The organism is Pseudomonas sp. GW821-FHT02B10, assembly GCF_059421865.1.
The window spans coordinates 170,071-226,824 of record NZ_JBWKVU010000006.1 but is presented as its reverse complement, the minus strand read 5'-3'; the positions used below and the strand labels follow the sequence as shown (position 1 = coordinate 226,824).

At 62.8% G+C, this 56,754-nt stretch carries 51 protein-coding genes (1 of these 51 only partly in view); 27 read left to right on the top strand and 24 right to left on the bottom strand.

The window, feature by feature from the left end; genetic code table 11:
• Positions 1-140, top strand: the 3' end of a protein-coding gene (locus AC07VU_RS16000) for a DEAD/DEAH box helicase (RefSeq protein WP_457275979.1). Its footprint begins 2,554 nt before the window's first position; the window shows 140 of its 2,694 coding nt (coding positions 2,555-2,694); its start codon lies off the left edge, out of view; it ends in the stop codon at positions 138-140.
• A 105-nt stretch (positions 141-245) separates the two neighbouring features.
• Here the strand turns inward: AC07VU_RS16000 and AC07VU_RS15995 are convergent, their stop codons facing one another.
• The 3 genes from AC07VU_RS15995 to AC07VU_RS15985 all read right to left on the bottom strand — a co-directional run bounded on the left by AC07VU_RS15995 (position 246) and on the right by AC07VU_RS15985 (position 2,911).
• Entirely contained in the window at positions 246-989 is a 744-nt protein-coding gene (locus AC07VU_RS15995) for an S-methyl-5'-thioinosine phosphorylase (protein ID WP_274306079.1), read from the bottom strand.
• Positions 990-1,000: 11 nt separating this feature from the next.
• Entirely contained in the window at positions 1,001-1,999 is a 999-nt protein-coding gene (gene nagZ, locus AC07VU_RS15990; RefSeq protein WP_175534822.1) for a beta-N-acetylhexosaminidase, read from the bottom strand.
• Positions 2,000-2,203: 204 nt separating this feature from the next.
• Positions 2,204-2,911 (bottom strand): TetR/AcrR family transcriptional regulator, encoded by a 708-nt coding sequence (locus AC07VU_RS15985; RefSeq protein ID WP_495030130.1) that lies wholly within the window; start codon positions 2,909-2,911, stop codon positions 2,204-2,206.
• A gap of 252 nt (positions 2,912-3,163) precedes the next feature.
• On the opposite strand from AC07VU_RS15985, the gene lexA reads away from it, so the two are divergent.
• Entirely contained in the window at positions 3,164-3,772 is a 609-nt protein-coding gene (gene lexA / locus AC07VU_RS15980) for a transcriptional repressor LexA (RefSeq protein WP_007921301.1), read from the top strand.
• Between the two features lie 10 nt (positions 3,773-3,782).
• Positions 3,783-4,256 (top strand): SOS-induced cell division inhibitor SulA, encoded by a 474-nt coding sequence (sulA, locus tag AC07VU_RS15975; protein WP_274306078.1) that lies wholly within the window; start codon positions 3,783-3,785, stop codon positions 4,254-4,256.
• Between the two features lie 104 nt (positions 4,257-4,360).
• Here the strand turns inward: sulA and AC07VU_RS15970 are convergent, their stop codons facing one another.
• The 9 genes from AC07VU_RS15970 to AC07VU_RS15930 all read right to left on the bottom strand — a co-directional run bounded on the left by AC07VU_RS15970 (position 4,361) and on the right by AC07VU_RS15930 (position 14,422).
• A complete protein-coding gene (locus AC07VU_RS15970) occupies positions 4,361-4,594 on the bottom strand; it encodes a hypothetical protein (RefSeq protein ID WP_009042980.1) in 234 nt (77 codons plus the stop codon).
• Between the two features lie 110 nt (positions 4,595-4,704).
• Positions 4,705-5,259, bottom strand: a complete 555-nt coding sequence (locus AC07VU_RS15965) for a LemA family protein (protein WP_062823098.1) — start codon at positions 5,257-5,259, stop codon at positions 4,705-4,707.
• Positions 5,260-6,294, bottom strand: coding sequence for a hypothetical protein (locus AC07VU_RS15960; protein ID WP_274306077.1), 1,035 nt, complete (start codon positions 6,292-6,294; stop codon positions 5,260-5,262).
• Between the two features lie 51 nt (positions 6,295-6,345).
• Complete coding sequence (locus AC07VU_RS15955) at positions 6,346-6,870, bottom strand: DUF6586 family protein (protein WP_007921306.1); 525 nt, start codon at positions 6,868-6,870, stop codon at positions 6,346-6,348.
• Between the two features lie 142 nt (positions 6,871-7,012).
• Positions 7,013-9,625 carry a type I DNA topoisomerase gene (gene topA, locus AC07VU_RS15950; RefSeq protein ID WP_007921310.1) on the bottom strand — a complete coding sequence of 871 codons (2,613 nt, stop codon included), beginning with the start codon at positions 9,623-9,625 and terminating at the stop codon, positions 7,013-7,015.
• Positions 9,626-9,739: 114 nt separating this feature from the next.
• A complete protein-coding gene (locus tag AC07VU_RS15945) occupies positions 9,740-9,976 on the bottom strand; it encodes a DUF1653 domain-containing protein (RefSeq protein WP_007921312.1) in 237 nt (78 codons plus the stop codon).
• Positions 9,977-10,065: 89 nt separating this feature from the next.
• A complete protein-coding gene (gene fadA / locus AC07VU_RS15940) occupies positions 10,066-11,241 on the bottom strand; it encodes an acetyl-CoA C-acyltransferase FadA (protein ID WP_053260302.1) in 1,176 nt (391 codons plus the stop codon).
• Positions 11,242-11,270: 29 nt separating this feature from the next.
• Positions 11,271-13,418, bottom strand: a complete 2,148-nt coding sequence (gene fadB, locus AC07VU_RS15935) for a fatty acid oxidation complex subunit alpha FadB (RefSeq protein WP_274306075.1) — start codon at positions 13,416-13,418, stop codon at positions 11,271-11,273.
• 566 nt (positions 13,419-13,984) lie between these two features.
• Positions 13,985-14,422, bottom strand: coding sequence for a hypothetical protein (locus AC07VU_RS15930; RefSeq protein ID WP_274306074.1), 438 nt, complete (start codon positions 14,420-14,422; stop codon positions 13,985-13,987).
• Positions 14,423-14,526: 104 nt separating this feature from the next.
• Between AC07VU_RS15930 and AC07VU_RS15925 the strand changes: the two genes are divergently transcribed.
• On the top strand, positions 14,527-14,964 hold the full coding sequence (locus tag AC07VU_RS15925; RefSeq protein ID WP_007921319.1) for a universal stress protein: 438 nt from the start codon (positions 14,527-14,529) through the stop codon (positions 14,962-14,964).
• Between the two features lie 84 nt (positions 14,965-15,048).
• On the opposite strand, the gene AC07VU_RS15920 is transcribed toward AC07VU_RS15925, so the two are convergent.
• A complete protein-coding gene (locus AC07VU_RS15920; RefSeq protein ID WP_007921321.1) occupies positions 15,049-16,968 on the bottom strand; it encodes an ATP-binding cassette domain-containing protein in 1,920 nt (639 codons plus the stop codon).
• 213 nt (positions 16,969-17,181) lie between these two features.
• Between AC07VU_RS15920 and AC07VU_RS15915 the strand changes: the two genes are divergently transcribed.
• Positions 17,182-19,110 carry a transglycosylase SLT domain-containing protein gene (locus tag AC07VU_RS15915; RefSeq protein WP_495030129.1) on the top strand — a complete coding sequence of 643 codons (1,929 nt, stop codon included), beginning with the start codon at positions 17,182-17,184 and terminating at the stop codon, positions 19,108-19,110.
• 60 nt (positions 19,111-19,170) lie between these two features.
• Here the strand turns inward: AC07VU_RS15915 and AC07VU_RS15910 are convergent, their stop codons facing one another.
• Positions 19,171-20,946, bottom strand: a complete 1,776-nt coding sequence (locus tag AC07VU_RS15910; protein ID WP_495030128.1) for an ABC transporter transmembrane domain-containing protein — start codon at positions 20,944-20,946, stop codon at positions 19,171-19,173.
• A 346-nt stretch (positions 20,947-21,292) separates the two neighbouring features.
• On the opposite strand from AC07VU_RS15910, the gene AC07VU_RS15905 reads away from it, so the two are divergent.
• Positions 21,293-21,472 (top strand): PA1571 family protein, encoded by a 180-nt coding sequence (locus AC07VU_RS15905; RefSeq protein WP_007921326.1) that lies wholly within the window; start codon positions 21,293-21,295, stop codon positions 21,470-21,472.
• Positions 21,473-21,570: 98 nt separating this feature from the next.
• Here AC07VU_RS15905 and pdxB read toward each other — a convergent pair whose 3' ends face one another.
• Positions 21,571-22,716 carry a 4-phosphoerythronate dehydrogenase PdxB gene (gene pdxB, locus AC07VU_RS15900; protein WP_495030127.1) on the bottom strand — a complete coding sequence of 382 codons (1,146 nt, stop codon included), beginning with the start codon at positions 22,714-22,716 and terminating at the stop codon, positions 21,571-21,573.
• A 179-nt stretch (positions 22,717-22,895) separates the two neighbouring features.
• Here pdxB and AC07VU_RS15895 point away from each other — a divergent pair, with 179 nt between their 5' ends.
• Complete coding sequence (locus AC07VU_RS15895) at positions 22,896-24,302, top strand: MATE family efflux transporter (RefSeq protein ID WP_277588234.1); 1,407 nt, start codon at positions 22,896-22,898, stop codon at positions 24,300-24,302.
• Here the strand turns inward: AC07VU_RS15895 and tusA are convergent.
• Positions 24,299-24,550 (bottom strand): sulfurtransferase TusA, encoded by a 252-nt coding sequence (gene tusA / locus AC07VU_RS15890; protein WP_007921329.1) that lies wholly within the window; start codon positions 24,548-24,550, stop codon positions 24,299-24,301. The two genes, AC07VU_RS15895 and tusA, sit on opposite strands and share 4 nt — an antisense overlap.
• Positions 24,551-24,629: 79 nt before the next feature.
• Positions 24,630-25,703 carry a 23S rRNA (cytidine(2498)-2'-O)-methyltransferase RlmM gene (gene rlmM / locus AC07VU_RS15885; protein ID WP_025804232.1) on the bottom strand — a complete coding sequence of 358 codons (1,074 nt, stop codon included), beginning with the start codon at positions 25,701-25,703 and terminating at the stop codon, positions 24,630-24,632.
• 214 nt (positions 25,704-25,917) lie between these two features.
• On the opposite strand from rlmM, the gene acnA reads away from it, so the two are divergent.
• The 3 genes from acnA (at position 25,918) to AC07VU_RS15870 (ending at position 31,349) form a co-directional block, all read left to right on the top strand.
• On the top strand, positions 25,918-28,659 hold the full coding sequence (gene acnA, locus AC07VU_RS15880; protein WP_495030126.1) for an aconitate hydratase AcnA: 2,742 nt from the start codon (positions 25,918-25,920) through the stop codon (positions 28,657-28,659).
• A 161-nt stretch (positions 28,660-28,820) separates the two neighbouring features.
• Positions 28,821-29,612: a CPBP family intramembrane glutamic endopeptidase gene (locus AC07VU_RS15875; protein WP_053260294.1), complete on the top strand. Its 792-nt coding sequence runs from the start codon at positions 28,821-28,823 to the stop codon at positions 29,610-29,612.
• Between the two features lie 171 nt (positions 29,613-29,783).
• Positions 29,784-31,349 (top strand): methyl-accepting chemotaxis protein, encoded by a 1,566-nt coding sequence (locus AC07VU_RS15870; RefSeq protein ID WP_007921342.1) that lies wholly within the window; start codon positions 29,784-29,786, stop codon positions 31,347-31,349.
• Positions 31,350-31,536: 187 nt separating this feature from the next.
• On the opposite strand, the gene AC07VU_RS15865 is transcribed toward AC07VU_RS15870, so the two are convergent.
• Positions 31,537-32,235: an alpha/beta family hydrolase gene (locus AC07VU_RS15865; RefSeq protein WP_495030125.1), complete on the bottom strand. Its 699-nt coding sequence runs from the start codon at positions 32,233-32,235 to the stop codon at positions 31,537-31,539.
• A 99-nt stretch (positions 32,236-32,334) separates the two neighbouring features.
• Between AC07VU_RS15865 and ccoN (AC07VU_RS15860) the strand changes: the two genes are divergently transcribed.
• The 16 genes from ccoN (AC07VU_RS15860) (at position 32,335) to AC07VU_RS15785 (ending at position 48,193) form a co-directional block, all read left to right on the top strand.
• Entirely contained in the window at positions 32,335-33,759 is a 1,425-nt protein-coding gene (ccoN, locus tag AC07VU_RS15860; protein WP_495030124.1) for a cytochrome-c oxidase, cbb3-type subunit I, read from the top strand.
• Between the two features lie 10 nt (positions 33,760-33,769).
• Entirely contained in the window at positions 33,770-34,378 is a 609-nt protein-coding gene (gene ccoO / locus AC07VU_RS15855; RefSeq protein ID WP_007921349.1) for a cytochrome-c oxidase, cbb3-type subunit II, read from the top strand.
• A gap of 3 nt (positions 34,379-34,381) precedes the next feature.
• Positions 34,382-34,606 (top strand): cbb3-type cytochrome oxidase subunit 3, encoded by a 225-nt coding sequence (locus tag AC07VU_RS15850; protein WP_007921351.1) that lies wholly within the window; start codon positions 34,382-34,384, stop codon positions 34,604-34,606.
• Positions 34,603-35,556 carry a cytochrome-c oxidase, cbb3-type subunit III gene (gene ccoP / locus AC07VU_RS15845; protein ID WP_277588232.1) on the top strand — a complete coding sequence of 318 codons (954 nt, stop codon included), beginning with the start codon at positions 34,603-34,605 and terminating at the stop codon, positions 35,554-35,556. Before AC07VU_RS15850 ends, ccoP (AC07VU_RS15845) begins: the two co-directional genes overlap by 4 nt.
• 478 nt (positions 35,557-36,034) lie before the next feature.
• Complete coding sequence (ccoN, locus tag AC07VU_RS15840; protein ID WP_495030123.1) at positions 36,035-37,477, top strand: cytochrome-c oxidase, cbb3-type subunit I; 1,443 nt, start codon at positions 36,035-36,037, stop codon at positions 37,475-37,477.
• Entirely contained in the window at positions 37,477-38,085 is a 609-nt protein-coding gene (gene ccoO, locus AC07VU_RS15835; RefSeq protein WP_009042961.1) for a cytochrome-c oxidase, cbb3-type subunit II, read from the top strand. Before ccoN (AC07VU_RS15840) ends, ccoO (AC07VU_RS15835) begins: the two co-directional genes overlap by 1 nt.
• Before the next feature lie 5 nt (positions 38,086-38,090).
• Positions 38,091-38,276, top strand: a complete 186-nt coding sequence (locus AC07VU_RS15830) for a CcoQ/FixQ family Cbb3-type cytochrome c oxidase assembly chaperone (protein ID WP_003175465.1) — start codon at positions 38,091-38,093, stop codon at positions 38,274-38,276.
• Positions 38,273-39,250 (top strand): cytochrome-c oxidase, cbb3-type subunit III, encoded by a 978-nt coding sequence (ccoP, locus tag AC07VU_RS15825; protein ID WP_007922407.1) that lies wholly within the window; start codon positions 38,273-38,275, stop codon positions 39,248-39,250. The genes AC07VU_RS15830 and ccoP (AC07VU_RS15825) overlap by 4 nt, the downstream gene beginning before the upstream one ends.
• 297 nt (positions 39,251-39,547) lie before the next feature.
• Positions 39,548-40,963, top strand: coding sequence for a cytochrome c oxidase accessory protein CcoG (ccoG, locus tag AC07VU_RS15820; protein WP_053260290.1), 1,416 nt, complete (start codon positions 39,548-39,550; stop codon positions 40,961-40,963).
• A gap of 11 nt (positions 40,964-40,974) precedes the next feature.
• Complete coding sequence (locus AC07VU_RS15815; protein WP_007922399.1) at positions 40,975-41,514, top strand: FixH family protein; 540 nt, start codon at positions 40,975-40,977, stop codon at positions 41,512-41,514.
• Positions 41,515-41,601: 87 nt separating this feature from the next.
• On the top strand, positions 41,602-44,052 hold the full coding sequence (locus tag AC07VU_RS15810) for a heavy metal translocating P-type ATPase (protein ID WP_495030122.1): 2,451 nt from the start codon (positions 41,602-41,604) through the stop codon (positions 44,050-44,052).
• Between the two features lie 24 nt (positions 44,053-44,076).
• Positions 44,077-44,307, top strand: a complete 231-nt coding sequence (gene ccoS / locus AC07VU_RS15805) for a cbb3-type cytochrome oxidase assembly protein CcoS (protein WP_495030121.1) — start codon at positions 44,077-44,079, stop codon at positions 44,305-44,307.
• Entirely contained in the window at positions 44,300-44,983 is a 684-nt protein-coding gene (locus tag AC07VU_RS15800; RefSeq protein ID WP_495030120.1) for a sulfite exporter TauE/SafE family protein, read from the top strand. The genes ccoS and AC07VU_RS15800 overlap by 8 nt, the downstream gene beginning before the upstream one ends.
• Positions 44,984-45,135: 152 nt before the next feature.
• A complete protein-coding gene (hemN, locus tag AC07VU_RS15795) occupies positions 45,136-46,518 on the top strand; it encodes an oxygen-independent coproporphyrinogen III oxidase (RefSeq protein WP_495030119.1) in 1,383 nt (460 codons plus the stop codon).
• Positions 46,519-46,825: 307 nt separating this feature from the next.
• Positions 46,826-47,560: a fumarate/nitrate reduction transcriptional regulator Fnr gene (gene fnr / locus AC07VU_RS15790; RefSeq protein WP_009042954.1), complete on the top strand. Its 735-nt coding sequence runs from the start codon at positions 46,826-46,828 to the stop codon at positions 47,558-47,560.
• A gap of 84 nt (positions 47,561-47,644) precedes the next feature.
• A complete protein-coding gene (locus AC07VU_RS15785; RefSeq protein ID WP_007922389.1) occupies positions 47,645-48,193 on the top strand; it encodes an adenine phosphoribosyltransferase in 549 nt (182 codons plus the stop codon).
• A 107-nt stretch (positions 48,194-48,300) separates the two neighbouring features.
• Here AC07VU_RS15785 and AC07VU_RS15780 read toward each other — a convergent pair whose 3' ends face one another.
• The 5 genes from AC07VU_RS15780 to dnaX form a co-directional block, all read right to left on the bottom strand.
• On the bottom strand, positions 48,301-49,449 hold the full coding sequence (locus AC07VU_RS15780; RefSeq protein WP_274306061.1) for an acyl-CoA dehydrogenase family protein: 1,149 nt from the start codon (positions 49,447-49,449) through the stop codon (positions 48,301-48,303).
• Positions 49,450-49,632: 183 nt separating this feature from the next.
• Entirely contained in the window at positions 49,633-50,235 is a 603-nt protein-coding gene (recR, locus tag AC07VU_RS15775; RefSeq protein ID WP_007922386.1) for a recombination mediator RecR, read from the bottom strand.
• Positions 50,236-50,300: 65 nt separating this feature from the next.
• On the bottom strand, positions 50,301-51,335 hold the full coding sequence (gene curA / locus AC07VU_RS15770) for an NADPH-dependent curcumin/dihydrocurcumin reductase (protein ID WP_495030118.1): 1,035 nt from the start codon (positions 51,333-51,335) through the stop codon (positions 50,301-50,303).
• A gap of 255 nt (positions 51,336-51,590) precedes the next feature.
• Positions 51,591-51,929, bottom strand: coding sequence for a YbaB/EbfC family nucleoid-associated protein (locus AC07VU_RS15765; protein WP_007922383.1), 339 nt, complete (start codon positions 51,927-51,929; stop codon positions 51,591-51,593).
• Between the two features lie 66 nt (positions 51,930-51,995).
• Entirely contained in the window at positions 51,996-54,116 is a 2,121-nt protein-coding gene (dnaX, locus tag AC07VU_RS15760) for a DNA polymerase III subunit gamma/tau (protein WP_495030117.1), read from the bottom strand.
• 139 nt (positions 54,117-54,255) lie between these two features.
• On the opposite strand from dnaX, the gene AC07VU_RS15755 reads away from it, so the two are divergent.
• A complete protein-coding gene (locus tag AC07VU_RS15755) occupies positions 54,256-55,029 on the top strand; it encodes a substrate-binding periplasmic protein (protein ID WP_495030116.1) in 774 nt (257 codons plus the stop codon).
• 3 nt (positions 55,030-55,032) lie between these two features.
• Here AC07VU_RS15755 and AC07VU_RS15750 read toward each other — a convergent pair whose 3' ends face one another.
• Positions 55,033-56,733 (bottom strand): putative bifunctional diguanylate cyclase/phosphodiesterase, encoded by a 1,701-nt coding sequence (locus AC07VU_RS15750; RefSeq protein WP_092418175.1) that lies wholly within the window; start codon positions 56,731-56,733, stop codon positions 55,033-55,035.
• Between the last annotated feature and the right edge of the window lie 21 nt (positions 56,734-56,754).

Sequence of the window (56,754 nt, the reverse complement as noted above, 5' to 3'; positions counted from 1 at the left end):
AAATCCAGCACCTGCAGCAGGAGAAATCCGACCTGGCCGCGGGGGTGCTAGATGGGCGCAAGGCCGGGGACTGGAAGCTGCAGAGCGAAGACATCGAAGCCCTCTTCGCCCCGCTGCCCGACAAGAAAGGCGGACGCTGATCTGGAGCCGCTGGTGCAGCCTGCGATCGGCTGTGCAGCAGACGTAAATACCGTGGATTCAGGTTTTGCGAGCGCTACGCACTCGGTCGCAGCCTTCGGCAGCGGCTACAGGTTTGCCGCGAGGACCCGCGCCAGCGTCGCCTGCACCTTGCCCATGCCGTCCTGCAACGCCTGCTCGATCTCGGCCATGGTAATCACCGTCGCGGACTTGCCTGCCGCCGGGTTCACCACCAGCGCCAGGCAGGCGTAATCCAACTCCAACTCCCGGGCCAGCGCCGCTTCCGGCATGCCGGTCATGCCGACGATGTCGCAGCCGTCACGCTCCAGGCGGGCGATCTCCGCCACGGTTTCCAGGCGCGGGCCCTGGGTGCAGGCGTACACACCCTGGCTGCTGAATTCGCAGCCTTCGGCGGCCAGCGCGGCAATCAATTGCTGGCGCAGCGACTCGCTGTAGGGATAGCTGAAGTCGATGTGGGTGACCTGCTCCAGGTCGTCGGCAAAATAGGTGTGCTCACGACCGCTGGTGTAGTCGATCAGCTGATGCGGCACGCAGAAATGCCCGGAGCCCATCGCCGGATGAATGCCACCCACCGCGTTGACCGCCAGAATCGCCTCGGCGCCAGCCTGCTTCAGCGCCCAGAGATTGGCCCGATAGTTCACCTGATGCGGCGGGAAGCGATGGGGATGACCGTGACGCGCCAGAAACAGCACCTCGCGCCCGGCGTATTCACCCTTCTGGATATCCGCCGACGGAGCGCCATAGGGCGTATCCAGGGGCAAGGATTGGTGAATGCTCAAGCCTTCGAGCCGGGTCAGGCCGGTACCGCCGATAATCGCGTAAACCGTCATCGCAAAAGCCCTTAATCGATCAGTTGGGCATCTTTGAGGGCGCCGAGCGCCGTCAGCCAACGCGGATCCTGGCGGTAGTCGGTGCAAGCGAACGCCTGGCCACGCATCCGCGCAATACGCGCCGATGGCGTCACTTTCAGACGCTGGGCCGCGCTCAGGGCCAGCTCGGCCGCCGCCCGGTCGTTGCACACCAGGCCCATGTCGCAACCGGCCGACAGCGCCGCTTCGATCCGGCTCGCGGCATCGCCCACCACATGAGCACCGGCCATCGACAGGTCGTCACTGAAGATGACACCGTCGAACTGCAATTCACCACGCAGGATCTCCTGCAACCAACGGCGGGAGAACCCGGCTGGCTGGGCATCGACCTGAGGGTAGATGACGTGGGCCGGCATCACCGCCGCCAGCTGCTTGCTCAGGCGCGCGAAAGGCACCAGGTCCTTGGCGCGAATCTCGTCAAGGCTGCGCTCGTCATTGGGGATCGCCACATGGGAGTCCGCCTCGGCCCAGCCGTGCCCGGGAAAATGCTTGCCCGTGGCCGCCATGCCGGCGCTGTTCATGCCACGGATAAAGGCGCCTGCCAGCAAGGCGGCGCGCTCGGGGTCGCCCTCGAAGGAACGGGTGCCCACCACGGCGCTGCGCTGATGATCGAGGTCCAGCACCGGCGCGAAGCTCAGGTCCAGGCCGACGGCCAGCACTTCGGTGGCCATGATCCAGCCGCACTGCTCGGCCAGGTACTCGGCATTCGGATTGTCGGCGATGGCGCGCATGGCCGGCAGCCGCACGAAGCCCTGGCGCAGGCGTTGCACGCGACCGCCTTCCTGGTCCACCGCCAGCAGCAGGTCCGGTCGAATCGCCCGGATGGACGCGCTCAGCTCACGCACCTGCCGCGGATGCTCGATATTGCGGGCAAAGATGATCAGCCCACCCACTTCGGGCTGGCGCAGGAGTTGGCGATCTTCAGCCGTCAGCCAGGTACCGGCGACATCCACCATCAAGGAGCCTTGCAGGCCTGTGGTCATAGCAATTCCTTAGTAACGAAGTGCGCGCACGGCATCGCAGAAAGTGCTGGCGTGGCGCGGACGCACGAGTCCATTGCCGGCGGCAAGGCCCGGCAAGCGACGATCGGCGAAAGGTGTGAAGAGAGGTAGGAAACGAGAGTCGACATGGGCGGCTAGCTTAGCGGATGTAAGCTGCCGCGCCCACCCGGACGGTCAGGCCTTGGCGACCGCCGGAGTCGATTTGCTGCGCGGCTTGAGCTGCGCCGTGGCCATGGCATCGTCGGTGACGCCGGTTTCGGCGCGCATGCCGGCCGCGAGGAACGGCACCATCAGACGCATTACCTGCTCGATCGAGGTATTGACCCCGAAGTCGGTCTCGGCAATCGCACGCAAGGCCTTGATCCCCGACATGCTGAAAGCCGCCGCTCCCAGCATGAAGTGCACACGCCAGAACAGTTCGATCGGCGGGATGCGCGGCGCGGCTTCGTTGACCAGCAGCATGTAGCGGCGGAATACCTTGCCGTACATGTCTTCCAGGTAACGCCGCAGGTGCCCCTGGCTCTGGCTGAAGGCCAGGCCCAGAAGGCGCATGAAAATGGACAGGTCGTTGCCGCTGCGAGGCTGGACCACCAGGGCCTGCTCGACGAGGATTTCCAGCAGCTCTTCGAGGTTTGGCTTGCTGTCCGGCTTGGCCGAACGCCGCTCCAGCTCACGGTCGAGGCTGACGCAGAACGGCCCGAGGAAGCGCGAGAACACCGCCTGGATCAGGGCCTTCTTGGAACCGAAATGATAATTCACCGCCGCCAGGTTGACCCCGGCCTTGCTGGTGATCAGCCGCAATGAGGTTTCGGCAAAACCTTTTTCCGCGAACAACTGCTCGGCAGCATCGAGAATGCGTTCAACGGTTTCCGACTGGGCCATGGCTACTCCGCCTGACAAACACTTGTTTGAAACATACGTTTCAGCCCCAGCCTTGTCAAGCCTGCCTGTCCGTTTTGCGGCCGGTCAGTCAGCTATTTAATCATACCTGCCGCTTCCTGTAGCCAGCCACGCGACACCAGGCATGCGCAGTGGCGACCCGACCGTCCAGCGGCGATTGGAAAAAGGAGGATTGCCAAGCGGCATTCACTGTATATAATTCCAGTCACTGTATAAAAAGACAGAGCGATCGACATGCTAAAACTGACGCCACGCCAAGCTGAGATTCTGGCTTTTATCAAACGCTGCCTCGAAGACAACGGCTACCCACCGACCCGCGCGGAAATCGCCCAGGAACTGGGTTTCAAGTCGCCCAACGCCGCTGAAGAACACCTCAAGGCGCTGGCCCGCAAGGGCGCGATCGAAATGACTCCAGGCGCCTCCCGCGGCATTCGCATCCCGGGGTTCGAAGCCAAGCCCGACGACTCCAGCCTGCCCATCATCGGCCGGGTTGCCGCCGGTGCTCCAATTCTCGCCGAACAGCACATCGAAGAGTCCTGCAACATCAATCCGGCCTTCTTCCATCCACGTGCCGACTACCTGCTGCGGGTTCACGGCATGAGCATGAAGGACATCGGCATCTTCGATGGCGACCTGCTGGCCGTGCATACCACTCGCGAGGCCCGCAACGGCCAGGTCGTCGTCGCCCGCATTGGCGACGAAGTCACCGTGAAACGCTTCAAGCGCGAAGGCAGCAAAGTCTGGCTGATTGCTGAAAACCCTGAGTTCGCCCCTATCGAAGTCAACCTGAAAGATCAGGACCTGGTGATCGAAGGCTTGAGTGTCGGCGTCATTCGCCGCTAAAGGAGGCTGTATGCAGTTCCCTCACACACCACAGCATGCACAACTGCCACTGTTCGAAGCGTTCATGGCCCAACCCCTGGCGCCTATCCTCAAAGAGGTCGTCGAATCGCCCTGGAGCAACGAACCGGAAGCCTTCAGTGAACTGTCGTTACGCGGTGCCGCCGGGAACTGCCTGAGCCTGCTGGCGTCCATCCTCAGGGAACTGAGCCAGGACCAGGATGCGCGCTGGCTGACATTGATTGCTCCACCGGCCAGCCTGACCCAGGCCTGGTTGCGGGATGCCGGCCTGAACCGCGAACGGATTCTGCTGCTGCACCCGCGCGGCGCCCAAAGCGCGCAACAACTGGCTTGCGAGGCGCTGCGCCTGGGACGCAGCCACACCGTTGTCAGCTGGCTCAACCCGTTGAACAGCAGCGCCCGTCAGCAACTTATCAGCGCAGCCCGCACGGGCGACGCACAAAGCCTGAATATTCGTCTGGGCTGACCGCTAGAAGCGTCGATGGACACGCTTGAATGACACAAGGCTTCTCCAGGATTGAGAAGCCGAAAGGAGGCGACGAACGACAGCAAAAAAACCGACAAACGGACTCAGTGAAGAATCCGTGGCCCCTCTTCTTTCTCCAATTCGCCTTCAACCAGGCGACCCGCCATCTGCACACCCACGCTCAACATGGCCTTGGCCACCTCGACATGCTGGCCTTGCAAGAAGGCTTTGGCATCCTCTGAAAAGTCCAGAGTGACCAGAGAACCCTCGTCCTCGGCCCTGCGCAGCTCGATACGACCGTCTGGCAATTCGACAATTTCTAGAAAGGACGTTGGCATAAAGGTCTGTTCTCCACGAAAGGCCGGGATTATATCAGTCATCACCCCGACCTCGCGCGGGCCCAAACGGTTTTCTTTATTGGCCTGACGTTACAAACAGGCATTTGCCATCAGAAATTCGGCTTGTAATCAAAACTCGCGGCGGCTTCCTTATCGGAAAACGGCGTAATAGCCTGCTTCTTGTTGATGACCGTGTTGACCATCGAACTGGGGAACATCTGGATGCAGTTATTGAACTCCTCTACGGTCCGGTTGAAGACCGTAACGGCGGCTGCAATGTTCGCCTGCTGTTCGACGATTTCCTTCATCAACCCACTGACGATTCCCGCCGCCTTGAGTTCCGGATAGGCCTCAAAGGCCATGTTCAGACCACCCACCAGCTCCCTAGTGGCCATCTGCGTCGACTTCAGCGCCTCGCCACTGGCCGCCTCAGGCAACCTTCCGAGGGCCGAACGCAGGCCCACCACTTTTTCCAGCACGTTGCTTTCATAGATCTTGAAGCTGGAAGCCTGCTCCTCCAGGGCATCCAGCACCTTGATCTTCTGCCGCTCATACACGAGCACATCGGCCCATGCGCGCTGAGCACGGTTCCCTGCGCCGACAATCTTGTTGTAGTAGTACCAGAGGAGCCAGGCCACCAGTATCGCTGTAAGAAGGATGATCATTTACTGCTCCATATCCTGCGTTCTTTTCTTCGGTAGATTGAAATTGTCGTCATGCAACTCGGCAAACTGGTGCAACAGCTCCAGCACCGGCCTCAGGCGCGGCATCGTCGCCCCCTGCATCAAGCCGGCATGAAAGGCGACCGGCTCCGCAAGACTTACCGCCGAGGTAGCGATGCCGACCACATCATCATTGTTGAAGCTCACGCATAGGCGGCTCTGGGAGGAAAACTCGAAACTGACGTCTTTCAGCTCCTTGGCGATCTGCAGCAACTTGAGCACGGTGACCGGCGTGGCGAAAGTCGCGCAGGCCATCTCCGTCGCGCCAGTCAGGGTGAAGGCAGAGTTGAATTCCCGGGTCGTGGTCTTGTAGAGATGCTCGCGATCCATGGCTCGATGCTTGTCACCACGAACGGCAACCTCGGCCGTCCAGGGAAAATCGAACACCAGGCTATAGCGGTCATACCCAACATAGCGGGTTCTGGTTTCCCTTCGAGAACCGCCCTTGCCATCGGAAACCGATACTTCGTAGGTTTCCGTATCGACGTAATGCAGATGGTGGAAAGCGTAAGGCAGATCGTGCACCGCACCGTTATAAACGCCCAGCAGCGTGTTCTTGAGCTCACGGGAATAGTTACCCCGACGATAGTGCGCAAACTCATTCATCATCACGGGCAGGGTGAAAATCCCCGAAGCCGACGCATCACCTACACCAGCGCTGAGCAGAGCCGCTTTACGAATGATCTTCTGCGATAGCGCCTTCACCACATCCGGATGAATGAAGTGGTTGGCGCCACGCCGGCGCATCAGATAGATCCCGGGAATCAGCAACGGCCAGACCAGTATTCCGACAATGCACAGGCACCAGGCCAGTTTTTTTGAATTGGGATCTGAACGACTAAGGACAATAGGTTCGGGAAAATCGCGAATCTGCTCCACCGCCTTGAGCAAATCCCGGGACGAAGCAGCCGCGTCCGCCAGACGATCGACACGATCGAACAGCGCAGGCAGCGCATTCGTCTCTGTAGCTGAAGCCATTACTCATCCTTGAATGATTGGTCGTACTCGAAGATATCCGCTAGCGGCGGCTCAACACTCATTCAGGCCGTCACGGAAGCGAATCGCCAAAGCCTTGAGGTTCTGACGCCATTGCTCCAGCTCTTCCCGGCTCAGCTGCGGTGCCTGCTCTTCTTCATCGAGGTTCACTGCGACAATCAACGGCTGGGTGACATCGCCCTTGGGTTTATGCGGCACCCGCGGTGGCTGGAACATCGCCGAATGGGCGGCCAGCAGCTTCGCCAGCCAGGTCTCCGGGTTATGGGCCAGTTCCACCAGCTCGGCCAGCTCGGGGATGGCGATGCTTTCCAGCACCTCACGGGTCAGCAGCAGCTCCGCGCGGGGCGCATTGGCCTGTGGGAGGCGATAGAAGCCGGCGATTTCATGGCACAAGCCAAGCAGCGCACCGTACAGGTGAAACAACACTGACTCTCGTCCCGCCTGCACCAGCGCCTGAGCATTCATTGCCCCGCCCGCTTCGGCTCGCGCCAAGGCTTCCAGCGACAGGCCGGCGAAATAAATTTTCTGGTTGGTACGGGTATAGAGTTCGTGGGCCATGACGGCAATCTCCACAACGAATAGATACAGCAGGCTGGCCTTACAGTGTCATGGAACACTCCAGCCCACCGCAAGCCCAAAAGAAAGGCCGCGTACCCTTGAGAGGTTTACGCGGCCTTTTCAGAAGCGCCCGATGCAGACCTTAACGCTTGTCTTCGACCTTCCAGCTACCGCCGTCGTAGAACGCGCGCCAACCAGTCGGCTTGCCGTCGACTTCGGTCTGCACGTACTGCTCCTTGGTCTTGCGGCTATAGCGGATCACCGCCGGGCGACCGTCCGGGTCCTTCTTCGGTGCTTCGCAGAGGAAGTGATACTTCGGATCGATCTCGTCCTTGTGCGGAATCAGCTCAAGCACCAGCGGTGCGCGGGTTTCACGGTTTTTCGGGAACTGGCTGGCCGCCAGGAACAGACCCGATGCCCCGTCACGCAGGATGTAGGTGTCGTTGACCTTCTCGCATTTCAGCTCGGGCATCTTCACCGGATCCATCTTCGGTGGCGCCGCGTCACCGCTCTTGAGCAGCTTGCGGGTGTTCTTGCAGGTCGGGTTGGTGCACCCGAAGAACTTGCCGAAACGGCCGGTCTTGAGCTGCATCTCGCTGCCGCACTTGTCGCATTCCAGGCTTGGACCTTCGTAGCCCTTGATGCGGTAGCTGCCCTCTTCGATCTCATAGCCCGCGCAATCCGGGTTGTTACCGCAGATGTGCAGCTTGCGTTTCTCGTCCAGCAGATAGGCGTCCATCGCCGTGCTGCAGATCGGGCAACGGTGCTTGCCGCGCAGTACCAGCGACTCGGATTCACCCTCGTCGTCCGCGGCGATCTCATCGCCCGGCACCAGGTTGACGGTAGCCTTGCAGCGTTCTTTCGGCGGCAGGCTATAACCCGAACAACCGAGGAATACACCAGTGGACGCGGTGCGAATCTGCATCGGACGACCACAGGTGAGGCACGGGATATCGGTCATCACCGGCTGGTTGGCGCGCATGCCGCTGTCGCTGCCTTCGGCCACTTCGAGCTTCTTCTTGAAGTCACCGTAGAACTCGTCGAGGACGTTTTTCCAGTCGCGCTCGCCCTGGGCCACGTCATCGAGGTGCTCTTCCATACCGGCGGTGAAGCCGTAGTCCATCAGGTTGGAGAAGCTCTCGGACAGACGCTCGGTGACGATGTCGCCCATCTTTTCCGAATAGAAACGACGGTTGTGCAGCGCCACGTAACCACGGTCCTGGATGGTGGAAATGATCGCCGCGTAGGTCGAAGGACGACCGATGCCACGTTTTTCCATTTCCTTGACCAGGCTGGCTTCGGAGTAACGCGCCGGCGGCTTGGTGAAGTGCTGGCTCGGGTCGAGCTTGATCAGTTTCAGCACGTCGCCCTGCGCCATGTCCGGCAGGACATCATCGTCGCCCGGCTTGCTCATCTGCGGCATGACCCGGGTGTAACCGTCGAACTTGAGGATGCGGCCCTTGGCACGCAGCTCGAAGCCACCAGCGGCGACGCTGACGGTGGTCGACAGGTATTGCGCCGGCAGCATCTGGCAGGCCACGAACTGGCGCCAGATCAGCTCGTAGAGGCGCTCGGCGTCACGCTCCATGCCCGACAGCTTGCTTGGATGGGTGTTCACGTCGGACGGACGAATCGCTTCGTGCGCCTCCTGGGCCCCTTCCTTGCTGCTGTAGAAGTTCGGCGAGGACGGCAGGTATTTGTTGCCGAACTCTTCTTCGATATAGGTCCGCGCCATCGTCAGGGCATCAGCCGAGAGGTTGGTCGAGTCGGTACGCATATAGGTGATGTAGCCGGCTTCATACAGACGCTGGGCCATCATCATGGTTTTCTTCACCCCGAAGCCCAGGCGGTTGCTCGCGGCCTGTTGCAGGGTGGAAGTAATGAACGGGGCCGACGGTTTGCTGCTGGTCGGTTTGTCTTCGCGCTTGGCGATGGTGTAGGTCGACGCCTTGAGCTTCTCCAGCGCCGCCATGGCCTGGGCTTCGTTCAGCGGCTTGAAGGCCTCGCCGTTTTCCCGGGCCACTTCGAAGCGCACATTGGCGCCCTTGGCGGTGCCTAGGTCGGCATGAACTTCCCAGTACTCTTCAGGGATGAAGGCACGAATTTCGCGCTCACGCTCCACCACCAGCTTCACCGCCACCGATTGCACGCGACCGGCAGACAGGCCACGGGCGATTTTCGCCCACAGCAACGGCGAAACCATGTAACCCACCACGCGGTCGAGGAAACGACGCGCCTGCTGAGCGTTGACCCGATCGATATCCAGCTCGCCCGGCTGGGAGAAGGCTTCCTGGATCGCCTTCTTGGTGATTTCGTTGAACACCACGCGCTTGTAGCGGCTGTCATCCCCACCAATGGCTTCCCGCAGGTGCCAGGCAATGGCCTCCCCTTCGCGGTCCAAGTCCGTTGCGAGATAGATGGTGTCAGCATCTTTGGCGAGCCGGCGCAGCTCTTCGATGACTTTTTCCTTGCCTGGAAGGATCTCGTACTTGGCTTTCCAGCCGTGGTCCGGATCGACTCCCATGCGCGAGACCAGCTGCTTGCGCGCCTTCTCCTTGGCCGACAGCGCCGGTGCTTCACCAGCAGCCGCCTTGCCACGCTTGGCGGCAGGCTCTTTGGCGGCGCTCGCCGAACCACTGGTGGGCAGGTCTCGGATATGGCCGATACTCGACTTCACCACGTATTGGTTACCCAAGTACTTGTTGATGGTCTTGGCCTTAGCCGGGGATTCCACAATGACCAGCGATTTGCCCATGGATCGGAAAATTCCTGAATTCGAGAAGTGAGAGGCGGTTGGCGCCTGACGCGGCACCGCTATATATAGTGGCAACAAGGTGAGGTCAAGCGCAGGGTTCTGCGCGACCTCAGCTTAAGGCTGCGAAAAAAGACTGGGTTCGGCCTGCACCAAAGCAAAGCGTGGCACCTGCTCGCCGTCAACCTCGACCGACTCCAGGAACATGCTCAAGGGGCGCACCCAAAAGCCGTAATCGCCATACAGGGCTTGATAGAACACTACTTCCTCTTCCGTCTCGGAATGCCGCGCCACGCTGAAAACGCGGTACTGCGGTCCCTTGTAATGCTGATAGAGCCCGGGTTGTAATTGCATGTTCTGGCCCTCGTGCAAAATAAAAAATAATAAATCTTCAGAAAAACAAAAACCGGGGCACTGGGCCCCGGCTTCCATCAACGCAACGCTTAAACGCGTTCGAAGACAGTGGCAATGCCCTGGCCAAGGCCAATGCACATGGTGGACACGCCAAAGGTGCCGCCATTCTGCTTCATGACATTGAGCAAGGTGCCGGAGATACGCGCACCGGAACAGCCGAATGGGTGACCCAGGGCGATCGCGCCGCCGTGCAGGTTAACCTTCTCGTTCATCTTGTCGAGCACTTTCAAATCTTTCAGCACCGGCAGAGCCTGCGCCGCGAAAGCTTCGTTGAGTTCGAAGAAGTCGATATCGGTGATTCCCAGGCCCGCGCGCTTCAGTGCTTTCTGCGTGGCCGGTACTGGACCATAGCCCATGATCGCCGGATCCACACCCGCCACCGCCATCGAGCGGATCACCGCCAGCGGCTGGATGCCCAGGTCCTGGGCACGCTGCGCCGACATCACGATCATGCACGAAGCACCGTCGGTGATCTGCGACGAAGTACCGGCCGTCACGGTGCCGCCCTTCGGATTGAAGGCCGGCTTGAGGGCCGCCAGGCTTTCCAGGGTGGTCTCGGGACGAATGGTCTCGTCGTAGTCGAACAGTTTCAGGAAACCGTTCTCGTCGTAACCCTGCATCGGGATGATTTCGTCCTTGAACTTGCCTTCCACCGTCGCCTTGTGGGCGAGTTGGTGGGAGCGCAGGCCGAAGGCATCCTGTTGCTCACGGGTAATGCCGTGCATCTTGCCGAGCATCTCGGCAGTCAGGCCCATCATGCCCGAGGCTTTCGCCGCGTACAGGGACATGTGCGGGTTCGGGTCGACACCGTGCATCATGCTCACGTGGCCCATATGCTCGACGCCGCCAACCACGAATACGTCACCGTTGCCGGTCATGATCGCCTGGGCGGCGGTGTGCAGCGCGCTCATCGACGAGCCACACAGACGGCTGACGGTCTGGCCAGCCGAGGTGTGCGGGATCTGGGTCATCAGCGACGCCATGCGTGCGATGTTCCAGCCCTGCTCCAGGGTCTGGTTCACACAGCCCCAGATCACGTCTTCGACTTCCGCCGGATCGACCTTGGCGTTGCGTTCCAGCAATTTGCTGATCAGGTGCGCCGACATGTCTTCGGCGCGGGTATTGCGGTGCATGCCGCCCTTGGAGCGGCCCATCGGAGTACGACCGAAGTCGACAATCACGACGTCTCTAGGATTCAAGCTCATATATTCACTCTCGCTCTAGTAGGGGGCGCTTAACCGAAGAAGCTCTGGCCGTTCTTGGCCATCTCGCGCAGCTTCGCGGTTGGGTGGTACAGCGCGCCCAGATCGGCGTACTGGTCGGCCAGGGCAACGAACTGGGCAACACCGATCGAGTCGATGTAGCGCAGCGCACCGCCACGGAATGGAGGGAAACCAATACCGTACACCAGGCCCATGTCGGCTTCGGCCGCGGTTTCGACGATGCCGTCTTCCAGGCAACGAACGGTTTCCAGGCACAGCGGGATCATCATCCAGTTGACGATATCCTCGTCAGTGACTTCACGCTGCTCGTACACGATAGGCTTGAGCACTTCCAGCACCGACGGGTCGGCCACTTTCTTCTGCTTGCCTTTCTTGTCCGCCTCGTAGGCGTAGAAACCCTTGCCGTTCTTCTGGCCCAGGCGCTTGGCTTCGTAGAGCACATCGATAGCCGAACGGCGATCGTCTTTCATGCGATCCGGGAAACCTTCGGCCATCACGTCACGACCGTGGTGGCCAGTGTCGATACCGACCACGTCCATCAGGTAGGCCGGGCCCATCGGCCAGCCGAATTTTTCCATGACCTTGTCGATGCGCACGAAGTCCACGCCGGCGCTGACCAACTTGGCGAAACCGCCGAAGTACGGGAACAGCACGCGGTTGACCAGGAAGCCCGGGCAGTCGTTGACCACGATCGGGTTCTTGCCCATTTTCTTGGCGTAGGCAACGGTGGTGGCCACGGCCAGCTCGCTGGACTTCTCGCCACGGATGACTTCGACCAGCGGCATCATGTGCACCGGGTTGAAGAAGTGCATGCCGACGAAATTCTCCGGACGCTTGAGGGCTTTGGCCAGCAAGCTGATGGAAATGGTCGAGGTGTTCGAAGCGAGGATGGTGTCCTCCTTGACCTGGTCTTCGACTTCGGCCAGAACCGCTTGCTTGACCTTAGGGTTCTCGACGACCGCCTCGACCACCAGGTCGACGTGGCCGAAGTCACCGTAGGACAGCGTTGGGCGAATGCCGTTCAGCACTTCGGCCATCTTCGCCGCGGTCATGCGACCTTTATCGACACGGCCGACCAGCAGCTTGGCGGCTTCCGCCAGGCCTTGCTCGATACCGTGTTCGTTGATGTCTTTCATCAGGATCGGCGTGCCTTTGGACGCCGACTGGTAGGCGATTCCGCCCCCCATGATGCCGGCACCGAGTACGGCGGCCTGCTTCACATCGTGGGCGATTTCGTCGTAGGCCTTGGCCTTTTTCTTCAGTTCCTGGTCATTCAGGAACAGGCCGATCAGGCTCTGCGCAGCAGAGGTCTTGGCCAGTTTGACGAAGCCTGTTGCCTCGACTTCCAGCGCCTTGTCACGACCGAAGTTGGCGGCTTTCTGGATGGTCTTGATGGCTTCGACCGGCGCCGGGTAGTTCGGGCCAGCCTGGCCGGCGACAAAACCCTTGGCGGTTTCGAAGGACATCATCTGTTCGATGGCGTTGAGCTTGAGCTTTTCCAGCTTCGGCTGACGCTTGGCCTTGTAGTCGAACTCGCCGGAGATGGCGCGCTTGACGGTGGCCAGGGCCGCTTCATGCAGTTTTTCCGGAGCGACGACAGCGTCGACCGCACCGACTTTCAGTGCGTCTTCAGCACGGTTTTCCTTGCCGGCGGCAATCCATTCGATGGCGTTGTCGGCACCGATGATGCGTGGCAGGCGAACGGTACCGCCGAAGCCCGGGTAGATGCCCAGTTTGACTTCCGGCAGGCCGATCTTGGCACTGGAGGACATGACGCGATAGTCAGCTGCCAGGCACATTTCCAGACCGCCGCCCAGCGCGATGCCATTGATCGCGGCAACGGTCGGAACGTTGAGGTCTTCGAAATCGCTGAAAATCTTGTTGGCTTCGAGGTTGCCTGCGACAAGCTCTGCATCCGGCAGCTTGAAGTTGTCGACAAATTCGGTGATGTCGGCGCCGACGATGAAGACGTCCTTGCCACTGCTGACGATCACACCCTTGACCGACGCATCTGCCTTGATGGCGTCCACGGCCGAACGCAATTCGTTCAGGGTAAGACGGTTGAACTTGTTGACGGACTCACCCTTGAGGTCGAAATTCAATTCGACGATGCCACTTTCAAGAGCCTTAACCGTGATGGCTTTACCTTCGTAAATCATCAACTGATCTCCACGATATGGAAGCTGAACAGTACACGTCGGACGCTAACTTCTGACTCGGCAGCGACGTTTCCATCGATGCTACGCCAATCCGCCAGGCACACCCGCCAACGCGATAGTCGGGATTCTGGAAGAGCCGTCTGGTAATACAAACGCTCAATTCATACGCCCGTTTGATTTGGGTACGCCACATTCAGGCAAAATCCGACAATTGTCAATCGCCCAAAAGGTTGTTTGAAACGCGACTTCTTAGTCATTCCAGACGGGCACGCACCATCAACAAGCCTGCTCATCTCAGGACATTCATAGAATCAATCTTTAGAAAAGTCGCCCTAATACGTCGCCCCCATAACCGATTCGCGGCTACGCTGGCACAATCCTGGAGCAAAAATATGGATGCCTGGCCGAAAACCAGGCGTAAGATCAGCGACAACTCTCATCCCCGCCGCTCAGAACCAGGGATCAGAAAGGATTTACCGGCCTGCCTGGCCAACCCAGCCCGACCTTGTCGGGCTTTTTATTGCCTGCCTTTCAATAACCCGTGCCATTGCAGCGCAGGCCATGCTTCACGCCAGCGCCTTGAGCACTGCGGCAATGTCTTGCAAAACACTGGCTTCGCCACGTTCGCCCCAATACAAGACGATCATCTGCCGGTCGGCCTCGACCTTGAACACGTTGGCCGGCAGCGTGCGAAAGTGCTCGAGCAAGGCCGGGTCCGCACAGGCTTCCCGCCATTGGTTGACCCACACGCCCGGCGCACTTTGCCAGTAGGCCCAGCAGGCCGGTTGTGTGCCGCGCCGCGGCCGATGGTATTGCGCACAGGGGCTTGGAGGCTGCGGATCCATCCAGTGCGGCCACTCCTGAGGCGCCAGTTGCATGCCCAGGCCCATGCGGCGCGCCTCCATGCGCAGGGCGATCTGCCCGCTCTGGCGGCGCGACGGGCGCAGCCATGCCAGCGGGCTCAACACCACCGCGAGGATTGACACCACTATCCAGACCGTCATATCTGTACTCCCGATTCTTGATGAGCCGATTGATCCAGGTCGGAACCAATCCGCTTGAAACCAGCCATACTTGAAGCTATTGCAATCCTCAGGAGGAGCACCTCATGCCCTACCACCATATTCTGGTCGCCGTAGATCTAACCGAAGAGTGCGATCCTGTTATCCACCGGGCTCGCGAGCTGTCGGTCAGCAACAGCGCCAAATTGTCCCTGGTGCATATCGTCGAGCCGATGGCCATGGCGTTCGGCGGCGACGTACCGATGGACCTGTCCCAATTGCAACAGCAGCAGTTCGACCAGGCCAAGGAACGTCTCGATCGCCTCATCACCAAATACCCTGAGCTGTCCAAGGAATACAGCCACCTGACCTATGGCCAGCCACGCCAGGAAATCCATCATCTGGCCAAGGAACAGGAATGCGACCTGATCGTGGTCGGCAGCCATGGCCGGCACGGCCTGGCGCTGCTGCTGGGCTCGACCGCCAACGACGTGCTGCACGGCGCCCCTTGCGACGTGCTGGCCGTGCACCTGGTCAAACGCTGAGCCCGCCGGCGGAATGCTCCGCCCGCACCGGCCCTGCAAAAAGCCCGACATGAATGTCGGGCTTTTTTATTGCCGCCAGGTCACTCAGGCATCCAGCTCGGCCCAACGCTCAACCATCACATCCAGTTCAGCATTGAGCTGTTCCAACTGGGCGATGACCGCCGTAGTCTCGGCCGCAGGACGCTGATAGAAGCCAGCGTCGGCCATTTCCGCTTCCACGGTGGCGATCTGCTGCTCCATGGCTTCGATCTGGCCAGGCAACGCCTCGAGCTCGCGCTGCAACTTGTAGCTGAGCTTCTTCTTGGCCGCAGGCGCTTCCTGTGCCGCGGCAGGTGCCGCCGCCACAGGCGCAACCACCGCCGAGTTCAGCTCGGCCTTGCCCGACTTGTTCTCGGTCACGCCCAGCAGGCGTGGCGAACCGCCTTGGCGCAACCAATCCTGATAACCGCCGACGTATTCGCGAACCTTGCCCTCGCCTTCGAACACCAGGGTGCTGGTCACCACGTTATCGAGGAATGCCCGGTCGTGGCTGACCATCAGCACGGTGCCCTGGAAGGTCAGCAGCACTTCTTCCAGCAGCTCGAGGGTTTCCACGTCCAGGTCGTTGGTCGGTTCGTCGAGCACCAGCAGGTTGGCCGGTTTGCTGAACAACTTGGCCAGCAACAAGCGAGCACGCTCGCCACCGGACAGCGCCTTGACCGGCGTGCGGGCACGCTGCGGGCTGAACAGGAAATCCCCCAGGTAGCTGAGCACGTGGCGGCTCTGGCCATCGATATCGATAAAGTCGCGACCTTCGGCGACGTTGTCGATCACGGTCTTTTCCAGGTCCAGCTGGTGACGCAGTTGGTCGAAGTAGGCCACGTCGATACGCGTGCCCTCCTCGACCTTGCCGCTGCTCGGCACCAGGCCGCCCAGCATCAGTTTGAGCAGCGTGGTCTTGCCGGTACCGTTGGCGCCGAGCAGGCCGATACGGTCGCCGCGCTGCAGGACCATGGAGAAATTCTTGACCAGGAACGGACCGCCCGGATGAGCGAAGCTCACGTCTTCGAGCACCATGACCTGCTTGCCGGACTTGTCGGCGGTTTCCAGCTGGATATTGGCCTTGCCGGTACGCTCGCGACGCTCGCTGCGCTCGACACGCAGCGCCTTGAGGGCACGCACGCGGCCTTCGTTACGGGTACGGCGGGCCTTGATGCCCTGGCGAATCCAGACTTCTTCCTGGGCCAGGCGCTTGTCGAACAGCGCGTTGGCCGTCTCCTCAGCCGCCAGCACGGCCTCCTTGTGCACCAGGAAGCTGGCGTAGTCGCCATTCCAGTCGATCAGCCCACCACGGTCCAGCTCGAGAATCCGGGTCGCCAGGTTCTGCAGGAAGGAACGGTCGTGAGTAATAAAGAGGACGGCGCCCTGGAAGTCCTTCAGGGCTTCTTCCAGCCAGGCGATGGCGCCGATATCCAGGTGGTTGGTCGGTTCGTCTAGCAGCAGCAGGTCCGGTTCGGACACCAGGGCCTGGGCCAGCAGGACGCGACGACGCCAGCCACCGGACAACTCGGCGAGGGTCTTGTCGGCCGGCAGCTGCAGGCGGCTCAGGGTGCTGTCCACCAGGGTCTGCAAGCGCCAGCCGTCACGGGCTTCGAGGTCATGCTGGACGTGCATGAGCTTTTCCAGATCGGCATCGGTGACGATGTTCTGGCTCAGGTGGTGATACTGCGCCAGCAATTCGCCAACGCCATCGAGGCCTTGGGCGACCACGTCGAACACCGTCCGCTCGTCGGCCACTGGCAATTCCTGCGGCAATTCGCCGATTTTCAGACCGGGCGCGCGCCATACGGAACCGTCGTCGGGCTTCTGATCGCCCTTGACCAGCTTCAGCATGCTGGATTTGCCGGTGCCGTTGCGGCCGATGATGCACACCCGCTCACCACGGGCGATCTGCCAGGACACCTTGTCCAACAACGGCATAGCGCCGAACGCAAGGGACACATCGCTGAATTTGAGCAGGGTCATGAGCTTCTCCAAAAACCGGGCGCGCATTCTACCTGAGTTGAGGCCTCAGAAGGCCGGCATTTTCACTCCTGAAGCACCCTGAACAACATTTGCAGCGAACTGGCGACAAGAGGCCGGCAAAGCTTTCACCCGCTGCTGGCAAAAGGCTAAGCTAGGGAATAATCAGTGTTGGCATTGTCGGCACTTGTCATGATTTCTCTGCCCGGATGTCTCATGCGCAGTCGCCTTTTCAGTCTTTTATCCTGCCTGCTTCTTTCTGCCTCTGCCGTGCACACCGCTCAGGCCGCAGAGCTCTCACTCCAGCGTCAATATTACGATGAAGCCAAGCGCGCCCTGGCCAAGGGCGACTCCGGTCCGTATTTCCGCTACAGCCAGGTCCTGGCCGACTACCCGCTCGAGCCCTATCTGGCCTATGACGAACTGACCGCCCGGCTAAAGACCGCCAGCAACGCCGAGATCGAAAAGTTTCTCCGTGAACACGGCGACCTGCCCCAGGCCAACTGGATGAAACTGCGCTGGTTGCGCTGGCTGGCCGAACGCGGCGACTGGGCCACCTTCGTCAAGTATTACGACCCCAAGCTCAACTTCACCGAGCTGGACTGCCTGAACGCGCAATACCAGCTGGGCCACAACCTCAAGGCCGAAGGTTACGCCGCCACCGACAAGCTCTGGCTCAGCGGCAAATCCCTGCCCGCCACCTGCGACGCGTTGTTCGCCCAGTGGGCCGCCGAAGGCCAGTTGACCGAACAGAAGCGCTGGCAGCGCGCCAAGCTGGCCGCCGAGGCCCGCAACTATCCGCTGGCCAATAGCCTGGTCAACAGCATGACCACCCTCGCCCCTCAGGGCCGGCTGCTAGTAGACGTTGCCCAGAAGCCCGAACTGCTCAGCCAGCCGTCGCGCTTCACTCCAGCCAGCGAAGCCATGTCCGACGTGGTCGGCCTGGGTCTGCGCCGCCTGGCCCGCCAGGATCCGGACAGGGCCATGGCCCTGCTCGACGGTTATGCCAGCAGCATGCACTTCTCCCGTGACGAAAAAGTGGCGATCGCCCGGGAAATCGGCCTGACCCTGGCGCGACGCTTCGACAGCCGCGGCCTTGAAGTGATGACCAAATACGATCCCGAGCTGCGCGACAACACGGTTTCCGAATGGCGCCTGCGCCTGCTGTTGCGTCTGGCTCGCTGGGAAGACGCCTACCAGCTGACCCGCAAGCTGCCCCAGGACCTGGCGACCACAAACCGCTGGCGCTACTGGCAAGCGCGCAGCCTGGAACTGGCCGAACCGCAGAACCCCCAGGCCCAGACCCTCTACAAAGGCTTGGCCAACGAGCGCGATTTCTATGGTTTCCTCGCGGCCGATCGTACCCAGTTGCCTTATCAGCTGAACAACAAACCGCTGGTGCTCAGCCAGCAAGTGATCAACAAGGTGCGCAATACGCCCGGCGTGCGGCGCGCCCTGGAGTTTCATGCCCGTGGCCAGATCGTCGATGGCCGGCGCGAGTGGTACCACGTCAGCCGTCATTTCAACCGTGACGAAATGGTCGCCCAGGCCAAGCTGGCCTATGACCTGAAATGGTACTTCCCGGCCATTCGCACCATCAGCCAGGCGAAGTACTGGGACGATCTGGACATCCGCTTCCCGATGGCCCACCGCGACACCCTGGTGCGCGAAGCCAAGGTCCGTGGCCTGCACTCGAGCTGGGTCTTCGCGATCACCCGCCAGGAAAGCGCGTTCATGGACGACGCTCGCTCGGGCGTCGGTGCGGCCGGCTTGATGCAACTGATGCCCGGCACCGCGAAGGAAACCGCGCGCAAGTTCAGCATCCCGCTGGCCTCGCCGCAGCAAGTACTGAACCCGGACAAAAACATCCAGCTCGGCGCCGCCTACCTGAGCCAGGTGCACAGCCAGTTCAATGGCAACCGGGTGCTCGCCTCCGCAGCCTACAACGCCGGCCCCGGACGCGTGCGCCAATGGCTCCGTGGCGCCGACCACCTGAGCTTCGACGTCTGGGTGGAAAGCATTCCGTTCGACGAAACCCGCCAGTACGTGCAGAACGTGCTGTCCTATTCGGTGATCTACGGCCAGAAGCTCAATTCGCCACAGCCACTGGTGGATTGGCATGAGCGGTATTTCGACGATCAGTAAGCGATAACGCCTCATAAAAATGCCCGCAGCGATGCGGGCATTTTCGTTTCCAGCGCAAGGTCAGGACACTGACTGGCCATCGCTGAACTGCAAAGCTGCCAGGCGCGCATACAGTGGATTGCTGGCGATCAGCTCCTGATGGGTGCCCACCGCCACCAGCCGGCCCTGATCCATCACCGCGATCCGGTCGGCGTTTTTCACCGTGGCCAGGCGATGGGCGATCACCAGGGTGGTGCGATTCTTCATCAGGCTCGGCAAGGCTTGCTGGATCAAATGCTCGCTCTGGGCATCCAGGGCGCTGGTGGCTTCATCCAGCAACAGGATCGGCGCATCCACCAGCAGCGCCCGGGCAATCGCCAGGCGCTGGCGCTGGCCGCCGGACAGTCCCAGCCCCGCATCGCCGAGATGGGTCCGGTAACCCTCGGGCATGTTCTCGATGAAGTCATGGGCGTAGGCGATCCTCGCCGCCTCCCTGACCTGTTCCGGGGTGGCCGAGGGTTTGCCATAACGAATGTTCTCCTCGATGCTGCCGAAGAACAGCGCCGGGCTTTGCGACACCAGGGCAAAACAGCGACGCACATCCTGCGGGTCGAGCTGGGTCAGGGGTACGCCATCGAGCAGGATGCGCCCCTGCTCCGGGTCGTAGAAGCGCAGCAGCAGATCGTAGAGGGTCGACTTGCCCGCCCCCGACGGCCCGATCAGCGCCAGGGTTTCTCCCTCGTGGATAGTCAGGCTCAAGCCATCGACGGCGTAACTGTCCGGACGCGACGGATAAGAGAAGCGCAAGTTCTCCAGCACCAGCTCGCCCCGTACCCGCTCGGGCAAGCTGGCCGGGCTGTCGCTCGGCGGCTGGATCAGGTTTTCCGAACGCAGCAACTCGGCAATCCGCTCCGCCGCGCCGGCGGCCCGTTGCAGCTCACCGATCACCTCGCTCAGGGTGCCGAAGGCACTGCCGACGATCAGACTGTAGAAGACAAAGGCCGCCAGCTCGCCACTGGAAATACGCCCGGCGATCACATCCATGCCGCCGACCCAGAGCATCACCCCGACCGCCCCCAGCACCAGCACGATCACCAGGGTGATCAACCAGGCGCGCTGGACGATACGTCGGCGCGCGGTGTTGAACGCCTCTTCCACCGTCTGGGCAAAGCGTTGCTCATCCTGGGGCTGGTGGTTATAGGCCTGGACGGTCTTGATCTGGCCCAGGGTTTCCGCCACGTAGCTGCCGACATCGGCGATACGGTCCTGGCTCAAGCGCGACAGGCTGCGCACCCGGCGGCCGAAAATCAGGATCGGCACCAGCACCAGGGGCAAGGCGATCACCACGATGCTGGTGAGCTTGGGATTGGTGACAAACAGCAGCACGATGCCGCCGATGACCATCAGCGCATTACGCAAAAACAGCGAGAGCGACGAGCCGATCACCGATTGCAGCAAGGTGGTATCGGCGGTCAGCCGCGACTGGATCTCCGAGCTGCGATTGTTCTCATAGAAGCCCGGGTGCAGGTAGATCAGATGGTTGAACACCTGCCGACGGATGTCCGCCACGCAGCGCTCGCCAATCCACGACACTAGGTAGAAACGCACGAACGTCCCCACCGCCAGCCCCAGCACCAATAACAGAAACAGACCGATGGACTGGTTGAGCAAATCCGGCGACCCGGTCATGAAGCCCCGGTCCACCAACAGGCGGATGCCCTGCCCCATGGACAGGGTGATGCCAGCGGTCACCACCAGCGCCAGTAACGCCCCCAGGGCCTGCCAGCGATAAGGCGCGATGAAACGACTGGCCAGGCGAATCGCCCGGCGTTGACGCGAAGAAAGCATGAAGTTCATCCGGGAGCACACCTGGGAACGGCCCCGCCCCATTCACCGCCGCGTGATCCAGCAAGGCGATGAGGTTGAGCCCTGTTTGTCGGAACCGATTTTCCTGGAAACTGTTTCTTGGAACCTGCATTTCCTGGAACTTGGGTAAATCAAAATGAGTCAGGTTAATTATGTCCGCCAACACTAGAGCCTAGATGCTATTGGTCTAAGGTCCGAGTGGAAGTCCACAGACATTTCTGTTGGACTGAGGACTCCCCGGATAGAAAACGCCGTAGTGGGACCTTGCAGGGAGTTGTCACAGCTTGGTCACCTGGCGGTTTTAAAGTAAGCGCACAACCTGATGAGGAGACAGGCCATGTCCTTGCAAAACAGCAGCAATGACAAGATTGAAGTGATTCGTACCCACCCCGACCAGTCTCTGGGATGCGCCATCATCGACGCTCAGGGTCGCGAAGTACCGATCACCGAAGACATGATCCAGAACGCCTGCCGCGAACTGGAAAAGCGACTGGTCAAGCCTGCGCAGCAAGATTGACACATAGCCTCACGTCCTCTTGACCCGGCCCTGAAGCCGGGTTTTTTATGCCTGCCGGAATCCTTGTCGCCCCGTCACAAACGACCGGGCCCGAACCTTCAACGAACCGACACCGCGCCCAAGGCCGAGACGATCTGCTGCAAGCCTGGCGCTTCGCCCTGGATGCGCACGGCCAACCCATCGATTTCACGGCGCGGCGGATAACCCTTGCGCAACGCATCGAAGGCCGCGCGCTGCTCGGCCACGCTGCCCACCAGGCTGCGGCGAAAATCCGCATCGTCGCGCCGCGGGTCGTAGACCGCTCGGCAGATCATTGCCAGGGACCAGGCCGGGTCGCTATGGGCATCGAGGCTCACCTCCGACAACCATGGCCGGGGCAGCAGGTCGCGCAAATGAATCGCTTGCGGCTGCCCAAGGTAATCGCAGAGCGCCTGATAGATCTGCGCCGTCCCACGCTGCCGGCCATCGAGGCTGTAACCGGCGATGTGCGGCGTGGCCAGTACGCACAGCTCGGCCAGGGCCACGTCGACCTGGGGCTCGCCCTCCCAGACATCCAGCACCGCCTGCAAATCTTCACGCTCGAGCAGCACTTCACGCAGGGCAGTGTTATCCACCACCGCGCCACGGCTGGCGTTGATCAGCCAGGCACCGGGGCGCAGTTGCCGCAGGCGCTGCTTGTCCAGCAGGTGCCAGGTCGGCAGCTCGCCGGCCTTGGTCAAGGGGGTGTGCAGGCTGATGACATCGCACTGGGCGAGGATCTGTTCCAGGCTGACGTAGTCGCCACCTTCCGCCACCTGCCGTGGCGGGTCGCAGACCAGGACCTTCCAGCCCAGGCCGCGCAGCACCTCGATCAGCCGTCCACCGACCTCGCCCGCGCCCACCACGCCGTAAGTGCGTTGCGTCAGGTCGGCGCCTTCGATTTCCGCCAGGGTCAGCAGGCTGCCCAGCACATAGTCGACCACCCCGCGCGCATTACAGCCTGGCGCGCTGGACCAGCGAATGCCCGCCTCATGGAAATACTCGAGGTCCAGATGATCGGTGCCAATGGTGCAGGTTCCGACAAACCGCACCTGGCTACCTTCGAGCAGGGCGCGGCTGACCTGGGTCACCGAACGCACCAGCAGCACATCGGCGCCCTCGATGGCGGCGCGGTCGATGGACCGCCCCGGGAAACGGCGGATCTCGCCGAAGCCGGCAAAAAAGGCATCGAGCAGGGGAATATTTTCGTCGGCAACAATCAGCATGGCAGGCTCCTTTCGCGGAGCCGCAGTTTAGGCGTAGAAGGCCATTTTCGGCCAGCGAGCAATCCACCCCGCCGGCTGCCGCCAGCACTTACAAATCGACAACAGAGGTTTTTTCCTGACTCATCCGTCAATGCGTAGAATACGCCGCCCTGCGCATCAACCCTGTGGACGCTTCGCCTGTGAATTCCGTGACCGATACCCCTGCCACTTCCCTCAACCGCCCGGCCCGGGTGCGCCTTGAACTGCGCAGCCTGCTGGCCCTGGCCTTGCCGATCATGATCGCGCAACTGGCGACCACGGCCATGGGCTTCGTCGATGCGGTGATGGCCGGACGGGTCAGTCCACGGGACCTGGCGGCGGTGGCGCTGGGTAACTCGATCTGGATCCCGGTGTTCCTGTTGATGACCGGCACCCTGCTGGCCACCACGCCCAAGGTGGCCCAGCGGGTCGGCGCCGGCACCTATGGCGAGATCGGCCCGATCGTGCGCCAGGCGCTGTGGCTGGCCCTGGCGGTCGGCCTGAGCGCCAGCCTGATTCTGGTCAGTGCCGAGCCGGTGCTGCACCTGATGAAGGTCGACCCGACGCTGATCGGCCCCTGCATGGCATACCTGCACGGCATTGCCAGCGGCCTGCCGGCGGTGGCGCTGTATTACGTGCTGCGTTGCTGCAGCGATGCCCTGGGCCGTACCCGGCCAAGCATGGTCATCGGCCTGTTCGGCCTGGCCCTGAACATCCCCATCAACTATGTGTTCATTTATGGCCACCTCGGCGTGCCGGCCATGGGCGGCGTCGGTTGCGGCTGGGCCACGGCCATCGTGATGTGGGCGATGATGCTGGCCATGGCCGGCTGGACCCGCTGGGCCCCGGCCTACCAGAGCAGCCAGCTGTTCAAGCGTTTCGACTGGCCGCAATGGGCGGTGATCAAGCGTTTGCTGAGCGTCGGCCTGCCGATCGGCATCGCGGTGTTCGCCGAATCGAGCATCTTCGCGGTGATCGCCCTGCTGATCGGCAGCCTTGGCGCCACGGTGGTGGCCGGGCACCAGATCGCCCTCAACATCAGCTCCCTGCTGTTCATGATTCCTTATTCCCTGGGCATGGCGGTCACGGTGCGGGTCGGCCAGGCCCTGGGCGCCGGCAACCCGCATCAGGCGCGCTTCGCCGCCGGCGTCGGCCTGGGCGCAGCGCTGGCCTTCGCCCTGTTCTCCGCAAGCCTGATCCTGCTGCTGCGTGAGTCCATCGCTTCGATCTACACCCCGGACACCGCGGTGATCCAGGTGGCGGCGATGCTGATCGTGTATGCCGCGCTCTACCAGTTCTCCGACGCGATCCAGGTGATCTGCGCCGGCGCGCTGCGTGGCTACCAGGACACCCGGGTGACCATGGTCCTGACGCTGCTCGCCTACTGGGGCATCGGTTTGCCGGTGGGGTATGTGCTGGGGCTGACCGACTGGTTCGGCCCTGCCAGCGGCCCGAGCGGGCTGTGGGAAGGCTTGATCGCCGGCCTGAGTTGCGCGGCGCTGATGCTGTCGATCCGCCTGGCGCGCAGCGCGCGCAAGCGGATCCGCATCAGCCGGGCGATGGCTTAACCGGACTTCTTGCGAATCCAGTACAGATAGGTGCCGGCCTCTTCCTGCTGGGCGACCAGCTCATGGTCGAGGAACACGCAGAACTTGGGGATGTCGCGGCGGGTCGAGGGATCGGTGGCGATCACCTTGAGCAGGCCGCCGGGCTGCAGGTCACGAATATGCTGGTGCAGCATCATGACCGGCTCCGGGCAATTGAGCCCGGTGGCGTCCAGCGTGCCGTCGACCGGCGTATCGATGATTTGACTCATAACTCACTCCTGAAACTGGCCGGCATTGTCGCGCAATGCCGGCATCGACGCTATCTGTGGCATTGCGCCGCAACCACAATCAACGGGCCTTGGGCTTCTTTTCATCCAGCCGGCGCAGGTGGCAGGTCACTTCTTCGCGGTCGTGGTACAGCTGCTTGCAGCCAATGGCCACGCGAATGCCGCGGGCCTTGAAGCCGTCCTCGATCCGCTCGAGCAAGCGCTTCACTTCCGCGTAACGCTGCTTCATCGGCAGCTTCAGGTTGACCACCGCTTCGCGGCAGTGGCCCTCACCGATCCAGGTTTCCAGCAAGGCCGCGTTGCGCGCCGGTTTCTCGACGATATCGCAGACCATCCAGTCCACCGGCTGCTTGGGCTTGAAGGTGAAACCGTCGGCCATCAGGTGCTGCACCAGGCCGGTGTCCATCAGGCTTTCGGCCATAGGCCCGTTATCGACAGCGGTGACCAGCATGCCGCGGTTGACCAGTTGCCAGGTCCAGCCACCCGGGGCGGCCCCCAGGTCGACGCCAGTCATGTCGCCATGCAGACGCTCGTCCCACTGATCGCGAGGAATGAAATGGTGCCAGGCCTCCTCCAGCTTCAGGGTCGAGCGGCTAGGCGCCTCACGGGGGAACTTCAGGCGCGGAATGCCCATCGGCCACATGGCCGAATTGCCTGCGTCCGCCAGGCCGACAAACACCTCGCGGCCGCTTTTGAAGGTCAGCAGCAAGCGCGGCTTGCCGGCATCGTCCACCAGCTTGCCGGCCGCCGTCAGGGCCTTGCGCAGCGGTGCTTCGAATTTCTTGCAGAAGTTCGACAGCTCCTTGCCGTCATTGGTATCCAGCACTTCCAGCCACAGGCTGCCGCAGGTCGGGAAGCTCGCCAGGTGGGCCAGGATCACGCTGATGCGGTCGGTTTCCGGCAGATCGACGAAGACGCCCCGCGCCCATTGCCGCGGGAAGATCAGCTCGGCGAAACGCAGCTCGCGCATCAGGCGCTCGGCGCCGTCTTCTTCGCTGCACACAAACTCGGCACAGGCGGTGCTCGGCTTGGCCTTGGCGTACCCGGCCACGTTCAGGCGCGCGGCATGGTCGGCGATCTCGGAACAGACTTCGCCTTCGAAGCCCGGCCGGCAGTGCATAAAGAGGGTGTTCATCGAATCTCCTGGGCAATGGGCAATGAATCATGCGCAAACCTGCCCGAAGTGCGCGCAAAGCCTGTCACGAAAACCGGCGCATGATAGCCGAGTTCGGAACCTTGGACTTGTCCATAGAGTCCAGTTATTAGCCAGCTACTGAAAACAGGGCTAGGTTAAGAGCTCTGCCCGTCCCGTCAGGTCCGTAGCCGTGCGGACCAAAAGGAGTGATTCAATGCCGTCCCTCGATAGCCTGAAAACCCTTAAAACATTAAAAATCGACGACAAGACCTACCACTACTTCAGCCTGCCGGAAGCCGCCAAGCGCCTTGGCGATCTCGACAAACTGCCGATGTCGTTGAAAGTCCTGCTGGAAAACCTGCTGCGCTGGGAAGACGAAAAGACCGTCACCAGCGCCGACCTCAAGGCCCTCGCCGCCTGGCTCAAGGAGCGCCGCTCGGATCGCGAGATCCAGTACCGCCCGGCGCGGGTGCTGATGCAGGACTTCACCGGCGTGCCGGCGGTGGTCGACCTGGCGGCCATGCGCGCGGCCATGGCCAAGGCCGGCGGCGACCCGCAACGCATCAACCCGCTGTCGCCGGTGGACCTGGTGATCGACCACTCGGTGATGGTCGACAAGTTCGGCAGCAACACCGCCTTCGAACAGAACGTCGACATTGAAATGCAGCGCAACGGCGAACGTTATGCCTTCCTGCGCTGGGGCCAGAGCGCCTTCGACAACTTCAGCGTGGTACCGCCGGGCACCGGCATCTGCCACCAGGTCAACCTGGAATACCTGGGCCGCACGGTCTGGACCAAGGACGAAGACGGCCGCACCTACGCCTTCCCCGACACCCTGGTCGGCACCGACTCCCATACCACCATGATCAACGGCCTCGGCGTGCTCGGCTGGGGCGTGGGCGGCATCGAGGCCGAGGCGGCGATGCTCGGCCAACCGGTGTCGATGCTGATCCCGGAAGTCATAGGTTTCAAACTGACCGGCAAGCTCAAGGAAGGCATCACCGCCACCGACCTGGTGCTGACCGTCACCCAGATGCTGCGCAAGAAAGGCGTGGTCGGCAAATTCGTCGAGTTCTATGGCGACGGCCTGGCCGACTTGCCGCTGGCCGACCGCGCCACCATCGCCAACATGGCCCCGGAATACGGCGCCACCTGCGGCTTCTTCCCAGTGGATGACGTCACCCTGGAATACCTGCGCCTGTCTGGCCGCCCGGACGCTGTGGTGAAACTGGTGGAGGCCTACAGCAAGATCCAGGGCCTGTGGCGCCTGCCAGGCAAGGAGCCGGTATTCACCGACAGCCTGGCGCTGGACATGGGCACAGTGGAAGCCAGCCTGGCCGGGCCGAAGCGGCCACAGGACCGAGTCTCCCTGCCCAACGTCGGCCAGGCCTTCACCGACTTTCTCGATCTGCAGTTCAAGCCCACCAGCAAGGAAGAAGGCCGCCTGGAAAGCGAAGGCGGTGGCGGCGTGGCCGTGGGCAGTGCCGACCTGATAGGCGAAGTCGATTACGCCCACAATGGTCAGACCTACCGCCTGAAAAACGGTGCGGTGGTGATCGCCGCCATTACCTCCTGTACCAACACCTCCAACCCCAGCGTGATGATGGCCGCCGGCCTGGTGGCGAAAAAGGCTGTGGAAAAAGGCCTCAAGCGCAAGCCCTGGGTGAAGAGTTCGCTGGCGCCGGGTTCGAAAGTGGTCACCGACTACTACAAGGCCGCCGGGTTGACCCAATACCTCGACGCCCTGGGCTTCGACCTGGTGGGTTATGGCTGCACCACCTGCATCGGCAACTCCGGCCCCTTGCCGGAGCCGATCGAGAAAGCCATCCAGAAAGCCGACCTGACCGTCGCCTCGGTGCTGTCCGGCAACCGCAACTTCGAAGGCCGGGTGCACCCGCTGGTGAAAACCAACTGGCTGGCCTCGCCGCCGCTGGTGGTGGCCTATGCCCTGGCCGGCAGCGTGCGCATCGATATCAGCCGCGAGCCGCTGGGCGAAGGCAAGGACGGCAAGCCGGTCTACCTGCGCGACATCTGGCCGAGCAGCCAGGAAATCGCCGAGGCGGTCACCCAGGTCAACACCCGGATGTTCCACAAGGAATACGCCGAGGTGTTCGCCGGCGACGCCCAGTGGCAAGCCATCGAAGTACCGCAGGCCGCGACCTACGTGTGGCAGGCGGATTCCACCTATATCCAGCATCCACCCTTCTTCGACGACATCGCCGGCCCGCTGCCGGTGATCAAGGATATCGAGGGCGCGCGGGTCCTGGCGCTGCTGGGCGACTCGGTGACCACCGACCATATCTCCCCAGCCGGCAACATCAAGGCCGACAGCCCGGCCGGCCGCTACCTGCGCGAGCAGGGCGTGGAACCGCGGGACTTCAACTCCTACGGCTCGCGTCGCGGCAACCACCAGGTGATGATGCGCGGCACCTTCGCCAACATCCGCATTCGCAACGAAATGCTCGGCGGCGAAGAAGGCGGCAACACGATCTACATCCCCACCGGCGAGAAACTGGCGATCTATGACGCGGCCATGCTGTACCAGCAATCGGCTACGCCGCTGGTGGTGATCGCCGGCCAGGAATACGGCACCGGCTCCAGCCGCGACTGGGCCGCCAAGGGCACCAATCTGCTGGGGGTCAAGGCGGTGATTGCCGAGAGCTTCGAGCGCATCCACCGCTCCAACCTGGTGGGCATGGGCGTGCTGCCGCTGCAGTTCAAGCTCGACCAGAACCGCAAGAGCCTGAACCTCACCGGCAAGGAAACCCTGGATATCCAGGGCCTGACCGGTGTCGAGCTGACGCCGCGGATGAACCTGACCCTGGTGATCACCCGCGAGGATGGCAGCCAGGAAAAGGTCGAGGTGCTGTGCCGCATCGACACCCTGAACGAAGTGGAATACTTCAAGTCCGGCGGGATCCTGCACTACGTCCTGCGGCAACTGATCGCCGCGTAACGCTATGCCGCAACACCAACACCGCCTACGGGCGGTGTTTTTGTTTCACTTATTCATCGCCCGCGCCTCGTTATACTGGCCGCCCGCTCGTTCTATCCAGTAACCGCCGACGCAGGTTGCGCGAGCGGCTGATTCCATTCTTTTCGCAACAAGGATTTCACATGACTGTTCTGCCATGGATGTACCTGGCACTTCTCTCCATTGGTTACGCCCTGGCCCTGAGCTACGGCCAACTGGGCCTGCTGGCGGCGGTTTCCGTCGCCTTGCTGCTGTGCGCGGGCTTTGCCGTGCGCCAGCAGAAAAGCCCTTACGCGCGCTACCTGGGACACGGCCTGTTCGTGGTGCTGGCCCTGGCGCTGGCCATGCACTGGCTCCCCGGTTTCTACAATGGCCGGGCGATCGGCCCGCAACGCTTCACCGCCGATGCCGTGCCGTTTTCCATGTACCTGAACCAGGACAAGCCGCTGATCGGCTTCTGGCTGTTGCTGGTCTGCCCCTGGATCATCGGGCGCCGCTCGCTGCGCCTGTCCCTCTATACCACTGCCCTGGCCTTGACCCTGACCGCTCTGGCGGCCCTGGGTGGAGCGGTGTTGCTGGGCATCATCAGTTGGGCGCCGAAATGGCCGGACCAGGCCTGGCTGTGGGTGCTGAACAACCTGCTGCTGGTCACCCTGGTGGAAGAAGCGCTGTTCCGTGGCTACATCCAGGGCGGCCTGAGCCGTCGCCTCAAGCACCTGCCCTATGGTGAAAACCTGGCACTGATGTGCGCGGCCCTGCTGTTCGGCCTGGTGCATGTGGGCGCCGGCTGGCAATGGTGGCTGCTGGCGAGCATCGCCGGGGTCGGCTACGGCCTGGCCTACCGCTTTGGCGGCCTGGGCGCCGCGGTGGCCACCCATTTCGGCTTGAACCTGCTGCACTTCGGGCTGTTCACCTATCCGATGCTCGCGGGTTGACCCTGGCCAGGCCGGGGCTCCCTGGACGGGCCTCGGCTTCGCCGCGCCCCCTCGCCCCTGCTTGCAAAATAAGGCCTCTGTCAATGAGGCACTTCTCAAATTACTGAAAAAAACCTCAATAATTGGCGAAGGCCGCCGACAACCTATCAAAGCCTTGCGGATAGAAAAACCATGCGTAACAACCAGCCCGTCACCCAGCGCGAACGTACCTTTCCGACTCAGCAACGGTTGATCTCCACCACCGATGCCAAAGGCGTGATCACCTACTGCAACGATGCCTTCGTTGAAATCAGCGGGTTTTCTCGTGAGGAACTGGTCCGCGCACCGCACAACCTGGTCCGTCACCCCGACGTCCCGGCCGCGGTGTTCGCGCACATGTGGGCCACCCTGAAACAAGGCTTGCCATGGATGGGCATTGTCAAGAATCGCTGCAAGACCGGTGACCATTACTGGGTCAACGCCTACGTGACACCGGTCTTCGAAGGCCAGCAAGTGGTCGGCTACGAGTCGGTGCGGGTCAAGCCCACCGCCGAGCAGATCCGCCGCGCCGAAGCGCTTTACCAACGCATCAACCAGGGCAAGTCGGCCATTCCGAAACGCGACAAATGGCTGCCGATACTTCAGGACTGGCTGCCATTCATCCTGATCAGCCAGCTGAGCTTCCTGATTGGCGCCTGGCTCAACTCTTCCTGGGGCTTTGCCCTCGCCGCCGGCCTTTGCGTGCCGCTCGGCCTGCTCGGGCTGAGCTGGCAACAGCGCGGCCTCAAGCGTTTGCTGCGCCTGGCCGAACAGACCACCTCCGACCCGCTGATCGCCCAGATGTACACCGACAGCCGTGGCGCCCAGGCGCGCCTGGAGATGTCGATCCTCAGCCAGGAAGCCCGCCTGAAAACCTGCCTGACCCGCCTGCAGGATACCGCCGAGCACCTCAACGAGCAGGCGCGGCAGTCCGACACCCTGGCGCACAACAGCTCCAGCGGCCTGGAACGCCAGCGCGTGGAAACCGAACAGGTGGCCACCGCGGTCAACCAGATGGCCGCCACCACCCAGGAAGTGGCCAGCCACGTGCAGCGCACCGCCGACGCCACCCAGGAAGCCAATCGCCTCACCGGGCGCGGTCGCGACATCGCCGGGGAAACCCGCGAAGCGATCCAGCGCCTGTCGGTGGTGGTGGGCGAAACCGGCCTGACCGTGACCCAGCTGGCCAAGGACAGCGACGAAATCGGTGGCGTGGTCGATGTGATCAAGGGCATCGCCGACCAGACCAACCTGCTGGCGCTGAACGCGGCCATCGAAGCGGCTCGCGCCGGGGAAATGGGCCGCGGCTTCGCGGTGGTGGCCGACGAGGTTCGCCAACTGGCGCAACGCACCAGCGAATCCACCGGGCAGATCCACACCCTGATCGCCAAGCTCCAGCAAACCGCCAGCACGGCGGTGCAGACCATGGACGCCGGACACCGTCAGGCCGAGGAAGGCGTGGCCCGGGTGCTGGAAGCCGACCAGGCGCTGGTGGGAATCAGCGAAGCGGTGGCCAACATCACCGACATGACCACCCAGATCGCTGCCGCCACCGAAGAGCAAAGCGCCGTGGCCGAGGAGATTAGCCGCAACATCAGCACCATCGCCCAACTGGCCGACCAGACCTCGGAGCAGGCCCAGCATTCGGCGCAACTCAGCGAAGAGCTGACCCGCACCGCCAACACCCAGTACTCGTTGGTCGAACGCTTCAACCGCTAAACCGAAGCCAGACAAAAAACCCGGAAGGTTCGCCTTCCGGGTTTTTTATTGCCTGTTTTCCAGCACCACGCACGTCTTCTGTATCTGTAGGAGCGAAGCTTGCTCGCGATGGAGCTTGGCAGCCGCCACCGTTGTCGCCTTGAAAAACAATCGCGAGCAAGCTTCGCTCCTACAGTCAAAAAAGCGTTCAGCCATTCAACTGGCGCAAGACCTCGGCGACCTTCCGCGCCGCCGCTTCCAGGTGCTGCTCATGGGTGAAGCCTGAGGCCTTGAGCGGTTTCAGGTCATGGTCGGCCGCCGCCAGCCAGAACAGCTCGATAGCCGGCGCCAGCGCATAGGCTTCGACCGCCGCCCGGTTACCGAGGGCGTCGCGCTCGCCCTGGACGATCAGGGTCGTGGTGCGCAATTCGGCCAAGTGAGCGACCCGCGGTTTCTCCGGCTTGCCGGCGGCATAAAACGGATACCCCAGGCACACCAGCGCATCGGCGCCCAGCTCATCGGCGAGCAAACTGGCCATGCGCCCGCCCATGGACTTGCCGCCGATGGCCAACTGCCCAGCGACATGAGGTCGCACCTGGGCATAGACCTCGCGCCAGCACTCCAGCAGCTTCGGCGCCGGGTTAGGCGGCCGTTTGCCACTATCGAGGCGACGCTGGGCCATGTAGGGAAACTCGAAGCGCAGGACGTTGACCCCATGCGCCGCAAGGCGTGTGGCCATATCGTTCATGAAAGCGCTGTCCATCGGCGCGCCAGCGCCATGGGCCAGGATCAGGGTCAGCGGCTCGCCGGCCGGCGACGGCTGCGCGACATCCCAGAGCCAGCCCCGTTCCCGCACGCACTGCGCCCATTGATCCCCGTCAATAACAGCCCCTTGCCGTTTGCCCATGCTTACCTCGCTTTTAGTCTGCCTATAACTCCAGAAGAAGTGAGCGCGCCTTGCCGTGCGCAGTCGCTTTCACTTCAGCTGAACCGTGGATGGGGAACCATGAACACTTCTATCAGTACCGCCTACAACTACAAGGTGGTCCGCCAATTCGCCATTATGACGGTGGTGTGGGGCATCGTCGGCATGGGGCTCGGGGTTTTTCTCGCTGCCCAGTTGGTCTGGCCCGAACTCAACTTCAACCTGCCCTGGACCAGTTTCGGTCGCCTGCGCCCGTTGCACACCAACGCGGTGATCTTCGCCTTTGGTGGCTGCGCACTGTTCGCCAGCTCCTTCTACTCGGTGCAACGCACCTGCCAGACCCAGCTGTTTGCGCCGAAAATCGCCGCGTTCTGCTTCTGGGGCTGGCAGCTGGTAATCCTCCTGGCGGCCATCAGCCTGCCGCTGGGCTACACCAGCTCCAAGGAATACGCCGAGCTGGAATGGCCGATCGACATCCTCATCACCATCGTCTGGGTAGCGTACGCCATCGTGTTCTTCGGCACGGTGATGAAGCGCAACACCAAGCACATCTACGTCGGCAACTGGTTCTTCGGCGGTTTCATCATCACCGTGGCCATCCTGCACATCGTCAACAACCTGGAACTGCCCGTCAGCCTGACCAATTCCTACTCGGTGTATGCCGGTGCGACCGACGCCATGGTGCAATGGTGGTACGGTCACAACGCGGTGGGTTTCTTCCTGACCGCGGGCTTCCTGGGGATGATGTACTACTTCGTGCCCAAGCAGGCCGAGCGTCCGGTGTACTCCTATCGCCTGTCCATCGTGCACTTCTGGGCACTGATCACCCTGTACATCTGGGCCGGCCCGCACCACCTGCACTACACCGCGCTGCCGGACTGGGCGCAGTCCCTGGGCATGGTGATGTCGCTGATCCTCCTGGCACCCAGCTGGGGCGGCATGATCAACGGCATGATGACTCTGTCGGGTGCCTGGCATAAGTTGCGCAGCGACCCGATCCTGCGGTTCCTGGTGGTGTCCCTGGCGTTCTACGGCATGTCGACCTTCGAAGGTCCGATGATGGCGATCAAGACCGTCAACGCCCTCTCCCACTACACCGACTGGACCATCGGCCACGTACACGCCGGCGCCCTGGGCTGGGTAGCGATGATTTCCATCGGCGCCCTGTACCACATGATCCCGAAAGTCTTCGGTCGCCAGCAGATGCACAGCATCGGCCTGATCAACGCGCACTTCTGGCTCGCCACCATCGGCACCGTGCTCTACATCGCCTCGATGTGGGTCAACGGCATCGCCCAGGGCCTGATGTGGCGCGCCGTCAATGAAGACGGGACGCTGACCTACTCCTTCGTCGAAACCCTGGTGGCCAGCCACCCAGGCTTCATCGTGCGGCTGGTCGGTGGCGCGATCTTCCTCTTCGGCATGTTGCTGATGGCCTACAACACCTGGCGCACCGTGCGCGCGGCCCAGCCTGCCGAAATCACCGCCGCTGCGCAGATGGCCTGAGGAGTCCGCCATGAAACACGAAGTCATCGAGAAAAACGTCGGCCTGCTGATGCTGCTGATGGTATTTGCCGTGAGCATCGGCGGTCTGACCCAGATCGTCCCGCTGTTCTTCCAGGACGTCACCAACAAGCCGGTGGAAGGCATGAAGCCCTACACCGCCCTGCAGCTGGAAGGCCGCGATATCTACATCCGCGAAGGCTGCGTCGGTTGCCACTCGCAGATGATCCGTCCGTTCCGCGCCGAGACCGAACGCTACGGCCACTACTCGGTCGCCGGTGAAAGCGTCTGGGACCACCCGTTCCTGTGGGGTTCCAAGCGTACCGGTCCGGACCTGGCCCGGGTCGGCGCCCGCTACTCCGACGACTGGCACCGCGCGCACCTGTACAACCCGCGCAACGTGGTGCCCGAGTCGAAGATGCCGGCCTACCCATGGCTGGTCACCCAACAGGTCGACAGCAGTCACACCGAGACCAAGCTGCGCGCCATGCGCACCCTCGGCGTGCCGTACAACGACGACGATATCGCCGGTGCCGTCGCCTCCCTCAAGGGCAAGACCGAGATGGATGCCCTGGTCGCCTACCTGCAAGTGCTTGGCACTGCGATCAAGAGCAAGAGGTGAGCCATGGTTCTTGAACTCGATAGCGGCATGATCCGCGGGCTCGGCACGCTGGTGGTGATGATTGCCTTCATCGGCCTGTCGATCTGGGTCTTCAACGCCAAGCGCAACCCGGAGTTCGCCCAGGCGCGCCTGCTGCCCTTCGCCGACGAACCTTCGCCGCAAGTGCACGGCAATCCATCTGATGACGCTCAATCCGAAGAGCACGCGACAAGGAGCATTCGGCCATGACCACCTTCTGGAGTACGTACATCTGCGTACTGACCATCGGCAGCCTGATCGGCCTGACCTGGCTGTTGATCGGCACGCGCAAGGGCGAGACCAAGGGCAGCGTCGACCAGACCATGGGCCACAGCTTCGACGGCATCGAGGAGTACGACAACCCGCTGCCGCAGTGGTGGTTCATGCTGTTCGCCGGCACCCTGGTGTTTTCCGTCGGCTACCTGATCCTCTACCCGGGCCTGGGCAACTGGAAAGGCATCCTGCCCGGCTATGAAAATGGCTGGACCGGCGTGCACGAGTGGGAAAAGGAAATGGACAAGGCAGACGCCAAGTTCGGCCCGATCTTCGCCAAGTTCGCCGCCATGCCCGTGGAAGAAGTGGCCAAGGATCCGCAGGCGCTGAAAATGGGCGGACGCCTGTTCGCTTCCAACTGCTCGGTGTGCCACGGCTCGGATGCCAAGGGCGCCTTCGGCTTCCCTAACCTGGCCGACAACAACTGGCGCTGGGGCGGCAACGCCGACACCATCAAGGCCACCATCATGGGCGGTCGCATGGCGGCCATGCCGGCCTGGGGTGAAGTGCTGGGCGAGGACGGGGTGAAGAACGTCGCGGCCTATGTGCGTCACGAACTCGCCGGCCTGCCGTTGCCCGCCGACAGCAGCGCCGACCTGGTCGCCGGCAAGCAGGCGTTCAGCACCACCTGCGTCGCCTGTCACGGCGCCAACGGCCAGGGCACGGAACTCATGGGCGCGCCGAACCTGACGCAACCGGCGGGCTTCATCTACGGCACCAGCCTGACCCAGCTGCAACAGACCATTCGCCATGGTCGCCAGGGCCACATGCCGGCGCAGAGCGAACTGCTGGGCAACGACAAGGTGCAGCTGCTCGCGGCCTACGTCTACAACCTGTCCCACAACGCGGCCAGCCAGCCGCAGACCGATACCCCAAGCGAGCAATAACCGCTCCACCCACTGCCGCATCGCTCGATGCGGCAGTTCCCTGCCTCTGCGCGACCAAGTGTCGCACCCTCTCTACCCTCTGCCTTTCCACTCTCCGGATTCAGGTCTAAGCTGCTTCGCAGTGGACTGGCAATGGCCGGTCACAGACCAGAAGTAGCCGCTCCATTCGAAGCCGTCGTTCGAGGACAGGCCGCAAAGGCTGGTGTATACCGGCTGTCGTGCCACTTACCGTCTGTCGCTCGCTCAATGGCTTTCCACACACCCGGTTACAACTGACCTGTACCCCCTCGCCTTTTTCATCCGCTGCGACATTTTGTCCTGGGCCGATTTTGTCCTTACTCCGCGCATGGAAAGGCCGCAGAATCAGCTTTTGAAAGCATTGACCCAGGTCATGGCGCGTTGCAATGACCCCCTGCTTTCTCCATACTTGCGGCCGATTTTTACTCCTAATAAAACACCCAAACCGTGGAACCTTAGAATGAGCACAGCAATCAGTCCGACTGCTTATAACTATAAGGTAGTCCGCCAGTTCGCCATCATGACGGTGGTCTGGGGGATCCTTGGCATGGGGCTCGGTGTCTTCATCGCCTCGCAACTGGTCTGGCCGGAGTTGAACTTCGGTCTGCCATGGACGACCTTTGGACGCCTGCGCCCGCTGCACACCAACCTGGTGATTTTCGCCTTCGGTGGATGTGCGTTGTTTGCCACTTCTTACTACGTCGTGCAGCGAACCTGCCAAACGCGACTGATTTCCGACAGCCTGGCGGCCTTCACCTTCTGGGGTTGGCAAGCCGTGATCATCGGCGCGATCGTTACCTTGCCGCTGGGTTACACCACCACCAAGGAATACGCGGAACTGGAATGGCCCCTGGCTATCCTGCTGGCCATCGTCTGGGTCACCTACGGTCTGGTGTTCTTCGGCACCATCGTCAAGCGCAAGACCAAGCACATCTATGTGGGTAACTGGTTCTACGGTGCCTTCATCGTGGTCACCGCGATGCTGCATATCGTCAACCACGCTTCCCTGCCGGTCAGCTTCTTCAAGTCCTACTCGGCCTACTCGGGCGCAACCGACGCCATGATCCAGTGGTGGTACGGCCACAACGCCGTGGGCTTCTTCCTGACCACCGGCTTCCTGGGGATGATGTACTACTTCGTGCCGAAACAGGCCGAGCGTCCGATCTACTCCTATCGCCTGTCCATCGTGCACTTCTGGGCGCTGATCACCCTGTACATCTGGGCCGGTCCGCACCACCTGCACTACACCGCGCTGCCGGACTGGGCACAGTCCCTGGGCATGGCCATGTCGATCATCCTGCTGGCGCCAAGCTGGGGCGGCATGATCAACGGCATGATGACCCTCTCGGGCGCCTGGCATAAGCTGCGCACCGACCCGATCCTGCGGTTCCTGGTGGTGTCCCTGGCGTTCTACGGCATGTCGACCTTCGAAGGTCCGATGATGGCGATCAAGACCGTCAACTCGCTGTCGCACTACACCGACTGGACCATCGGCCACGTACACGCCGGCGCTCTGGGCTGGGTAGCGATGATCTCCATCGGCGCCCTGTACCACATGATCCCGAAAGTCTTCGGTCGCCAGCAGATGCACAGCATCGGCCTGATCAACACCCACTTCTGGCTGGCAACCATCGGTACCGTGCTCTACATCGCCTCGATGTGGGTCAACGGCATCACCCAGGGCCTGATGTGGCGTGCAATCAACGATGACGGCACCCTCACCTACTCCTTCGTCGAAGCCCTGCAGGCCAGCCACCCTGGTTTCATCGTGCGCGCCCTGGGCGGTGCGTTCTTTGCCGCCGGCATGCTGTTCATGGCGTACAACGTGTTCCGCACCGTTCGCGCCTCGAACCCGGCTGAAGCTGAAGCCGCCGCTCAGATCTCTGTAGTTGGAGCTCACTGATGAAGCATGAAGCAGTAGAGAAGAATATCGGCCTGCTGGCCTTCTTCATGGTCATCGCCGTCAGCATCGGCGGCCTGACCCAGATCGTCCCGCTGTTCTTCCAGGACGTCACCAACAAGCCGGTGGAAGGCATGAAGCCGCGCACCGCGCTGGAACTGGAAGGCCGCGACGTCTATATCGCCAACGGCTGTGTCGGCTGCCACTCGCAGATGATCCGTCCGTTCCGTGCTGAAACCGAACGTTACGGCCACTACTCGGTCGCCGGTGAAAGCGTCTGGGACCACCCGTTCCTGTGGGGTTCCAAGCGTACCGGTCCGGACCTGGCCCGCGTCGGTGGTCGTTACTCCGATGACTGGCAGCGTGCGCACTTGTACAACCCGCGCAACGTTGTACCCGAGTCGAAAATGCCGGCTTACCCGTTCCTCGTAGAAAACAAGCTCGACGGCAAAGACACCGCGAAAAAAATGGAAGTCTTGCGCACGCTCGGCGTCCCTTACACCGACGAAGACATCGCCGGTGCCAAGGATGCCGTGAAGGGCAAAACCGAAATGGACGCGCTGGTGGCCTATCTGCAAGGCCTGGGCACCATCATCAAAAGCAAACGGTGATTTAGATGGATATCGGGATGATTCGTGGCCTGGGCACCGTAGTGGTGATGGTGGCCTTCATCGGCCTGGCGCTGTGGGTATTCAGCCCCAAGCGCAAGTCCGAGTTCGAAGACGCGACCTTGCTGCCGTTCGCGGATGATCCCGAAGCCATCAAGCACGTCGAGCAAGCTTCTAGGAGTAACAAAGAATGACTACGTTCTGGAGTCTGTACGTCACAGTCCTCAGTCTGGGTACCATTTTCGCCCTGACCTGGCTGCTGCTGTCGACCCGCAAGGGCCAGCGCGCTGAGCAGACCGACGAGACGGTCGGCCACTCCTTCGACGGGATCGAGGAGTACGACAACCCGCTGCCGAAATGGTGGTTCATGTTGTTCGTCGGCACCATCGTCTTCGCCCTGGGTTACCTGGTGCTCTACCCGGGCCTGGGTAACTGGAAAGGCCTGCTGCCAGGCTACAACTACCTGGACACCGAAAAGCAGACCCCCTTCGCCAACGGCCAGACCGGCTGGACCGGCGTGCACGAGTGGGAAAAGGAAATGGCCAAGTCGGACGCCAAGTTCGGTCCGATCTTCGCCAAGTTCGCCTCCATGCCGATCGAAGAAGTCGCCAAGGACCCGCAAGCCCTGAAGATGGGTGGCCGCCTGTTCGCCTCCAACTGCTCGGTCTGCCACGGTTCCGACGCCAAGGGCGCCTATGGCTTCCCGAACCTGACCGACGCCGACTGGCGCTGGGGCGGCGAGCCGGAGACCATCAAGACCACCATCATGGGCGGTCGTCACGCGGTGATGCCGGCCTGGGCCGAAGTCATCGGCGAACAAGGCGTCAGCGATGTGGCCGCCTATGTGCTGACCAACCTCGATGGCCGCAAGCTGCCGGAAAGCGCCAAGGCCGACCCGGCCAACGGCCAGAAGATCTTCGCCGCCAACTGCGTGGCGTGCCACGGTCCGGCCGGTAAAGGCACCCCAGCCATGGGCGCGCCTGACCTGACCCACCCGGGCGCGTTCATCTACGGCTCGAGCTTCGCCCAACTGCAGCAGACCATCCGTTACGGCCGCCAGGGCCAGATGCCTGCCCAGGAACAGCTGCAAGGCAACGACAAGGTTCACCTGCTGGCCGCTTACGTCTACAGCCTGTCCCACAGTGACAAGCCGGCGGACGCCGAGTAAGGCAGACACCTTCGGGTCATAAAAAGGCCCCGCCAATGGAAATTGGCGGGGCTTTTTTTCGCCCTCCCCTGGCGTCGCGTCGATACGATTGAACGCGGTCGCGGCGAAAAGCGTCCATAATTCACAAGTCAATTGATTCAAGTCATTACACCATCAATTGATTTCCCCCAACGCGACCAAAGGTCGCACCCTTGAGCTAGAGTGACAGGCGTATCATTGCGCCACTGCAACACCCCTACTTGATCGCGGTCGGCACGTACTGACCGGGGCATTTCTCCACTGCCGTGGGATGCAATGATGAGCAACCAGATTCCGGTACATGACGTCACCCCTCCTGCCAAGAATTCGAACAACAGCGTAGATCTCTACGCCTCTCGGGAAAAAATCTACACACGCGCTTTCACTGGCCTCTTCCGCAACTTGCGGATGGTTGGCGGTGCGGCCCTGTTCCTGCTGTATTTCGGTACGGTGTGGCTCAACTGGGGCGGCCACCAGGCCGTCTGGTGGAACCTGCCGGAACGCAAGTTCTTCATCTTCGGTGCCACCTTCTGGCCCCAGGATTTCATCCTGCTGTCGGGGCTTTTGATCATCGCCGCCTTCGGCCTGTTTTTCATCACCGTGTACGCCGGGCGCGTCTGGTGCGGCTATACCTGCCCGCAAAGCGTCTGGACCTGGATCTTCATGTGGTGCGAGAAGGTCACCGAAGGCGACCGCAACCAGCGCATCAAGCTCGACAAGGCGCCGATGAGCGCCAACAAGTTCCTGCGCAAATTCAGCAAACACAGCCTTTGGCTGCTGATCGGCTTCGTTACCGGCATGACCTTCGTCGGTTACTTCTCGCCGATCCGCGAGCTGGTCATCGACTTCTTCACCGGCCAGGCCGATGGCTGGTCGTATTTCTGGGTCGGCTTCTTCACCCTCGCCACCTATGGCAACGCCGGCTGGCTGCGCGAACAGGTGTGCATCTACATGTGCCCCTACGCACGCTTCCAGAGCGTGATGTTCGATAAAGACACCCTGATCGTCTCCTACGACCCACGTCGCGGCGAAGGTCGCGGCCCGCGCAAGAAAGGCGCCGACTACAAGGCCATGGGCCTGGGCGATTGCATCGACTGCACCATGTGTGTACAGGTCTGCCCGACCGGTATCGACATCCGTGACGGCCTGCAGATCGAATGCATCGGCTGCGCCGCCTGTATCGATGCCTGCGACAACATCATGGACAAGATGGACTACCCGCGCGGCCTGATCAGCTACACCACCGAACACAACCTGTCCGGACAGAAAACCCATAAACTGCGTCCACGCCTGATCGGTTATGCGCTGGTGCTGCTGGCGATGATCAGCCTGCTGGTCACGGCCTTCTTCATGCGCTCGCTGGTGGGCTTCGATGTCAGCAAGGACCGCGTGCTCTATCGCGAGAACGCCGAAGGCCGGATCGAGAACGTCTACAGCCTGAAGATCATGAACAAGGACCAGCGCGACCATACCTACGTACTGGACGCCGCCGGCCTGCCGGACCTCAAGCTGCAAGGCCGGCGCGAGATCAAGGTGGCGGCCGGCGATATCGTCAGCATGCCGGTCGAGCTGTCGAGCTCGCCGGAACAACTGCCGTCGAGCACCAACGAGGTGAAGTTCATCCTCAAGGACGCCGACGACGAAAGCGTCCACGTTGAAGCCAAGAGCCGGTTCATCGGCCCACAAATTCGTTAAGAGAAGTCATCATGCCCGCAGCGACCGCCACAAGCCCCTGGTACAAGCACCTCTGGCCCTGGATCATCATCGGTATCCTGGCCTGCTCGGTGACCTTGACCCTGTCCATGGTGACCATCGCGGTGAACAACCCGGACAACCTGGTCAATGACAACTACTACGAGGCCGGCAAAGGCATCAACCGCTCCCTGGACCGCGAGCTGCTGGCCCAGACCCTGCAACTGCGCGCCAGCGTGCACCTGGATGACCTCACCGGCGAAGTCGACCTGCGCCTGAGCGGCAACAGCGCGCCCGCCACCCTGGAGCTGAACCTGATCTCGCCGACCCAGCCGGAAAAAGACCGCAAGATCACCCTCGCCCGCAGCGAAACCGAACAAGGCCGCTACATTGGCCAGTTGAGCGACAAGGTCGATGGCCGCCGGTTTGTCGAACTGCTGGGTGTCGAGGGCGACAAGACCTGGCGCATGTTCGAAGAGGAACAGGTCAGCCACGACAAGGACCTGCTGCTGGGTGACGAACCGCTGCAAGGCGCGGAACACCTGGACAAGTAAGCGCCCTCCGAACATCGCCGGCAGGCTGCTGCTTCCCAGGCAGCGGCCTGCCGGCGATGAGGTCCGCCCCTGGAACAAAGACCCGCGATGACCACGCCACTGCCCTGCTACCACTGCGCCCTGCCCGTCCCCTCCGGCAGCCGCTTCACCGCCGTCGTGCTCGGTGCTCCCCGCGAGTTCTGCTGCCCGGGCTGCCAGGCGGTGGCCGAAGCCATAGTCGCCGGCGGCCTGGAGAGCTACTACAGCCATCGCAGCGAAGCCTCGGCCAACCCGGAGGCGCTGCCGGTGCAACTGGTGGACGAACTGGCGCTGTACGACCGGGCGGACGTGCAGCAACCCTTCGTCCGGCATGAGGGCGAGCTGGCCGAAACCACCCTGCTGATGGAAGGCATCAGTTGCGCCGCCTGTGGCTGGCTGATCGAGAAACACCTGCGCAGCCTGCCGGCGGTGGCCGAGGCGCGGCTGAACCTGTCCAACCATCGCCTGCATGTGCGCTGGGCCGACAGCCAGTTGCCACTGAGCCAGGTGCTCAGCGAGCTGCGCCTGATCGGCTACGCCGCGCACCCCTATCAGGCCGACCGTGCTGCCGAGCAATTGGCCAGTGAAAACCGCCTGGCCCTGCGCCAGCTGGGCGTGGCCGGGCTGCTGTGGTTCCAGGCGATGATGGCGACCATGGCCACCTGGCCGGAATTCAATATCGACCTGAGCCCCGAGCTGCACACCATCCTGCGCTGGATCGCGTTGTTTCTCACCACGCCGATCGTGTTCTACAGCTGCGCGCCGTTTTTCAAGGGCGCCCTGCGCGACCTGCGCACCCGCCACCTGACCATGGACGTTTCCGTATCGCTGGCGATTGGCGCCGCCTACATCGCCGGGATCTGGACCTCGATCACTGGCGTCGGCGAGCTGTACTTCGATGCCGTGGGCATGTTCGCCCTGTTCCTGTTGGCCGGGCGCTACCTGGAACGCCGTGCCCGCGAACGCACCGCCGCCGCTACCGCGCAACTGGTGAACCTGCTGCCGGCCTCGTGCCTGCGCCTGGGCGCCGACGGCCAGAGCGAACGCATCCTGCTCAGCGAACTGCGCCTGGGCGACCAGGTGCTGGTGCATCCCGGCGCCATCCTGCCGGCCGACGGCAAGATCCTCGATGGCCAGTCGAGCATCGACGAATCCCTGCTCACCGGTGAATACCTGCCGCAACCGCGCAATATCGGCGATGCGGTCACCGCCGGTACCCTCAACGTCGAGGGTGCGCTGACCGTGGAGGTCCTGGCCCTGGGGCAGGACACGCGCCTGTCGGCCATCGTCCGCCTGCTGGACCGGGCCCAGGCGGAAAAACCGCGCCTAGCGGAGATCGCCGACCGCGCCGCCCAATGGTTCCTGCTGTTCTCCCTGATCGCCGCGGCCGCCATCGGCCTGCTCTGGTGGCAGCTGGACGCCTCCCGAGCCTTCTGGATCGTCCTGGCCATGCTGGTCGCTACCTGCCCCTGTGCGCTGTCCCTGGCCACCCCGACCGCGCTCACTGCCGCCACCGGCACCCTGCACAAACTCGGCCTGCTGCTGACCCGCGGCCATGTACTCGAAGGCCTGAACCAGATCGACACGGTGATTTTCGACAAGACCGGCACCCTCACCGAGGGGCGCCTGGCCTTGCGCTCGATTCTTCCTGTGGGCGACCTCGACAGCCAGCAGTGCCTGGGCCTGGCCGCCGCCCTGGAAAACCGCTCCGAACACCCGATTGCCCGGGCCTTCGGCCGTGCGCCGCTGGCCGCGGAAGAAGTGCTGAGCATGCCCGGGCTGGGCCTGGAAGGGCTGGTGGGCGAACAGCGTCTGCGCATTGGCCAGCCCACCTTCGTCTGCGAGCTCAGCGCCTGTGCAGTCCCGGCGATGCCGGACGAAGCCGGCCAATGGCTGCTGCTGGGCGATAGCCGAGGGCCGCTGGCCTGGCTGGTCCTCGACGATCGCCTGCGCAGCGATGCTCCGGCACTGCTGGCCGCCTGCAAGGCGCGCGGCTGGAACACCCTGCTGCTCTCGGGCGACAGCTCGCCGATGGTCGCCAGCGTCGCCGCCGAACTGGGCATCGACGAAGCCCGCGGCGGCCTGCGTCCCGACGACAAGCTGCAGGTGCTGCAACAACTGCATCGCCAGGGTCGCAAAGTGCTGATGCTCGGCGACGGGGTCAACGATGTGCCGGTGCTGGCTGCCGCCGATATCAGCGTGGCCATGGGCTCGGCCACCGACCTGGCCAAGACCAGCGCCGATGCGGTGCTGCTGTCCAACCGCCTGGATGCGCTGGTGCAGGCCTTCGGCCTGGCCCGCCGCACGCGTCGGATAATCATCGAGAACCTGCTGTGGGCCGGGCTGTACAATGGCCTCATGCTGCCGTTCGCCGCCCTCGGCTGGATCACTCCGGTATGGGCCGCCATCGGCATGTCCATCAGTTCGTTGACCGTGGTGCTCAATGCCCTGCGCCTGACTCGCCTGCCGGGCCAGCCCCAGGCCGAGGCCACGACCCAAACCCGCCCGCTGCCGGCCTGAGCCGCGCGGGCATGGAGCCTACCCATGCCAGCTCTCTACGTGATGATCCCGGCGGCGCTGCTGATCGTGGCCATCGCCATCTACATCTTCTTCTGGGCGGTCGACAACGGTCAGTACGATGACCTCGACGGCCCCGCCCACAGCATTCTGTTCGACGACCAGGACCCCAAGCACACCGCCGCGATCGACGAAGCCAAGGGCCAGCCAGCGGCCGAGCAGCCACCGCACAAAGACCAGGCGCCGCCCCATGCTTGAGCTGGCGCCGCTGCTGGTTTCCGCGGTGATTCTCGGCCTGCTCGGCGGCGGTCACTGCCTGGGCATGTGCGGCGGCCTGATGGGCGCCCTGACCCTGGCCATTCCCCCGGAGCAGCGCAGCCGGCGTTTTCGCCTGCTGCTGGCCTACAACCTGGGACGCATCCTCAGCTATGCCACCGCGGGCCTGCTGATCGGCCTGGCCGGCTGGGCCGTGGCCAGCAGTCCGGCGGCCATGGCCCTGCGTGTGCTGGCCGGCCTGCTGCTGATCGCCATGGGCCTGTACCTGGCCGGCTGGTGGAGCGGCCTGACCCGCATCGAAAGCCTCGGACGCGGCCTGTGGCGCCATATACAGCCGGTGGCCAACCGCCTGCTGCCGGTGTCGAGCCTGCCACGCGCCTTGCTGCTGGGCGCGCTCTGGGGCTGGCTGCCGTGTGGCCTGGTCTACAGCACCCTGCTGTGGTCCGCCAGCCAGGGCAATGCCCTCGACAGCGCCTTGCTGATGCTGGCCTTCGGCCTGGGTACCTGGCCGGTGCTGCTGGCGACCGGGCTCGCAGCGGAACGGGTCACCGCGCTGCTGCGTCGGCGCAGCGTGCGCATGGCCGGTGGCCTGCTGGTGATCCTGTTCGGCATCTGGACCTTGCCCGGTCCGCATCAGCATTGGTTGATGGGGCACTGAGGCAACCCTTCCCGCTGCCTCCGCCCTTCGGCAGCGACGACGGACTCGTATGACAGGCTCCGCGCCCCGCCAGCCTTGATGCAAATCAAGATGGCTCGGGCGCCAACCCCCTAGACTCGCGAACACTGCCTGCCTACCGGGGGAATTCCCGCATGCTCGACGCCATTCGTTGGGACACCGATCTGATCCGCCGTTACGACCTGGCGGGACCGCGCTACACCTCCTACCCCACCGCTGTGCAATTCCACAGCCAGGTGGGCACCTTCGACTTGCTCCACGCCCTGCGCGAGAGCCGCAAGGCGCTACGCCCGCTGTCGCTGTACGTGCACATGCCGTTCTGCGCGAACATCTGCTACTACTGCGCCTGCAACAAGGTCATCACCAAGGACCGCGGGCGCGCCCTGCCCTACCTGCAGCGCCTGGAACAGGAAATCCAGCTGATCGCCTGCCATCTCGACCCCGGGCAGAAGGTCGAGCAACTGCACTTCGGCGGCGGCACCCCGACCTTTCTCAGCCACGACGAACTGCGGCAGCTGATGAGCCACCTGCGCCAGCACTTCAACCTGCTGGACGACGATTCGGGCGACTACGGCATCGAGATCGACCCCCGCGAAGCCGACTGGTCGACCATGGGCCTGCTGCGCGAGCTGGGCTTCAACCGGGTCAGCATCGGCCTGCAGGACCTCGACCCGGCGGTACAGCGCGCGGTCAATCGCCTGCAGAGCCTGGAAGAAACCCGGGCGGTGATCGAAGCGGCGCGCACCCTGCAATTTCGCTCGATCAACATCGACCTGATCTACGGCCTGCCAAAACAGACACCGGACAACTTCGCCCGCACCGTCGAGGAAGTCATCAACCTGCAGCCGGACCGGCTCTCGGTGTTCAACTATGCCCACCTGCCGGAGCGCTTCATGCCGCAACGGCGGATCAACAGCCACGAGCTGCCGGAACCGGCGGAAAAACTGCAGATGCTGCAGCGCACCATCGAACAACTGACGGCCGCCGGTTACCGCTACATCGGCATGGACCATTTCGCCCTGCCCGACGACGAGCTGGCGATCGCCCAGGAAGAGTCGACCCTGCAACGCAATTTCCAGGGCTACACCACCCATGGCCACTGCGACCTGATCGGCCTGGGCGTCTCGGCCATCAGCCAGATCGGCGACCTGTACTGCCAGAACAGCAGCGACCTGACCCAGTACCAGAACCTGTTGGGCGGCGCGCAACTGGCCACCAGTCGCGGCCTGGTATGCAATCAGGACGACCGCGTCAGGCGCGCGGTGATCCAGCAGTTGATCTGCAATTTCAGCCTCGACTTCGAGGCCATCGAGCAGCAGTTCAACATCGACTTTCGCGGTTACTTCGGCGACCTCTGGCCGCAACTGCAAGCCATGGCCGAAGACGGCCTGATCAAGCTGAGCAACGAAGGCATTGAAGTGCTGCCGGCCGGGCGCCTGCTGGTGCGTTCGGTGTGCATGGTGTTCGACACGTATCTGGAGCAACAGAATCGACAGCGTTTTTCCCGGGTCATCTAGGGCGTCATGAGCCACGACCTGACCGTTCGGCGCGACAACTTGTCGCAGGTGGCGGACAAAAACTGTCGGGACAGACAAGGCGCAAACAAGCCTGATACTTGACGCTGGGATAATCGGCGGCTGCAAGTGACGGGCAGCGCTGGAAATACCCTGAATGGACTGCACGAGCGCATTTTCCCGCAGTGGCCTGGAGGCTACAAACGGACAGCTTTACGACTAAGCGCCAATACGGCACGGACTGGCCGGAACCTCCTCCCGTGAGTTACCCTTACGGCTTATGTGTGTTTTCCCACAAGGATTCTATTGAATGTCCGAGCCAGTAAAACTGCGCGCTCACAACCAGGCCCATTGCAAGGATTGCAGCCTGGCCCCCCTCTGCCTGCCACTTTCTCTGAATCTGGAAGACATGGATGCGCTGGACGAAATCGTTAAACGCGGCCGCCCCCTGAAAAAAGGCGAGTTCCTGTTTCGCCAGGGCGACGCCTTCGACTCCGTCTATGCAGTGCGCTCCGGTGCCCTGAAGACCTTCAGCCTCAGCGACGGCGGCGAAGAACAGATCACCGGCTTCCACCTGCCCAGCGAACTGGTCGGCCTGTCCGGCATGGACACCGAGATCCACCCGGTTTCCGCCCAGGCCCTGGAAACCACATCGGTCTGTGAAATCCCCTTCGAACGCCTCGACGAACTGGCCCTGCAGCTGCCCCAACTGCGCCGCCAGCTGATGCGGGTGATGAGCCGCGAGATCCGCGACGACCAGCAGATGATGCTGTTGCTGTCGAAAAAAACCGCCGACGAGCGCATCGCCACCTTCCTGGTCAACCTGTCGGCACGCTTCCGCGCCCGTGGCTTCTCGGCCAACCAGTTCCGCTTGAGCATGTCGCGTAACGAGATCGGCAACTATCTGGGCCTGGCGGTGGAAACCGTGTCCCGGGTGTTCACCCGCTTCCAGCAGAACGCGCTGATCGCCGCCGAAGGCAAAGAGGTGCACATTCTCGACCCGATCCAGCTGTGCGCCCTCGCCGGCGGCTCCCTGGAAGGCTGAGGCAGAGCCCCCCGCCCGAGCCAAGCGGCTCGGGCGGGGCTATACTGGCGCGCTCCACTTCATGCCCGCCAGGACACCGCCACGATGGCCTTCGACTCCTTCGACATCAAATCCCTGATCCGCCCAGTCATCGACTTCCCCAAGCCGGGCGTGATCTTCCGTGACATCACTCCCCTGTTCCAGTCGCCCAAGGCCTTGCGCCTGGTCGCCGACACCTTTGCCCAGCGTTATGTCGAAGAAGACTTCACTCACGTCGGTGCCATGGATGCCCGCGGCTTCCTGATCGGCTCGATCATCGCCTACCAGCTGAACAAACCGCTGATCCTGTTCCGCAAGCAAGGCAAGCTGCCGGCCGATGTGCTTGCCGAGGGTTACCAGACCGAATACGGCGAAGCCTTCCTGGAAGTGCATGCCGACAGCCTGTGCGAAGGCGATTCGGTGCTGATGTTCGATGACCTGATCGCCACCGGCGGTACCCTGATCGCCGCGGCCAACCTGGTGCGCCGCATGGGGGCAAAAGTCTACGAGGCCGCCGCCATTATCGACCTGCCTGAGCTGGGCGGCTCGCAACGCCTGCGAGACATGGACATTCCAACCTTCTGCCTGACGCAGTTCTCGTTGAGCGAGCGGTAAAGCACTCCGCCCTTGAGTAGTCAGGCCCGACGCTATCGCGAGCAAGCTCGCTCCTACAGTCGCTTGCATTCCCCTGTAGGAGCGAGCTTGCTCGCGAAGCAATAGCCCTACAGCCCCATCTGCTTGCTGATGATTTCGTTCATCACTTCCCGGGTGCCGCCGCCGATGGACAGGATGCGGTTGTCGCGATACAGCCGCTCCACCAGGCTTTCGCGCATGTAACCCAGCCCGCCGAGAATCTGCACGGCATCGTGGGTGATGCGGTCGGCGGTATCGGTGGCGAAGTTCTTGGCCATGGAAATTTCCTTGATCACGCTCTGGCCCGCCGCCATCTTCGCCGCCTGGCGATAAGTGAACTCGCGGGACACCTCCAGCGCGGTCGCCATCTCCGCCAGACGATGCTTGATCACCTGGAACTTGCCGATGGGCTTGCCGAAGGCCTCACGCCCCCGGGCCCACTTCAGGCTCTCTTCCAACGCCAGCTGCGCGGTCATGTTGGCCATCAAGGCCAGCGCCAGCCGCTCGCTCTGGAAGTTGCCCATGATGCAGGCGAAGCCCAGGTTCTCGACGCCGATCAAATGGCTGGCCGGCACCCGGCAATCATCGAAAAACAGCTCGGCGGTATCCGACGCCCACCAGCCCATCTTCTTCAGTTGCCGGCCGACGGTGAATCCCGGTGTGCCCTTGTCGATCAGCAGCAGGCTGATGCCGCCGAAACCGGGCTCGCCGGTACGCACCGCCACCGTGTAGAAATCGGCGCGCACGCCACTGGTGATAAAGGTCTTGCTGCCGCTGACGCGGTAGAAGTCGCCGTCACGCAGCGCCCGGGTCTGCAGATTGGCCACGTCCGAACCGCCGCCGGGCTCGGTGACCGCCAGGGCGCTGATCTTCTCCCCCGCCAGTACCTGCGGCACCACTCGCTCGCGAACCTCGGGCCGCGCCCATTTGACGATCGGCGGCAAACCGATGTCCAGCGAGCCCAGGCCCGCCACCAGGCCGCCGGAGCCACAGCGCATCAGCTCCTCGCTGGCGGCGATCTTGGCGAACAGGTCGCCCTCATGGCTGCCCCCCAGGGCCTCGGGATAGCCGATACCGAGGATGCCGGCCGCGCCAGCCTTGAGGTACAGCTCGCGGGGGAAGCCTTGCGCCTCCTCCCATTGATCGATGTCCGGGAGGATTTCCCGCTCGACGAAACGTCGAACGCTGTCGCGGACCAACTGATGGCTAGGGTCGAAGTATTCCTGGCAGGCAGACATCGGCAAGCTCCTCTGAAGGTTGAGGAAACTTACCTAGCGCTTGCTTGGTTTTCAAGAAGGACTGCACGAACCACCCTGTAGGAGCCAGCTTGTTGGCGATGCAAGCGACGCGGCGCGCCAGGTCGGGCGGCCATCGCGAGCAAGCTCGCTCCTACAGTAGTTTTTTGCTCACAGCCGAAACACTTACAGCGCGATCGGCTTGCGCCCGGCAAACGAGTGCGCCAGGGTGCCGCCGTCCACCAGTTCCAGCTCGCCGCCCAGGGGCACGCCATGGGCGATACGCGAGGTGATCAGGCCTTTGTTGGTCAACAGCTGGGCAATGTAATGGGCGGTTGCCTCGCCTTCCACCGTCGGGTTGGTGGCCAGAATCACCTCGGTGAAACTGCCTTGCTCTTCGATTCGCGCCAGCAGCTGGGGGATGCCGATGGCTTCCGGGCCCAGGCCGTCGAGCGGCGACAGGTGGCCCTTGAGCACGAAATAGCGACCGCGGTAACCGGTCTGCTCCACCGCGTAGACATCCATCGGCCCCTCGACCACGCACAGCAGCGTGTCGTCGCGCCGTGGATCGGCGCATTGCGGGCACAGGTCGTCCTCGGTCAGGGTGCGGCACAGGCGGCAGTGGCCGACGCCCTCCATGGCCTGGCTCAGCGCCTGGGCCAATCGCGTACCGCCGCTGCGGTCGCGCTCCAGCAGCTGCAAGGCCATGCGCTGGGCGGTTTTCTGACCCACGCCCGGCAAAGTGCGCAGGGCATCGATCAGTTGGCGAATCAGGGGGCTGAAGCTCATGGGTAAAGGTCCGACAAAACGACGAGACGCGGTTTATACCCGCGCCTCCGATTAGCGTCAAATGCTCAGTCCGGGGCGACCCGCACCACCAGCTTGCCGAAGTTGCGCCCTTCCAGCAGCCCGATGAAGGCTTGCGGCGCGTGCTCCAGGCCGTCGACCACATCTTCCTTGAACTTGACCCTGCCCTGCAGCACCCAGGGCGCCATGGCGCTGACAAACTCCGGCTGCCGATCGCCGTAGTCGTCGAACACGATAAACCCCTGGATGCGCACGCGCTTGGTCAACAGCTGGCGCTGCAACAGTGGCAAGCGATCAGGTCCTGGCGGCAACTCCTGAGCGTTGTACTGGGCGATCAGCCCGCACAGCGGAATCCGCGCCTTGGGGTTGAGCAACGGCAGCACCGCATCGAATACCTTGCCACCGACGTTTTCAAAGTAGATGTCCACGCCCTCGGAGCAGGCCTGCGCCAGTTCGTCGGCAAAGTCCGGGCTGTGGTGGTCGATACAGGCATCGAACCCCAGTTCCTCGACCACATAGCGGCACTTGTCGGCACCGCCCGCCACACCGATCACCCGCAGCCCCTTGATCTTGGCCACTTGCCCCACCACCGAGCCCACGGCGCCCGACGCCGCGGCCACCACCAGGGTTTCCCCGGCCTTGGGCTGGCCGATATCCATCAGGCCCATGTAGGCGGTCATGCCCGGCATACCCAGCACGCCCAGGGCCATCGAAGGGCTGGGCAAACCCGCCGGCACCGGTATCAGGTTACGCCCGTCGCAAATGCTGTGGCTCTGCCATCCGGTGGCGCCCACCACCAGGTCGCCCTCCTGGAATTTCGGATTCAGCGAGCGCTCGACCCGGCTCACCGCGCCGCCGGTCATCACTTCGTTGATTTGCACCGGGGCAGCGTAGGACGGCGCATCACTCATGCGCCCGCGCATATAAGGGTCCAGCGACAGGTAAAGGGTCTTGAGCAACACCTGGCCATCCGCCAGGTCCGGCAGCGCCACCCGCTCCAGGCGGAAGTTTTCCGGCACGGGCGCGCCCTGGGGCCGGGAGGCCAGAACAATGCGCTGGTTGAGGGTCAATGCTTGCGACATCAGAGCAACTCCTTATCGAGAATTGAATCGGGCCATACAGAGTGCAGACCATCGTACTGCGATCGGCGTTCGATGTTTCTCTTCCCTCGCCGCTGCCGCAGGCTGTGATCGATTGCACGGCAACCGCAATCATCCAGCCAGACCCCATCGCCTGAATGACGATCGCAGCCTGCGGCAGCGGCTACAGGGGCCACAAACAAAAATGCCAGGCGCGATGCCTGGCATTTTCGAGTCCGACCGATGCGCGGGCGCGAATCAGAACGGCAGTTTCATACCCGGTGGCAGTTGCATGCCAGCGGTCACGCCGGACATCTTGTCCTGGCTGTTGGCTTCGATCTTGCGCACGGCGTCGTTGACGGCGGCGGCGAACAGATCTTCCAGCACTTCGCGGTCATCTTCGCTGACGCCTTCCAGCAGGCTTGGGTCGATGCTCACGCGCTTGATGTCGTGACGACCGGTCATGACCACGGTGACCATATCGCCACCTGCCTTGCCGGTGACTTCGGCGTTGGCCAGCTCTTCCTGCATCTTGGCCATCTTTTCCTGCATCTGCTGCGCCTGCTTCATCAGGCCGGCCATGCCACCTTTCATCATGGGAATCACCTCAAAGTACTTGGATAAAAACAGCGCCCGGCCTCAAGGCCCGGCGCCCTTCAGTTATTAACCCTGGCTGACCAGGGCCTCGACAGGTTCAATAGTATCGTGACGGACCACCGCGCCGAACTCCCGCACCATCTGCTGGATGAACGGATCGCCGTGGATCGACTCCTCGGCTTCGCGCTGGCGATTGGCCCGGCGGCGCGACGCGGCCTGGGCCGGGGTCTCCTGCTCGGGTTTGATCAGCTCGATGCTCACCGTCAGCGTGCGCTGGTGGTACTGGTTCAGGGCATCGTTCAGGCGCCGCTGCTGGGTGGCGTTGAACAGGGCGCTGTGGGCCGGGTCCAGGTGCAGCAACCAGTTGTCGCCCTCGGCGGCGATCAAGGTGCAGTTGGCGGCAATGCTCGCCGTCATCCCGGAAATCGGCAGCTTGGGGAACAACTCCAGCCACTCCAGCGCCAGGCCGGTGGCCGGCTGGGCGGCTGGCAACGGCTCGGGTTCCGGCTCGGGATCGGCGGCGTGCTCGCTGGCCAGTTCGTCCAGGTAGCTGTAGGCCGAATCCATGTCCGGCTCGATGTAGTCTTCGTCCAGCGGCGGCTCGTCGTCCAGGTCGATCCCCGGTGTCGCGGCATCGACCTCGGCAACACTGGGCTCCGGCACCGGGGCGCTGACCCATTCCGGCGCATCCGGCACCACGCTGTCCGGGGTCGGGGTCGGCATCGGAGTCAGCTCAGGCTGCTGCGCGGCGGTCTCCAGCACGGGCTCGACGGCCGGTTGCTGCGCGACGACCGGTTCGACCGGGTCGTTCCACGGCAGGTCGACCACCTCTTCGGCGACGACAGGCGCTGCCTCTGGCGGCGTCTCGACCACAGGTTGCGGTGCAGGCGCCACCGGCGCCGCAGAAACAGGTGCGGGCGTTGCAACCGGGGCCGCGGCAGGTACGGCCACGGGAGTGGCCTCGACCACCGGCGCCACAACCGGCGCGGCGGCGGCAACTACCGGCGCAGCAACGGCTGCGCCAGCCACGGATTGGGCGGAATCAACTGTGGCCTGGCTGATCCCCACTGGCTTTAGCGGCTGTCTCGGCGCGTCTGCCGAATCCGCTGGCCGGAAGGCCAGCATCCGCAGCAGGACCATCTCGAAACCACCGCGCGGGTCCGGCGCCAGCGGCAAGTCGCGCCGGCCGATCAGGCCCATCTGGTAATAGAACTGCACATCTTCGGCCGGCAACGCCTGGGCCAAAGCCAGCACCCGGTCGCGGTCGCCATGCCCGTTGTCGATACCGTCCGGCAAGGCCTGGGCAATGGCCACACGGTGCAGGACATTGAGAATCTCCGACAGCACGCCGTTCCAGTCCGGACCCTGTTCGGCCAGGTGGCGCACGGCCTCCAGCAAGGCCTTGGCATCGCCGTCGATCAGCGCATGCAGGACGTCGTAGACCTGGCCGTGATCGAGGGTACCGAGCATCGCCCGCACATCGGCGGCCATGACCTTGCCTTCGCCGAAGGCGATGGCCTGGTCGGTGAGGCTCATGGCATCGCGCATCGAACCGTCGGCGGCGCGGCCCAACAGCCACAGCGCGTCGTCTTCGAACGGCACGTTCTCGACGCCCAGCACGTGAGTCAGGTGCTCGACCACTCGCTCCGGGGTCATGTTCTTCAGGGAGAACTGCAGGCAGCGCGAAAGAATCGTTGCCGGAAGTTTCTGCGGGTCGGTGGTCGCCAGAATGAATTTGACGTAGGGCGGCGGCTCTTCCAGGGTCTTCAACAAGGCGTTGAACGAGTGGCTGGACAGCATGTGCACTTCGTCGATCAGGTAGACCTTGAAGCGCCCGCGGCTCGGGGCGTATTGCACGTTGTCCAGCAGCTCGCGCGTGTCCTCGACCTTGGTCCGGCTCGCGGCGTCGATCTCGATCAGGTCGACGAAACGCCCTTCGTCGATCTCGCGGCATACCGAGCAGGTGCCGCAGGGCGTGGAAGTAATGCCTGTTTCACAGTTCAGGCATTTGGCAATGATCCGCGCGATGGTGGTCTTGCCCACCCCGCGGGTGCCGGTAAACAGATAGGCATGGTGCAGCCGCTGGCTGTCCAAGGCATTGATCAGAGCCTTGAGCACATGGGTCTGGCCGACCATTTCGCGGAACGAGCGCGGACGCCATTTACGTGCAAGAACCTGATAACTCATCGAAAACCGTCGCAACTGGGAAGCGGAAGCCCGTAATGCTAGCGGAGCAAGGGCGAAATTGCATCCGGTGCGCTCGTCTAATCTGGCTAAGCTGCTCTTTGTCGGGCTCGTCAGCGGCCTTTTCTTGCGTGGAGACTCTATGCATTTAGCCTTGGGCGCCTTTCTGCTGGTTGCCATGAATGGTTTTGCCGCAGAACCGGCCCTGCGCTTCTCGATCCCCGACAGCTGGGCCATGCCCGTGGTACAGATCGAACGTGGCCGGCCCACCCAGGGCATTCTCCACGACCTGATGGCCAGCCTCGCCACCCAGGTCGGCAACCCGGCCGAATTCCATGTCCTGGCCCGGGCCCGCGTGCAGGCAGCCATGGACCACAAGGAAATCGATGTCCGCTGCTATGTCGCCCAACCCTGGCTGCCCAACCCGTCCGGCGATTACATCTGGAGCATCCCGCTGTTCGTCCAGCGCGACCTGCTGGTCAGCCACGAGCGTCCCCCGCTCCCGGTCATTCCCGGGGACCTGCCGACGCAGCCCATCGGCACCGTCCTCAGCTACACCTACCCTTCCCTGCAACCCTTGTTCGACAGCCGCCAGTTGCTCCGCGACGATGCGCGCAACCAGGAACAGGTGCTGCAAAAACTCTGGGCCGGCCGCTACCGCTACGCGGTGAGCAACCAATGGACACTGGACTGGTTCAATCAGACCCTGCCACCCGACCAGCAGTTGCATGGCGTGGCCATCCTGCAGGAACAGGCGGTCGGCTGCGTCATCCGCAACGATCCGGCGCTACCGGTGCAACGAGTGTTGCGCACCTTGTTGCGCATGAAGATGTCAGGAGAGATCGACGACATCATCGGTTTGTACACCGGCCACAGGCCGACCGAAAGCGCCCCGCAAAGCTATGGGGCGCCGTAGCTGTCAGCCGGCTTCGTCCTGCGGACACCATTCCAGCGGCGGCAGGAAGGTCGCCACCCAGCCCGGCACCTCGCTGGCCGGCATGGGCGGGGCGATGAAATAGCCTTGCGCCACGTCGCAGCCCAGCGACATCAGCAACTCGCCGTGCTCCATGGTTTCCAGGCCTTCGGCTACCACCTGCCGATCAAACGCCCGGGCCAGGCCGATCAGGGCCTGGGTCAGCGCCAGGTCGCCCTTGTCGTGCAGCATGTCGCGCACGAACATGCGGTCGATCTTGATGGTCTGGGTGCGCAAGCGCTTGAGGTAACTCAGCGACGAATGCCCGGTGCCGAAATCCCCCAGGGAGAATTGCACACCCAGCGCCTGGCAGGCCTCAAGGCAAGCGCTGACGTGCTGGAGATTCTCCACCGCCACCGCCTCGACGATTTCCAGGTCCAGCAACTGCGGGGCAATCTGCGGATGGCGCTCGAGCACCGCCTTGAGCCGGTCGACGAAATCCCCCCGCTGGAAATGCCGCGCGGCGATATTGACGCTGATCGGCCAACGCTGTCCGGCCAACTGCCATTGCCGCAACTGGGCCATGACCTGCTCCATCACCCACTCGCCGATATCGACGATCAGGTCGGTCTCCTCCACCAGCGGCAGGAACTCCCGAGGCGCAACCATGCCCCGCTGCGGATGCTGCCAACGCAGCAACGCCTCGAAACCCACCACCTCGCCGCTGCGCATGTTGACCTTGGGTTGAAAGTGCAGGCACAGCTCGCCAGCCGCCAGCGCCTGCCGGACCCGCTCCACTGTCTGGTGGGTGGCCTTGACCTCGCGGTCCCGCGACACGTCGAACAAGTGGAAGCGATTGCGCCCGCTCTGCTTGGCCACGTACATCGCCTGGTCGGCATGCCGCAGCAAGGTGTCGGCATCGTCGTTATCGGCGGGAAACAGCGTGACGCCGATGCTGGCGCAGACGTTGATCTCCTTGTCCTGGATCAGATAAGGCGTGGCGATCACCCCCAGCACCCGGTGCAGCGCCGCCCGCAACTCGCGAATGTCGCGCACATGGCGCAGGATCAGCACGAACTCGTCCCCGGCCAGCCGCGCCACCACGTCTTCGCCGCGAATGATCGAGCGCAGGCGCGCCGCTACCTCCACCAATAACAGGTCGCCACTGGCATGCCCGTAGCCATCGTTGACCGCCTTGAAGCCGTCGAGATCGAGCATGCACACCGCCAGCGCAATGTTCTCCTTGCGCGAGTAGTCCAGCGCCTGGTTGAGCAGGTCGGACAGAAAGGAACGGTTGGGCAAACCGGTCAGCACATCGTGCCCGACCCGCCATTGCAGCGAGTGCAACAAGCGCCGTTTTTCGCTGATATCGAAACGGATCGCCACATAACGCTGGACCCGACCAGTGGCCTCATCGAGCAAGGGCACGATGGTGCTGTCGACCCAATACAAGGTCCCATCCTTGGCCCGGTTGCAGATCTCACCCTTCCAGACCTGGCCCAGGGCAATGGTGCGCCACATGCTGCTGAAAAATTCGGGGGGGTGCAGGCCGGAGCCAAGGATCCGGTGATTGGCGCCCAGCAGCTCTTCACGGCTGTAGCCGGAAATCGAACAGAACTGGTCGTTGACGTAGGTGATCCGGCCGGTCAGGTCGGTCTCGGAAAAAATGGCGGCTGCGTCCACGGCCCTGCGGTATTTCTCATCCATGAGTCTGGCTCACTGTCGCTA

What these genes read in the sequence shown, in the direction of transcription:
- AC07VU_RS15995 (WP_274306079.1), bottom strand. Translation starts at nt 989, where the DNA reads ATGACGGTTTACGCGATTATCGGCGGTACCGGCCTGACCCGGCTCGAA.
- AC07VU_RS15985 (WP_495030130.1), bottom strand. Translation starts at nt 2,911, where the DNA reads ATGGCCCAGTCGGAAACCGTTGAACGCATTCTCGATGCTGCCGAGCAG.
- lexA (WP_007921301.1), top strand. Translation starts at nt 3,164, where the DNA reads ATGCTAAAACTGACGCCACGCCAAGCTGAGATTCTGGCTTTTATCAAA.
- sulA (WP_274306078.1), top strand. Translation starts at nt 3,783, where the DNA reads ATGCAGTTCCCTCACACACCACAGCATGCACAACTGCCACTGTTCGAA.
- AC07VU_RS15970 (WP_009042980.1), bottom strand. Translation starts at nt 4,594, where the DNA reads ATGCCAACGTCCTTTCTAGAAATTGTCGAATTGCCAGACGGTCGTATC.
- AC07VU_RS15965 (WP_062823098.1), bottom strand. Translation starts at nt 5,259, where the DNA reads ATGATCATCCTTCTTACAGCGATACTGGTGGCCTGGCTCCTCTGGTAC.
- AC07VU_RS15960 (WP_274306077.1), bottom strand. Translation starts at nt 6,294, where the DNA reads ATGGCTTCAGCTACAGAGACGAATGCGCTGCCTGCGCTGTTCGATCGT.
- AC07VU_RS15955 (WP_007921306.1), bottom strand. Translation starts at nt 6,870, where the DNA reads ATGGCCCACGAACTCTATACCCGTACCAACCAGAAAATTTATTTCGCC.
- topA (WP_007921310.1), bottom strand. Translation starts at nt 9,625, where the DNA reads ATGGGCAAATCGCTGGTCATTGTGGAATCCCCGGCTAAGGCCAAGACC.
- AC07VU_RS15945 (WP_007921312.1), bottom strand. Translation starts at nt 9,976, where the DNA reads ATGCAATTACAACCCGGGCTCTATCAGCATTACAAGGGACCGCAGTAC.
- fadA (WP_053260302.1), bottom strand. Translation starts at nt 11,241, where the DNA reads ATGAGCTTGAATCCTAGAGACGTCGTGATTGTCGACTTCGGTCGTACT.
- fadB (WP_274306075.1), bottom strand. Translation starts at nt 13,418, where the DNA reads ATGATTTACGAAGGTAAAGCCATCACGGTTAAGGCTCTTGAAAGTGGC.
- AC07VU_RS15930 (WP_274306074.1), bottom strand. Translation starts at nt 14,422, where the DNA reads ATGACGGTCTGGATAGTGGTGTCAATCCTCGCGGTGGTGTTGAGCCCG.
- AC07VU_RS15925 (WP_007921319.1), top strand. Translation starts at nt 14,527, where the DNA reads ATGCCCTACCACCATATTCTGGTCGCCGTAGATCTAACCGAAGAGTGC.
- AC07VU_RS15920 (WP_007921321.1), bottom strand. Translation starts at nt 16,968, where the DNA reads ATGACCCTGCTCAAATTCAGCGATGTGTCCCTTGCGTTCGGCGCTATG.
- AC07VU_RS15915 (WP_495030129.1), top strand. Translation starts at nt 17,182, where the DNA reads ATGCGCAGTCGCCTTTTCAGTCTTTTATCCTGCCTGCTTCTTTCTGCC.
- AC07VU_RS15910 (WP_495030128.1), bottom strand. Translation starts at nt 20,946, where the DNA reads ATGAACTTCATGCTTTCTTCGCGTCAACGCCGGGCGATTCGCCTGGCC.
- AC07VU_RS15905 (WP_007921326.1), top strand. Translation starts at nt 21,293, where the DNA reads ATGTCCTTGCAAAACAGCAGCAATGACAAGATTGAAGTGATTCGTACC.
- pdxB (WP_495030127.1), bottom strand. Translation starts at nt 22,716, where the DNA reads ATGCTGATTGTTGCCGACGAAAATATTCCCCTGCTCGATGCCTTTTTT.
- tusA (WP_007921329.1), bottom strand. Translation starts at nt 24,550, where the DNA reads ATGAGTCAAATCATCGATACGCCGGTCGACGGCACGCTGGACGCCACC.
- rlmM (WP_025804232.1), bottom strand. Translation starts at nt 25,703, where the DNA reads ATGAACACCCTCTTTATGCACTGCCGGCCGGGCTTCGAAGGCGAAGTC.
- acnA (WP_495030126.1), top strand. Translation starts at nt 25,918, where the DNA reads ATGCCGTCCCTCGATAGCCTGAAAACCCTTAAAACATTAAAAATCGAC.
- AC07VU_RS15875 (WP_053260294.1), top strand. Translation starts at nt 28,821, where the DNA reads ATGACTGTTCTGCCATGGATGTACCTGGCACTTCTCTCCATTGGTTAC.
- AC07VU_RS15870 (WP_007921342.1), top strand. Translation starts at nt 29,784, where the DNA reads ATGCGTAACAACCAGCCCGTCACCCAGCGCGAACGTACCTTTCCGACT.
- AC07VU_RS15865 (WP_495030125.1), bottom strand. Translation starts at nt 32,235, where the DNA reads ATGGGCAAACGGCAAGGGGCTGTTATTGACGGGGATCAATGGGCGCAG.
- ccoN (WP_495030124.1), top strand. Translation starts at nt 32,335, where the DNA reads ATGAACACTTCTATCAGTACCGCCTACAACTACAAGGTGGTCCGCCAA.
- ccoO (WP_007921349.1), top strand. Translation starts at nt 33,770, where the DNA reads ATGAAACACGAAGTCATCGAGAAAAACGTCGGCCTGCTGATGCTGCTG.
- AC07VU_RS15850 (WP_007921351.1), top strand. Translation starts at nt 34,382, where the DNA reads ATGGTTCTTGAACTCGATAGCGGCATGATCCGCGGGCTCGGCACGCTG.
- ccoP (WP_277588232.1), top strand. Translation starts at nt 34,603, where the DNA reads ATGACCACCTTCTGGAGTACGTACATCTGCGTACTGACCATCGGCAGC.
- ccoN (WP_495030123.1), top strand. Translation starts at nt 36,035, where the DNA reads ATGAGCACAGCAATCAGTCCGACTGCTTATAACTATAAGGTAGTCCGC.
- ccoO (WP_009042961.1), top strand. Translation starts at nt 37,477, where the DNA reads ATGAAGCATGAAGCAGTAGAGAAGAATATCGGCCTGCTGGCCTTCTTC.
- AC07VU_RS15830 (WP_003175465.1), top strand. Translation starts at nt 38,091, where the DNA reads ATGGATATCGGGATGATTCGTGGCCTGGGCACCGTAGTGGTGATGGTG.
- ccoP (WP_007922407.1), top strand. Translation starts at nt 38,273, where the DNA reads ATGACTACGTTCTGGAGTCTGTACGTCACAGTCCTCAGTCTGGGTACC.
- ccoG (WP_053260290.1), top strand. Translation starts at nt 39,548, where the DNA reads ATGAGCAACCAGATTCCGGTACATGACGTCACCCCTCCTGCCAAGAAT.
- AC07VU_RS15815 (WP_007922399.1), top strand. Translation starts at nt 40,975, where the DNA reads ATGCCCGCAGCGACCGCCACAAGCCCCTGGTACAAGCACCTCTGGCCC.
- AC07VU_RS15810 (WP_495030122.1), top strand. Translation starts at nt 41,602, where the DNA reads ATGACCACGCCACTGCCCTGCTACCACTGCGCCCTGCCCGTCCCCTCC.
- ccoS (WP_495030121.1), top strand. Translation starts at nt 44,077, where the DNA reads ATGCCAGCTCTCTACGTGATGATCCCGGCGGCGCTGCTGATCGTGGCC.
- AC07VU_RS15800 (WP_495030120.1), top strand. Translation starts at nt 44,300, where the DNA reads ATGCTTGAGCTGGCGCCGCTGCTGGTTTCCGCGGTGATTCTCGGCCTG.
- hemN (WP_495030119.1), top strand. Translation starts at nt 45,136, where the DNA reads ATGCTCGACGCCATTCGTTGGGACACCGATCTGATCCGCCGTTACGAC.
- fnr (WP_009042954.1), top strand. Translation starts at nt 46,826, where the DNA reads ATGTCCGAGCCAGTAAAACTGCGCGCTCACAACCAGGCCCATTGCAAG.
- AC07VU_RS15785 (WP_007922389.1), top strand. Translation starts at nt 47,645, where the DNA reads ATGGCCTTCGACTCCTTCGACATCAAATCCCTGATCCGCCCAGTCATC.
- AC07VU_RS15780 (WP_274306061.1), bottom strand. Translation starts at nt 49,449, where the DNA reads ATGTCTGCCTGCCAGGAATACTTCGACCCTAGCCATCAGTTGGTCCGC.
- recR (WP_007922386.1), bottom strand. Translation starts at nt 50,235, where the DNA reads ATGAGCTTCAGCCCCCTGATTCGCCAACTGATCGATGCCCTGCGCACT.
- curA (WP_495030118.1), bottom strand. Translation starts at nt 51,335, where the DNA reads ATGTCGCAAGCATTGACCCTCAACCAGCGCATTGTTCTGGCCTCCCGG.
- AC07VU_RS15765 (WP_007922383.1), bottom strand. Translation starts at nt 51,929, where the DNA reads ATGATGAAAGGTGGCATGGCCGGCCTGATGAAGCAGGCGCAGCAGATG.
- dnaX (WP_495030117.1), bottom strand. Translation starts at nt 54,116, where the DNA reads ATGAGTTATCAGGTTCTTGCACGTAAATGGCGTCCGCGCTCGTTCCGC.
- AC07VU_RS15755 (WP_495030116.1), top strand. Translation starts at nt 54,256, where the DNA reads ATGCATTTAGCCTTGGGCGCCTTTCTGCTGGTTGCCATGAATGGTTTT.
- AC07VU_RS15750 (WP_092418175.1), bottom strand. Translation starts at nt 56,733, where the DNA reads ATGGATGAGAAATACCGCAGGGCCGTGGACGCAGCCGCCATTTTTTCC.